Below are 56,849 nucleotides of genomic sequence, written 5' to 3' on the forward strand. Positions count from 1 at the left end.
GAGCACCCCAGGCTGTTGCCGCAGTTGAGGCACTTGTAGCAGGCGCCGTTGCGGACGGTGATGTGGCCGCAGATGTCGCAGAAGGGTGCGTCGCCCATCATCTGCGACAGGTGCTCGGACAGCCCGCCGTCGGCTAGCGGCGCCTGGGCTACGGCGACGAGCGACTCCAGCGCGTGGGCCTCGGCACCGTGCCCGTTGATGCCGTTGGGCGTGGGCTTGACCGCAGCCGCGGCAGCCGCGACCGCAGCCGGCTGCGAGGCAGGGGTTGCCTCGGTGGCAGCCGCCCCCGATGTGCTGTCCTCCGCATCGTCGTCGGTCATCTCGTCACCGACGTCCCCGTGGATCGGCGGCTGCACCTGGACGAAGTCGGTGCGGCCCAGGTACTCGTAGCCGAGCACGCGGAAGACGTAGTCGATGATCGAGGTCGCCATCTTGATGTACGGGTGCCCCTCCACCATGCCCTGCGGCTCAAACCGCTGGAAGGTGAAGGTGTCGACGAACTCCTCCAGGGGCACGCCGTACTGGAGGCCCTTGGAGATGGCGATGGCGAAGCAGTTCATCAGGCTGCGGAAGGCCGCGCCCTCCTTGTGCATGTCGATGAAGATCTCGCCGAGCGTGCCGTCCTCGTACTCGCCGGTGCGCAGGTAGATCTTGTGCCCGGCGACGCGCCCCTCCTGGGTGAAACCGCGGCGCTTGGCCGGCAGCGGGCGGCGCTTGGGCCGCTCGACGTAGACGATCTGCGGCTCGGCCGCCGGGGCTTCGGCCGCCGCCTTGTCCTTCTCCTTCTCCTCCTGGTCCTGCTTGCTGGCGGAGGAGAGGGGCTGGGACAGCTTGGAGCCGTCGCGGTAGAGGGCCATGGCCTTGAGCCCGAGCCGCCAGGAGGCCATGTACGCCTCCTCGATGTCCTCCACCGTCACCTCGTTCGGCATGTTGATCGTCTTGGAGATCGCGCCGGAGAGGAACGGCTGGACGGCGGCCATCATGCGGATGTGCCCCATGTGGTGGATGAAGCGCCGGCCGTGCTTGCCGCACTTGTTGGCGCAGTCGAACACCGGCAGGTGCTCGTCCTTCAGGTGCGGCGCGCCCTCGACCGTCTGCATGCCGCAGATGACGTCGTTGGCCTCGGCGATCTGCTGCGGGGTGAAGCCCAGCTCACGCAGCAGGTTGAAGCCGGGCCGCTGCCACTGCTCCGGCGTGAAGCCGAGGCGGCGCAGCGCCTCCTCGCCCAGCGTCCAGGGGGTGAAGGCGTAGCTCAACTCGAAGACGCTCGGCAGCGCCTGCTCCAGCCGGTCCACCTCCTCGCTGGTCAGCCCCTTTTCCATGAGCGAGGCGCGGTTGATGTGCGGCGCGTTGTCCAGCGAGAGGGTGCCGAGCACGTAGCGCAGGATGTCTTCGATCTGCTCCTCGGTGTAGCCCAGGGTGCGCAGCGCCGGAGCGATCGACTGGTTGGCGATCTTGAAGTAGCCGCCGCCGGCCAGCTTCTTGAACTTCACCAGGGCGAAGTCCGGCTCGACCCCGGTAGTGTCGCAGTCCATCAGGAGCCCGATGGTGCCCGTGGGCGCGAGCAGGGTCGTCTGGGCGTTGCGATAGCCGTACTGCTCGCCCATCGCCAGCGCCCGGTCCCACGCCTCGCGTGCGGCCTGGACCAGATCCTCCGGGCAGGTGGCGGGGTCGAGCCCGACCGGGACGACCGACAGCCCCTCGTACTCGCCCGGGTGGGCGTTGTAGGCCGCGCGCCGGTGGTTGCGGATCACCCGCAGCATGTGCTCCCGGTTCTCGGCGTAGGCGGGGAAGGGGCCGAGCACGCTGGCCAGCTCCGCCGAGGCGGCGTAGGCCTCGCCCGTCATGATCGCCGTGACCGCCGCCGCGATGCCGCGGGCGCGATCGGAGTCGTAGGGCAGGCCCATGGTCATCAGCATCGAGCCGAGGTTGGCGTAGCCGAGCCCCAGCGTGCGGAACTCGTAGCTCTTCCGGGCGATGGCCTCGCTCGGGAACTGCGCCATCAGCACGCTGATCTCGAGCACGATGGTCCAGAGGCGAACGGCGTGCCGGAAGCGCTCGATGTCGAAGGTGCGCCGCTCGGCGTCGTAGAACTTCATCAGGTTCAACGACGCCAGGTTGCACGCCGTGTCGTCGAGGAACATGTACTCGGAGCACGGGTTCGAGGCGTTGATGCGGCCCGACGCGGGGCAGGTGTGCCAGGCGTTGATGGTGGTGTCGAACTGCACGCCCGGGTCGGCGCACTGCCAGGCGGCCTGGGCGATCTGGTGCCACAAGTCACGCGCCCGCACGGTCTTGGCGATGCGGCCGTCGGTGCGCCAGCGCAGGTGCCACTCGCCGTCGGTCAGCACGGCACGGATGAACTCGTCGGTGACGCGCACCGAGTTGTTCGAGTTCTGGCCGGACACGGTCGCATACGCTTCGCCGTTGAAGTCGGCGGAGTAGCCGGCCGCGATGAGCGCGGCGACCTTCTTCTCTTCCTCGGCCTTCCAGTTGATGAACGCCTCGATGTCGGGATGGTCGACGTCGACCACGACCATCTTGGCGGCGCGGCGGGTGGTGCCGCCGCTCTTGATCGCCCCGGCGGCGCGGTCGAAGATCTTGAGGAAGCTCATCAGACCCGACGACGTGCCGCCGCCGGAGAGGGGCTCACCCTCGGCCCGGATCTTCGAGAAGTTCGTGCCGGAGCCGGAGCCATACTTGAAGACGCGCGCCTCGCGGGTGACCAGGTCGAAGATGCCGCCTGGGTTGACCAGGTCGTCCTCGACCGACTGGATGAAGCAGGCGTGCGGCGTGGGACGGCTGTAGGCGTCCTGCGAGTACTTCAACTCGCCGGTGTCCGGGTCGATGTAGGAGTGCCCCTGCGCCGGCCCGGTGATGCCGTAGGCGTAGTACAGGCCGGTGTTGAACCACTGCGGCGAGTTGGGCGCGGCCATCTGATGGACGAGCATGTACTTGAGCTCGTCCTCGAAGGCCTGCGCGTCTTCCTCGCTGGCGAAGTAGCCGTAGCGCTCGCCCCAGTCCCGCCAACAGCCGGTCAGGCGGGAGATCACCTGACGGGCGCTGCGCTCGGGGCCGAGCACCGGGTTGCCTTCCGCATCCAACAGCGGGTTGCCGTTCTCATCGACCTGCGGCACGCCCGCCTTGCGGAAGTACTTGGACACCATGATGTCGGTAGCCACCTGCGACCAGGAGGCCGGGATCTCGGCGTCCTGCATCTCGAAGACGACCGAGCCGTCCGGGTTGGTAATCCGCGAGGTGCGCCGCGCCCAGGCAATGGTATCGAAGGGGTCCTGCCCCGCCTGGGTGAAGACGCGCGTGATCCGCAGCCCCTTCGGCTGCCCGCCCTTGGTTCGCGCCTGACCGCGTCTGCGCTTCTCGCGATCCTCCATGGGTCCCCCTCGATTCCGTCAGCCTGCAAACGACCGTCACGCCTTCGATGCCGGGGTTACCGTGAATGCCCCCACCTTCGTCCGTTTTCGCAGAGCAATATCACCCCTTACCGATCGGCCAAACGCTGATATCAGATGATATGCCCGATGGATGTTCGCCGATTGGTTAGCGAATCCTGCGATTTGTGCGGGACATCTGCCCACTCCGGGGGGCGGAGTGACAATATGTAGTGTACCCCAGCCCTCTAGATACTAGATCTAGTGTACCAGCCCCTTAGTTCGCTGTCTAGTGTTGCCTCGAGGTCACAAGTTGTCAGAACATTTGAACTGTACGTACATCACGAATCCTAGTCTAGCGGCTGCGCTGGGGATGCGCAAGCCCCTTCACCGCGCGAGTTCGGTTGTGCACCGCTGGCACGAAACACGAGGTTGAGGAGCCTGCTCACGTGATCTTGTCTGCCTCCGAAAGTCGGCAACAGTGCCTTCACCACTGTTGCACGTGAATGGTCATCCTGGGCGGAGCGAAGGATCGCTGTTGAGGTGGCTACTCTAACGAGAGATCCTTCGCTGCGCTCAGGATGACATGGCGGCTCAGGATGGCATGGTCTTGACATGGAGATGCCAGAAACGGAGCCAATGAGGGGAGTGGCGAGCCGCTCGCTGGCTTGCCCAGCGCGCTCGCGCCGCCAAGTCGCCCGAAGTGACAAGCCAGAGCCCCTCGGTACCGGGCGACCCGGCGTCGAGGGGCAACCGCTCATTGCTCCAGGCCGTGCTCGCGGCCGGCGAAGCGGTCGATCTGCTCGAACATGGCGTCGATCACCCTGTCGCTGGTGTAGGGGTTGAGGAGGACGGCCCGCAGCCAGCGCCCGCCGCGGTACACCGGGAGCGACAGGAAGATGTGCCCCTCGCGCAGCAGATGCGCTTGCAGCGCCGCGTTCCAGTCGTCCCAGCGATCCGCCGGGAGCCAGTCCGGCTCGCCGCGGAAGCAGACGATGTTGGTGTCGATCTCCCCGGCCAGCCGGAGGAAGCTCCGCTGACGCACGCCCTCCACAACACGCTCCGCCAGCCGATACCCCTCGTCGATCAGCCGCGCGTATCCCTGCTGTCCGATGTGCTGGAGCGTCAGCCAGAGCTTCACGACGTCGGCGTGGCGCGTGCCCTGGACGCCGATCTCGCCGAGGTTGATGAAGCCGTCCGTCGCGCGCATGTACGGAGCCGGGATGCGGAAGGCTCGCTCCAAGACGCCGGCGTCGCGGAAGAGCACCATGGCGCAGGTCTTGGCGACGTAGAGCCACTTCTGTGGGTTGAAGGTGATCGAGTCGGCGTGCTCGATGCCGGCCAGGCGCCAGCGGTGCCGCTCGCTGAAGACCAGCGCGCCCCCGTACGCGGCGTCGACGTGGAACCACAGGCCGTGCTCCCGGGCGATCGCGCCGATCTCCGCCAGCGGGTCGATGTTGCCGGTGGTCGTCGTCCCCGCGGTGGCGACGACGCAGAACGGGTGCTGGCCCGCGCCCCGCGCCTGATCGATCCGCGCCCGGAGATCCTCCGGGTCCATGCGCGAATCGGCCGTGGCGCGGACCGGGATGACGGCCGTCGTACCCAGCCCAAGCAGCATGGCCGCCTTCTGGAGCGAGGTATGGGCCACCTCCGAGGCGAAGATGACCGGCCGCTGCGCGAGCCCGGTGATGCCCGGCTCGACCGAGTCAACGGCGACGTTCCGCGCGACGGCCAGCGCCTGGAGGTTGGCCAGGCTGCCGCCGCTCGTCAGCACACCCCCGGCCTGCTCTCCCAGGCCGAACAGCCCCGCGATCGCGCGCAGCAGCAGCGTCTCCAGCCGGGAGAAGGAGGGTGACATTTCCAGGCTCAGCATGTTGTTGTTGACCGCCGCGGCAACGAGGTCCCCCAGGATCGCCATCGTGGCCGCCATCGGGTCCATGTGGCCGATGTAGCCGGGGTTGGCGGGGTTCATCGAGCCGTCGACCATGTCCCGAATCGCCTCCAGCAGCGCGGCCTCCGTCGCCGCCGTCTCCGGGATCGCGATCGTCCCCGGCAGGTCGACCGTCTCGGGCATGGGCGGGCGCTCCGCGGCGCCGGACAATTGGCCCAGGATCAGGTCGACCACCTGCTGGACCAGCCGCTCAACCTCGTCGCGGTTGCGCCCTTCGGGGTCGATGAACGCCGTCGCAGGTAGAAACCGGCTGTCCATGGCGCAGCTCCTGTGATGCATCATGCGTCATGCGTCATGCGTGAAGCGTCACCCGTCATGCGTCATTCGTCAATCGCCAGACGCGTCGCGGGCGTTTCGCACGCCTCAACAGGGGCTCGGTAGTCACCATCTACGCAACATGGAACACGGAACACGCAACACGTAATACGGAGCACGCATCACGTATGACGCGTGACGTATGACGTATGACGCCTGACTCCGCGCCCTACCCGTCCTGCCGGACGCGCTCGGCTTCGAGCTGCTGGATGCGCCGCGCGGCGCGCTGGTTGATCTGGCGGAAGATCCAGGGGGGCTGGCGGGTTGCGGCCTCGGCAGCCAGGGTGGCCGGGTCGACGTAGCCCGGACGGCGGTGCTCGGGGATCTCCGGCAGGAAGGGGAGCCAGTCGCGCACCGCACCCCAGCCGTTCAGCAGCCACTGCTCGCCGATGCTGAAGAGCGCCGACACGGCCCAGTAGAGGACCGGCCCGGCCGGCGCATGCCAACCGATCGCGACGACGAGCGCGGGGGAGAGGAGCGTTATCCCTGCCAGCACCTGTCCCTGCCCGCGCGCAGCCCCGCGCTGTCCGGCTGGACGTGCCATCATACCGGTGAGGAGTTGGAACAAGCCGGCGGCGATCGGCAGGATATGCAGCGGATCCGCCGTCGCCAGGTCGGGCAGCCAGAGGAACGACGTTGTCCAGGCGCCGTCGCCCGCGCGCGACAGTTCGCGAATGGCGGCGAGCAGGCCGATGAAGAAGGGGATCCCGATGACGGTGGGCAGGCAGCCAGCGGCCGGGTTGATCCCGTGCTGCTGGTAGAGCTTGAGCGTCTCGGCCGAGCGGCGCTGGCGGTCGTCGGGGTACTTCTCCTGCAGTTCCCGCAGCGCGGGCTGGATGGCACGCAGCGCGGCGGTGCTGCGCCGCGTCCGCACGGTGATCGGCAGGAGCGCGATCTTGAGCAGCAGGGTAAAGAGGATGACCGCAAGCCCGGCGCTGCCCGTAACCGCCGCGAGGCCCCGCAGGCCCCCAGCGATCAGATCGACGAACTGCTCCCAGCCTGGCACCCGCTGTCCCTCTTCCGACCTGGACCCATCGTCAAACGCACCACAAACGCACGACGCCGGACCCCCGGCACTTGCCAGCCTAACAGCCGCCCGTCGCGTCTCCAACGGCCAATTGGTCCCGAGTGTGGTGCATAACCGGAGAAGGACCTCGACGGGTCGGTCGAACCTGCGCGGTCAGTGGGTGACCAGCGCCAGCCCAAATAGGAGTGCGGCGGCCAGAGCGGTCGCTCTGGTATGTCGCGAGGCCGGATTCCCAGCGCGGCCCATAGGTGCCGAGGATGGGAGGTATAAGGATCCGCGCATCGTGGCGCGTGCCCGGGGCTCAAGCCGCCGGGCACCCACCACGGCGCGGGGATCCTCACGCCACCCATCCGCGGTTCGCACCATCCGTCCCCGGGCACGCGCCACGCACGCATCCCCAGATCACGCAGTCAGCACCGGGAGGAAATGGGGACCTCGACGCGGACGGAGCCTCGTTGGCCCGCGCCATGGCCGGGGGAGGGACGGCGCCGGGAGATCCGCCCGCGGCTGCTGCCGTGCCCGACTCCGACAACGCAAACGCAAGCGGCCCGGCGATACGCTCGCCGGGCCGGTGCTTGGGCGTCGGATGTGGATCGAGAGGCGCCTAGGCGTTCGCCATGAGGCGCTTGGCGATCTCGGCCAGTTCCTCCGGGCCGATACCGGGTGCGAACTCCTCCGGCACTTCCGGCAGGTCCGGCATCGCGCCGCCCTGCGGCGCGCCGTCGACCACCTCGAGGGCGCCGCCATCATCCGGGTGGGTCCCGCTCCAGATCTTGGCGACTTCCTTGTAGTCGTCGAGGCTGAAGCGGTACAGCTTGCGGTGCGCGCCCTGCTCCTCGAAGGCACGCGCCTCCGGGAAGTCGGAGTTCTTGATATTCGGGATCGGCAGCATCTTGGAGACATCCACGCCGGTGATGCTCTCGAGGGCCTTGGCGTAGGCCAGGGCGTGGACGCCGCCGCGCACCAGCAGGTAGCCGAGCATCTGCCGGGCCACCGGGTGGTCGGTCATTTCATAGACGCGGATCTTCTGGGTGCGGGCGCCGTTCTCCAGGAAGAAGTTGTGCAGCAGGTCGAGGACGAGGTTCCCGCTGGAGAAGACGTAGTCGCCGGTCCAGTGCCCGCCCATCGAGTTGCCGACGAGCGCGGTCTGGCCGGTGGCGATGGCGTGGTGGGTGTTGCGCCAGTTCTTTGCGGCCGCCAGCGGCGCGGTCTCCGGAGCGCCGTCCTTGGTCGCGCCGGTCATCAGCAGGTTGATCGTGTGGGCCACCAACTCGATGTGGCCGATCTCCTCCGTCGCGATGTTCGCGATCAGGTGATAGTAGGGCTTGAGCTTTTCGCGACCCCGGAAGTTGAACGACTGGTACATGTAGTTCATCAGGGTCGACATCTCGCCGAAGCGGCCGCCGAGCAACTCCTGCACCGCGGCAGCGGCGTTGGGGTCCGGCTCCTTCGGCTGAGGCAGCTCCACCTGAAGGCGATCGATACGAAGGAACATCACGCTTCCTCCTCGACGCCGCGCACGTGGCCCGGCGTCGCACGGGCGGCGGAGGTGGGGCTGGGCGGATCCACCTCCCGCCGGAGACACCATGAGGCCCCGCATCCACCACCTTTATCGTCGCCCAGCCCAAAGCCAGGGTGGATGGAGGAAGTCGGCGCGGGGCCTCTGCCCGCAGCACGCTCTGTGCTAAAAATAACCCTACCACGATATGCGCACGTGGTCCAATCGGGTCTTTTCATAATCTCTCGCGGTGGTGGGATGGCACCGTTCCGCTCCGGTCAGATCGTGTACGGATCGCGGGCGGAGAGGCGGGGTGGGGTGTGTGACGCCCTACAGTTCCTCGAGGCTGTCTCGGATGACGTCGAAGTATTCCAGGGCGAGGCCGGTGCCGATGGCGACGCAACTGAGCGGGTCGTCGGCCACGTAGCAGGGGACGCCGGTGACCTCGGTCAGCAGGTCGCTCAGGTGACGCAGGAGCGCACCGCCGCCGGTCAGGATCATCCCCTTGTCGATGATGTCGGACGATAGCTCCGGCGGGGTCTCCTCCAGCACCGCCCGCACGGCGCCGATGACTGCCTCCAGCGGCTCGGTGATCGCCTCGACGATCTCGTTGGCGTGGATCTGGATCGTCCGCGGCAGCCCGGCGACTTCGTCACGCCCGCGCACCTCCATGAAGAGGTCTTCGTCCACCGGCATGGCCGAGCCGATGGCGATCTTGACCTCCTCGGCGGTGCGCTCGCCGATGCGCAGGTTGTACTTCCGCTTGATGTAGTTGGCGATGGCTTCGTCGAACTTGTTGCCGCCGACGCGGATCGAGCGGGCAACGACGATGCCGTTGAGGGAGATGACGGCGACCTCGGTGGTGCCGCCGCCGATGTCGATGACCATGTTCCCGCTCGGGTCCGCCACCGGCACCTTGGCGCCGATCGCCGCCGCCAGCGGCTCGCTGATCAGGTAGGCCCGGCGCGCGCCGGCGTTCAATGCGGCGTCGCGCACCGCGCGCCGCTCTACGCCGGTGACTCCGGCCGGCACGCAGATCATCACCTCCGGCCGGACGAGCGAGAAGCGTCCCACCGCCTTGTTGATGAAGTAGCGCAGCATCTCCTGGGTGACGACGTAGTCGGCGATCACGCCGTCGCGCATCGGGCGCACGACCTCGATCGTTTCCCGCGGCTCACGCCCGAGCATGTTACGCGCCTCGATGCCGACGGCTTTGACCTTGCCGTCTTTTGCGGAGATGGCAACCACCGACGGCTCATTGATGACGATGCCGCGGCCACGAACAAAGACGAGCACGTTTGCAGTGCCCAGGTCGATTCCGAGTTGCTTTGCCAAGGGCTCTCGCTCCGTCGCCACCGAACGGGCACATACCAAACGGTGTCCGGGTCGCCCTGACCAGACACCGCCGCCCGGGATTGTATCACGGCCGCCCGACTGAGGGCCGACACGGCCGGCGCGAGCCCGTTCCCACGATGCGCGGGAGCCAGGCGGTCACCGCCCCGCGCTCCGCAGCCAGCGCCTGCCGCCGAGGCGACGAGGATCTGACCAGGCCAGCCACCTACACCACGAAGCCGGGAGGTGCGTACGGCCGGGTATAAGATAGCCAGGGCCGAGGCGCTGCGGTCGTGGCCGCGCTGGCCCGGCTCGCCGTCCTCGATGCCACCGCGTTCGCCGCGAGAGGATCGTCGAGAGCATGTTGGTCGTCGTGCTCGAACTGTTCGGCACCTTTGTCTTCGCGCTCAGCGGCGCGATGGTGGGTGTTCAGAAGCGGCTCGACCTGTTCGGCGTGCTCGTGCTCTCCTTCGCGGTGGGCGTTGCGGGTGGGATGACCCGCGATGTGCTGCTCGGGGCGGTGCCGCCGGTCGCGATCAGCGACTGGCGCTACATCGTCGTCGCGCTCGGAGCGGGGCTCCTGACGTTCCATTGGTGGCCGGTCATCGACCGGCTGCGCGGCACGGTGCTGATCTTCGATGGTGCCGGGCTGGCGCTCTTCGCGGTCTCCGGCGCGCAGAAGGCGCTCGACGCCGGCATCAACCCGGTCGCCGCGGTGCTGCTCGGTGTGCTGACGGGTGTCGGCGGGGGCATGCTGCGTGACGTGCTGGTGTCGGAGATCCCCACCGTCCTGCGCTCCGAACTCTACGCCGTCGCCGCGCTGGCGGGCGCGACCGTGGTCGTCATCGGCGACCGGCTGCCGGTTCCCGCATCCGTGGCGATGATCGCGGGCGCGCTTCTCTGCTTTGGTCTCCGCGTGGTGGCGATCCGCCGCGGGTGGCAGTTGCCGACGCCTCGGCCGTCGGACCAGTCGCGCCGGGATGAGATCTCGCCGGTCGAGACGACGGAGGAGCGCGCACCGAGGCGGTAGGCGACGGTGCGTACGGCGCCTGCCTAGGGCGTGTCCGGCTCCACGCCCTTGGCCTGGAGCTTCGCGATGTCCGCCTCCGTCTCGGCGAGTTGGCGGCGGATGATCGGCAGGCGGTCGCGGTAGCGCGCCATGTCCTGTCGCTGGTCGTCCCGCTCGGCTCGCAGTCGCTCCAGCCCGGCGTGCACCTCCTGGCGCCGGCGCTCCAGTTCGACGCAGGCGGGACAGCGCCCCTTGGGGTCTTGCCAGCCGCCGCAGGCCGGGCACGGGCGGGTGAGATCCGCCAGGGTGTAGGCCGGCAGCGGGTTCCCGGCGTCGGCCCGCTCCAGCGCCTCCTCCGCGACGATCGAGAAGCCCTGGCGCAGGTGCGTCACCAGTGCGTCACGCTCCTCCGCCGGCAAGTCGCTCGGCACCAGGGACTCGACATCGCCCGACGCGCGCGTGAGCTGCGGCAGCGCCACCTGGTGGCCGCGCTCGGCCCAGTCGACCTCCTCCTGGTAGTGCAGGGTGGCATCCCCGGCTCGGAGCGTCACCGCCGCCGGCCCGGCCGTGCGAACCTCGACCACCTCGATCGGCGTGGCGGGCAACTGGCGCCGGGGCACATCCCGCGGCGTGGGCCGCAGCGCCGCCAGGTCCTGCTCGGCCTGGGCGATGGCGGCGTCGAGCTGCGCGATCCGCTCCGTCCAGGGGTTCTCCGGCTGGAAGGCAAGCTCGGCCCGCGCCAGGTCGTACTCGAGGTTGCTCTTGCGTTGCAGCAGGCGCCGCAGGCTGCGGCGTTCCGCGTCCCGGATGTACGGCTGTCCCGGCTCCGCGGACGGCGTGCCGTTCCGCTCCGCGGCCGGGGGCTCCTCGCGTCGTTGGAATGGCCACCAGGACATCGGCTCGGCCCTCCATTCTCTCAGGACGTAGATCGCGGCGCCCGCTACTGTGGGCGTGGGGCGGGGATCTCCCACCGGTCGACCACATCGAGTGCGCGCCCCAGCGCCTCGGCGATCTCCGGCGGCGGCGGGATCCCCTCGATCACGCCGAGCGGCTGCTGGTGCGACGCCCCGCTACCGTCGAGCGCCTGCAACCCGCCGTGCAGCTCGACCCGCCGCCAGCCATCGGTCACGGCATAGGCACCGACCACCCGGCCGTAGCCCCCGCTGACCCAGCGGAGATTGACGCCGACGGCGTCGCCTTGGGCATCCGCCACCACCCGCAGCGGGTGCCGCCAGGTGGCGGCCACCTGCTCCCCTGCGGCAAGCAAGTCGCTGGCCGCCTCGGTGCGCGTCACCCGCCGGACTGCGTGGGGGCTGACCCCGGTGCGCTCGGCGTAGAGCCGCCGGACCCGGTCGCTGCGCCAGGCAACGACGGCCACCGCCAGCAGGCCCACGTGGATCGCGCCCGTGACCCCGCTCAGGACCGGCGTGTCCCGCGTGTAGATCTGCGACCAGTCACCGACGAGCCCACCGGCGAAGTCGAGGACGGGGTAGAAGACGAGCGAATTCACCAGGTCGATTGCGCCGAACATGAACAGCAGGTAGTTCACCGGCGGGGACAGCGGGCGCAGCACCACAAACGCAATTGCCGCGACCCCCATCACCACACTCACCAGGTTCCCCGAGAGCGCGATCCAGAAGACGTCGGCCGGGGTGTAGAACCCCTGATGCTCGACATAACCGAAGAAAAAGTAGTAACCGAAGCCCAGGATCTCGCCGCCGAACGCGCGGACGGCGACGGCGTGGCCGATCTCGTGGAGCAGAACGCTGATCGGCAGGAGGAGGAAGAAGGCGGCCTCGGCGAGGTGCTGGCGGTCGGCGCGGGTGAAGGTGGCGTCGAACAGGGTCGCGCGCTGGCGCACGGTCGTCACGAGCGTGCGGATCGAGATCAGCACCATGAAAAGGCTGAGGATGGCGAAGAGGTCGAGCGTCGGCACGGGGAGACTCCCTGGCCTTTCCGTCCCGGCAATTGTAGCATCGGGGTGCACGGTCCGGCGGAGCGGCGCGAAGGGGGACGCGAGCGGACCATGGGCGGCTTCCCGGTGGAGTACGTGGACACGATCGTCTACAGCGACAACCTGGCGGTGCTGCGCACGCTGCCGGATGGGTGTGTGCCGCTGATCTACATCGACCCGCCCTTCAACACGGGGAAGACTCGGTCGCTCACGCGCCTGCGCACCACGCGGGACCCCGAAGGCGACCGCGTCGGCTTCCAGGGGCAGACGTACCGCACGCTGCGCCTCGGCACCACGCGCTTCGTCGACGTCTTCGACGACTACCTGGCCTTCCTTGAGCCCCGATTGGTGGAGGCGCGGCGCGTGCTGGCGCCCAATGGCACCCTCTACGTCCACCTCGACCCCCGCGAGGTCCACTATGTGAAGGTCCTGCTCGACGGCATCTTCGGCCGGGAGTGCTTCCTCAATGAAATCATCTGGGCCTACGACTTCGGCGGGCGCTCGACCCGCCGCTGGCCGGCCAAGCACGACAACATCCTGGTCTACGTCGCCTCTCCGCGCGACTACGTGTTCAACGTCGACGCGATCGACCGCATCCCCTACCTGGCGCCGGGGCTCGTCGGGCCGGAGAAGGCGGCCCGCGGCAAGTTGCCGACCGACACCTGGTGGGCGACGATCGTGCCGACCAAAGGGCGCGAGCGCACCGGCTACCCGACGCAGAAGCCGCTGACGATCCTGCGCCGGATCATTGCCGCCTCCTCCAATCCGGGCGATCTGGTGCTCGACTTCTTCGCCGGCAGCGGCACGACCGGCGTGGCGGCGCGGGAACTCGGCCGCCGGTTCCTGCTGGTGGACAACAACCCGGAGGCGCTCCAGGTCATGGCGCGGCGCTTCGCCGAGGAGGAGGGCGTGCGCTTCGTCGGGTTCGACCCGGTCGCGGGGGTGCCCACGACCCCGAGCGACCCGACAGTCGCGGACGAAGCCGCTGGAGAGTAGGCCGACCGCGCGGCGTGCCCGGCGCGGTGGCGTTAGGAGGTGGATTCATGGACCTTGTCGTCTTCCCGGGGGCCAACGGGCCGATGCGGGTGTTCGACCTCGAGCAGCCGCGCACCGCTGACATGCCGGTTTTACCCTCGCATCGCCCGGGCTACTCCTACTTCCTCTACCGGCGCCATGAGGACACCTACGCTCCGGAGGCCGGCCCGCGCAGCAGCGCCTCGGGCGTGATCGTGTGCATGGAGCACAGTGGGACGCACATCGACGCGATCTGTCACCAGGCGGAAAACCTGATGCTCGCCGGAGGGATCCCGGCGCGGGAGGTCCAGAACGCGAACGGCTTCTCCCAGTTGGGGATCGAGGAAGTGCCGCCCATCATCGGCCGCGGGGTCTTGCTTGACGTGCCGCGCGCGCTCGGCCTGGAGGAGCTGGAGCCGGGCTACGCCATCACCGTCGCCGATCTGGAGCGCTGCTGCACGACCCAGGGGGTCGAGATCCGCGCTGGAGACATCGTGCTGGTGCGGACCGGCAACGCGCGCTACTGGGGCGACCCGGAGCGCTACCTGGCGGGACCGGGCGTCGCCGGGAAGGGCTCGGCCTGGTTGGCGGAGCGCGGGGTACGTGCCGTCGGGGCGGACAACATGGCGTGGGACGTGATCGGCCTGGTGGACCCTGAGTACGGCTGCGCGCTGCCGGGGCACCTCCTCCTGCTGGTGCGCCATCGGATCCACATCATCGAGAACCTGCAACTTGAGGCCCTGGCTGCCGCGGGCCACTACGAGTTCGGCTTCGTCTGCACCCCGCTCAAGTTCGTCGGCGCCACCGGCTCCCCCGTCAGCCCCGTAGCGCTGGTGCCGCTGGAGGGGTGAGATCGAGCGCGGCGCCGACAAGAGGACGGGTCTACGCTGCCCGTCCTCGGGCTGGGTGGTATGACGATGTCAAGCCGGTGGCATGTGCCCGGGGGTGAACCCCCGGGCTAACAACGAAAGCCGGCTGAAGCCGGCTGGGACGCTGCCGAGCCCACACCGTGGCGATAGGGTGCTCGGATTCCGGCCCGTGCCCGGGGCTCAAGCCGCCGGGCTGACAAGACGAAGCCCACTGAAGGGGCTGGGGACGCCGCTCCTGGCGGGCTGCCGGAGCGGATACGCCTGTGCGTGGTCATCGTAGCCCCTTCAGTGGGCTTACCAACATATCAGCCCGGCGGCTTTAGCCCCGGGCACGTACCGGCCGGCGGGACACAACGTCGGGATGTGAACCCTGTCTCACCCCAGCCGGCTTCAGCCGGCTTTCCTTGTCAGCCCGGCGGCTTGAGCCCCGGGCACGCGCCGACCGTGTAGACCCATTTAGTTCGTCAAACTCCATCACCCCTGGGCACGCGTCACGGCTCGGGATCCTCACACCACCCAGCCTGGACCTATGCCCCCTACGCCACCCAGAACCAGGTGCTGAACTGGATCAGCAGGGCGGCGAATTGGATGACCGAGAGCGCGAGCACGGCGCCGTAGAGGACGCGGTTGCGCAGCAGGAGCGCCAGCGCGATGAAGAAGGGGAAGAGCACGATCACGAAGCGCGGGATCGACATCAGCGGGTGGACTTCGGAAGGGCTCAGCATCGGCAGCACGAAGGCGATCGCGGCGTACAGGCTGTAGGCCGGGCGGAGCTTGAGCAGCATGTACACACACAGGGGCAGGAAGAGCAGGGTGATGAATACGTCGTACGCCTGGCTCTCCGCGAACCGCCAGCGGACAAAGGATGACGTCAGTGTCTGCCAAGAGGGGTGGGCGTTGATCTGGCTGAGCCAGGAGAGGTCGAGCTTGTCGAAGGCCGTGCGCATCGTCTCCCAGGGCATGGCCTGATAGCGTGCCCACTCCGACTGCGCATGGATCGTTACCAGCGGGTCACCCCAGACCCGGTTCAGGTGCCAGAGGAACACCAACGGCGCCGCACCGATGAGTGCCAGTTGTGCTCCGATCGGCCACCAGCGGCGCGGGTCCCAGCCGTGCTGCTTGACCAGCAGGAGAAGCAGCGGCACCAGCAGGAGCACCCCGGTGTTGCGCGTCACCGCGGCCAGTGCCCCAAGGAGTGCCGCCCGGCCCCAGCGCTCGGTGCGCCCGCAGTAGATCGCACTGGCGGTAAGCAGGAGGAAGAGCGACTCGGTGTAGACCGCCGAGAAGTAGAAGGCCGTGGGGAAGAGGGCCAGCAGCCAGATCGCGCGCCCCGCAACGCGGTCGCCGTAGTCGATCCGGATCAGCCGGTAGAGCACGATCAGCGCGGCGACGAAGGCGACGTTGGAAATGATCAGCCCGACGACGGGCGCGGTCCAGCCGGTAAGCACATAGCCCCAGCGGAGCAGGAGCGGATAGAGCGGCCAGAAGGCAGTGGTCGCAGGGTGGACGCCGTAGCCGCGCTCAGCGATGAGGGTGTACCAGAAGCCGTCCCAATTGCGCAGTGGCTCGAGGAACGTGTGCGCCAGGCCGGTCATCGGCTGGAGGTAGTAGCCGACCGCGGGGACGGGTGACAGCGCGTCCGCCCAGGTTGAGGCAATCCCCACGAAGGTGAGGACGAGGGCGAGATGCACCACCGAGGCTGCCAGAGGAACCCGCAGGTCGCTCTCACGCAGTATCGCCCATCCGCGTCGCCGGGCACCCGTCGCGGTTCGTGACCGCCGTGCCGTCTGCGCCTGCCGGGGGTGGGTCAGCGTCATCAGTGGTGTACTCCTCCTCGCTGCGTCCTCTGCACCGATGCGGCGCGACCGCGCTGAGGCTGCCGCGCCGCCGACAAGGATACGCAAGGACGCTTGTCGAGCCACTGCAAGGGGCATGCCCTCCGCGTCACCCGCCTCCGCTCGATGCGGGGTGTATAATCCAGAGGAAGGTTGCCGGTCGTTTGCTTCGCCGGCTCGGCCGGCGGCCATCCTGACTGCCGCGCGACGCGGCCGTGTCGTCGCGTGGCCTCGTGTGCAGTTCTGCATGCAAGAGAGCGATAGGTGCCATGGTCCGAGCACGGGAGAAGCGTCCCGCCTCGGAGCCGGTGCCGGTTACGGAGGACGTCTGCGAACTCCACTTCGGCTGCTCGATGCTCCGCCGCACGCGCCTGGTGCTCAAGGGCCGCTCCCGGCCGATGATGCGCTGCTCGCTCGGCTACGCGGTGCGGACCGAAGAGGATAAGCGCCGGTGTTTGGCTGTCGAAGGACCCAGCGAGTGCTGGCGCCTGACGGCGTCCAAGCGCCCGGCAGTCTGATCGCCGGGCAACGGTGCACCAGAGCTGCTGGACCGTAACCGTGCGTCGACACCGCGCGGGAGAGAAACGTACAGGCGGGCCACGGCCCGCCTGTTTCGCTTATCCGGCGACTTCCCCGCCGACCACGACGGGCAACCCGAGAAACTCACCGTAGCGCTCGGCCGGCGCGCCGTCCCAGGCTTCAACCTCATCTCTGGGCACGAAGGGGTTGAACGTCATCTCGACCGCGGTCTTCTTCACCTGTCGCCGCCAGGTGCCGACGACCTGCCCATCGGCGACGACGATCGGCAGGAACATCCCGTTCTGGCCGGGGGTAACTCCATCGACGTGCTCCTCCGCCAGCACGGCGCTGCGGTCCTTGTAGCCGAGCAGGTACTCGTCGAAGCCCGGGAGGAGGACGATGCCGGCCGGTTCATCCGCCACCTCGCGCGGGGTGTCGGCCGCCATCCAGTAGGTCGTGCCGTCCACCTCGATCGACGTCAGATCTCCCTGCACCGCTGCCAGCCCTTGCCGCGCGTCGGCGACGGTGAGGCCGGTCCACCAGGCGAAGTCGTAGACGGTCGCCGGCCCGTGGCTGGTGAAGTAGCGCCTGGCGAGGGTGGCCAGTGCCTCCTCGCGGGAGAGTTCTCGCGAGTACGGCACCCACTCGTCCAGTAGCACGAACGTCTGCGTCCGGCCGTCCAACGGCCCCGGGCAGAGCACGCCGGTATGCGCCAGGTACCAGAGGATATGGTAGCCGCGCTGCCCTTCCGTCCGGATCCCGGCGTCCTCCAGCACCTGGAGCATTGCCGCGCGCGAGAGGCGCCGCCCGCCCGCAAGCGCGGCGCGGAATTCATCCTCTGCGCGCTCCAGCGTCTTGTCGTCCAACTCGAGTTGCGCCAGCCGCCCGCGGTGTCGCGCGATCGCCCGCGACGCCGTCAGCATGAGCATCCAGCGCGCGTCCTCCGCCGGCACGAAGTGGAGCGTGCCGCGCATGGGCCAGGTGCGGACGATTCGCCCTTCTTCCAGAGCCCGCTCGACATCGGCCAGCGTCGCCCCCTGTGTGCGCACGCCGATCGCCCAGAGCGCCTGCTGGTAGTCCTGTGCCTGCATCGCGCCGAGCCAGCGCACCACCTCGGCGGGGTCGGCGAATGCCGGTCCCGTGATGCGCTGAGTGTAGAGCCGGAGCCGGGCCAGAGTGGGGCTGGTCATGGTGCGCTCCTTGCCTGCACGCGAGTCGATTCGCCTGGGTGTCGTCGTGGATGCGGAGATAGAGGTGGGCCCGCAGCAGGCCCGGAGCCCGGCGCCGCGCTACGCGGCGCCGGTGACCTCAGCGGGGAAGTTGGCGTTGGTGTAGACCGCCTGCACGTCGTCCAGGTCCTCAAGCGCCTCGAGGAGCTTCAGCGTCGCCTGCGCCTGGGAGCCCTCGACGTCGACCGACGCCTGCGGCACACGCTGAATCTCAGCCGCCTGGATGGTCAACCCGGCTTCCTTCAGCCGCTCGGTCACATCCCCGAGTTCCGACGGGTCGGTGGTGATGATGATCTCACCGTTCTCCGTCTCGACGTCGGTAGCCCCGGCGTCGATCGCCAGCAGCGCGACCTCGTCCGGGTCGACCCCCTCTGCCGAGATCACGATCTGCCCCACCGTCTCGAACTGCCAGGCGACACAGCCGGTCTCGCCGAGCGTCCCGTTGTGGCGGGAGAACGCGTGCCGTACCTCCGACGCGGTGCGGTTGCGGTTGTCGGTCAGCGCCACGGCCAGCACGGCGACCCCGCCGGGGCCATACCCCTCATAGATGACCGTCTCGTAGTTCTCCGCGTCGGCGCCGGCCCCGCTCGCCTTGGCGATGGCGCGCTCGATCGTGTCGTTGGGCATCCCCTCGCGCTTCGCACGCTCCAGCGCCATCCGCAGGCGGAGGTTGGCCTCCGGATTCGGCCCCCCCTCACGCACCGCGACGTGGATCTCACGCGAGATCTTGCTGAAGATCGCACCCTTCTTGAAGTCGGCCGCCGCCTTTTGTCGCTTGATCTGTGCCCACTTTGAGTGGCCTGCCATGAATCACACTCCTCACGCCGGTCATGCATGGAAGACACGTGGAAACGTCCCGGCCCGCGGCGCAGCGATGGCCAGTCACCGAGATCCTATAGCGCATGAGCGTGAGAAGATCTCAACTCGCACGCCGAGCCCGGACAGCGTTAAATTGTGGCACACCACGCCCACCCCTGCCAAGGAAGGCCGGAGCACGGCGCGCCGGCAGGCCGTTCGCACCCCTACGACGCCCCGCGCGGGCGGGCGATCTCGACGCGGACGGGGCGGCCGCGGAGTTGGGTGCGGCCGAGCGCCTGGATGACGCGGTCGACGACCGATTCCGGAACGTCCACGAAGGTGTAGCGGTCCAGGATCTCGATCTGGCCGATGCTCTTGCCGGGGATACGTGCCTCGTTGGCGATCGCCCCGACGACGTCCATCGGCCGGATGCCGTCCTGCCGGCCGAGGTTGAGGAAGAGCCGTGCCATGCCCGCCTCGGTCGAGCCCCCGCCGGTGGTGATCTCCTCTTGCTCGGCCACGCCCCGGTCGCGCATCAGCATCCGGATCGCCGCCGCGGCGATCTCCGAGGGGTCGTAGTACGCGGCGAGCTCGTCGACGACCATCATGGCGGCCTCGAGGTCGTTGGCCTCGATGACCTCCGCCAGCGACTCACCCAGCAGCTCACGCTGGCGGGCGGCGACCTCCTCCGGTGTCGGCACGCCGCGGCGCGTCATCCGCACGCCGGTCGCCCGCTCGATCTCCCGCAGCAGCCGTCGCTCGCGCGGGGTGACCAGGGTAATCGCCGCCCCGGCGCGGCCGGCCCGGCCGGTCCGCCCGATACGGTGGACGTAGCTCTCCGGGTCGCCGGGGATGTCGTAGTTGATGACGTGGGTGATGCCCTCAACGTCGAGCCCGCGGGCGGCCACGTCGGTGGCGATCAGCAGTTCCGCCTGGCCGGAGCGGAAGCGGGCCATCACGCGGTCTCGCTGGACCTGCGACAGGTCGCCGTGGAGCGCCTCGGCGGCGTAGCCGAGCGACTGGAGTTGCTGCGTGAGTTCGTCCACCCCGCGCTTGGTGCGGCAGAAGATGATGGCCGAGGGCGGCGTCTCCATGTCGAGGATCCGGGTGAGGGCCTCGACCTTCGCCCGCTGCACGACCTCGACGTAGCTCTGCTCGATCTGGGGAACGGTGACGCGCTCCGGCTCGACGGCGACCCGTGCCGGGTCGCGCAGGTAGCGCCGCGCCAGCGCCGCGACCCGATCCGGGATGGTGGCGGAGAAGAGCGCCGTCTGCCGCTCGGCCGGGACATGGTCGAGGATCCACTCGACATCCTCGATGAAGCCCATGTCGAGCATCTCGTCGGCCTCGTCGATGACGACGGTTGAGACGTTGCTGAGATCCAGCGTCTCGCGACGGATGTGGTCCATCACCCGCCCTGGCGTGCCGACGACCACCTCCACCGGGTGGCGCAGGGCGCGGAGCTGGCGCTCGATCGGCTGGCCGCCGTAGACGGCGAGAACGCGCGTATCGCGCACGCGGCCGAGCTGGTGGAAGGTCTGAGCCACCTGGACCGCCAGCTCCCGGGTCGGCGCGAGGACCAGCGCCTGCGGGTGGCGCCCATTGGGCCGGAGCCGCTCGATAATCGGCAGGGCGAAGGCGGCCGTCTTGCCGGTGCCGGTCTGCGCCTGCGCGATCAGATCGCGGCCGGACAGGAGCAGCGGGATCGCCTCTCGCTGAATCGGGGTCGGTTCCTCGAACCCCACCGCGTCAATTGCCTGTAGGACCGGCTCACTGAGGCCGAGGTCCGCGAATCCCTCCATCGCTCCGGTTCCCTCCCGGTCTGATCCGGCCGCCACCCGGCTGCCGACCAGCCACGAACTGTATCACCTAGCAGCACGCGCCGCCCGACACCTCAACACGCAACCGGCGTACCGGGGCAGGTATACTCGTTCCCTCGACTGTCTATAATGAATCCATTATACTGCGCGTATGCGCTGGGAGGTCGAGTACACCGACGAGTTCGAAGCTTGGTGGCAGACCCTGAGCGATGACGAGCAGGACGCGATCGTTGCTGCAGTCGAGGTGCTCGAGGAGCGGGGGCCAGGTCTAGGGCGACCACTCGTCGATTCGATCCGGACATCGCGCCACCCAAACATGAAAGAGCTGCGGCCCCCGGCGGGGAACATCCGCGTGCTATTCGCCTTCGATCCGCGGCGGGTCGCCATCCTCCTGATCGGCGGCGATACGACCAATCAGTGGCAGGACTGGTATGAGCGGATGGTTCCTATTGCCGATCAGCTCTACGATGACCATCTGGAGACTCTCCGGAAAGAGGGGATACTGCCATGACGAAGTCATTCAAGCACCTGCGCGCGCCCATCGATGCTGATCCAGCGCGCCGGGCCCGTGTGGAGCCGTACAAGCGAGCGATCAGTGACGCGCTGGACCTCGCCGCCGTCCGAGGATTACGACGGGTGACCCAGCAGGAGGTCGCCCGTGCGCTCGATGTATCGCAGGCTAACATCTCGCGCATCGAACATCAGGATGATCTCTACGTCTCGACACTGAAGAGCTACGTCGAGGCGCTCGGGGGCCGCCTGGAAATCAACGCCGTTTTCCCGGATCAGACCGTGCCGCTGCTCCCTGCCGAGCAAGGGTACGCCAGCGTTTCCTCCCGCGGGCGCCATGGCGTCCGCGTTCGCCGCGCTCCCGTAGCTTCCCGTGCGGCGCGCGGCGCAGCCTCCCGTCCTTGACCGGCCGGGCAGGCGGCACGAGAATGGGGATACCGGGCTGCGTGCTCGCAGCGATCCGTTTCCCCTGAGTGATCGGAGGGCCGCCGATGGCCGGCGATCTCCACCTCGACCCCGCGGCGCACGAGGACGCCATCGTCTGGCAGCCATCTCCCAACGACCTGGCGCGTAGCCGGCTGCTGCGCTTCATCCGTGAGCACGGGCTGCCCGATTACGAAGCGCTGCTGGCACGGGCTGTGGAGGACCCCGCCTGGTACTGGGATGCCGTGGTCCGGCACCTCGAGCTGGAGTGGTACACGCCCTACGATCAGGTGCTCGACCTGAGTCGCGGGCTTCCCTGGCCGCGCTGGTTCGTCAACGGCCGGTACAACTACGTGCATGACGCGGTCGACAAGCGTGCGACCGGACCGGATCGCGACCGCATCGCCGTCGTCTGGGAGGGGGACGGCGGGGCGGTCCGGCGTCTCACCTTCGGCGAGCTGGCGACCGAGACGAACCGGCTGGCGCACGCCCTGCGCGCGCTGGGCATCGGCAAGGGGGACCGGGTCGGGATCTTCCTGCCGATGGTCCCGGAGACGGCGATCGCTACGCTGGCCTGCAGCAAGATCGGCGCGATCTTCATCCCCATCTTCTCCGGCTACGGGGCCGAGGCGGCCGCGACGCGCCTGACCGACTGCGACGCCCGCCTGCTCATCACCGCCGACGGGTTCTACCGCCGGGGGAACGTCGTGCCGATGAAGGCCACGGCCGACGCCGCGGCCGACCAGTCCCCGACCGTGGAGCGCCTGCTGGTCTACCGCCATGTCGGGGCGGACGTCCCCTGGAACTCGGGGCGCGATATCTGGTGGCATGAGGCGGTCGCGGGCCAGCCGGACCACTACGACACCGAGCGGACCGCCGGCGACGACCCGTACATGATCATCTACACCTCGGGCACGACCGGCCGGCCCAAGGGCGCGGTCCACACCCACGCCGGGTTCCCGATCAAGGCGGCGCACGACCTCGCCTTCTGCTTCGATCTCCAGGCCGACGACACGCTCTTCTGGATCACCGACCTCGGCTGGATGATGGGGCCGTGGGCCATCGAGGGGTCGCTGATGCTGGGCGCCACGCTCCTCCTCTACGAGGGCACGCCCGACTACCCCGAGCCGGACCGCCTGTGGCAGGTGGTCGAGCGGCACGGCGCGACCGTGCTCGGCGTCTCGCCGACCGCGGTGCGGGCGCTGATGAGCCGGGGCGACGAGTGGGCCACGCGGCACCCGATGCCGACGCTCCGCGCCTTCGGCTCCACCGGAGAGCCATGGAACCCTGGCCCCTGGCGCTGGCTGTTCACCGTGCCGGGGCAGAGCCGCCGGCCGATCCTGAACTACTCGGGCGGAACCGAGATCTCCGGCGGCATCGTCGGCTGCGTGACGATCAAGCCGCAGAAGCCGTGTGCCTTCACCGGGCCGGTCCCGGGCATGGCCGCCGACGTGGTTGACGCCGAAGGGCGGCCGGTGCGCGGGGAGGTGGGGGAACTGGTCATCCGCGGGCCGTGGGTCGGCATGACCAACGGCTTCTGGCGCGACCCGGACCGCTACCTCGCGACCTACTGGTCGCGCTGGCCCGATGTCTGGGTCCACGGCGACTGGGCCGAGGTGGACGCCGACGGCTTCTGGTACATCCTCGGCCGCTCCGACGACACGATCAAGGTGGCGGGCAAGCGGGTCGGACCGGCGGAAGTCGAGTCGGCTGCCGTGGCGCACCCGGCGGTACAGGAAGCGGCCGCCATCGGCGTGCCCGACCCGGTCAAGGGCGAGGCGGTCGTCATCTTCGCCATCCTCCGTCCCGGCTACACTCCGGGGGATGACCTGCGAGAGGAGATCCGCGACGTGGTGACCCAGCGCCTGGGCCGCCCGTTGCGCCCGGCCGATGTCCGCTTCGTCAGCGACCTGCCGCGCACGCGCAACGCCAAGATCATGCGCCGCGTGATCCGCGCCAAGTACACCGGCCAGGAGAACCTGGGCGACCTCTCGGCGCTGGAGAACCCGGCCGCGGTCGAGGAGATCGGCCGGGCGGGGTGAGGAGTAGAGCGTCACGCGTCATGCGTCATACGTCATACGTCATCCGTGTTCCGTATTACGTGTTGCGTACTGCGTAATGCGTGTCTCCCCTCTCCCAAGGTTGGGAGAGGGGCCGGGGGTGAGGGGGACGCATGACGCATGACGAATCCATCCCGAGGAGCGCCATGACCGCTCACGAGCCGACGTTCTCGCGGAAGCCACCGACCGGCGTCCTCCGCTTCTTCCTGAAGCTGCTGCCACGGCTGTACCGTGGGCCGCTGGCAGAGTTGTTCCGCTGGCGCTGCGTGATGCTCCTGACCACGACCGGCCGCAAGAGCGGGCTGCCCCGCACCGGCGGCGTGAGCTTCATGCCACTCGGCGACCGCTACGTCATCTTCTCCGGCTGGGGTGTCCGCTCAAACTGGTATCAGAACCTGCGCGCCAACCCGGAGGTCATCATCCAGGTGGGACGCCGGCGGATGCGGGCCACCGCGCGGTTGGTCGAGGATCCTGAGCGACGCCGGGATCTCATGCTGATGATGCAGCAGCGCTCCGCCCACTGCGGACCTCCCCGCTTCATGCGCCCGCTCCTGCGGCTCACCCGCACCTTCGACTACGATGCCGAGATCCGCATGGCCGTCGAGCAGGCCGGTAACCTCCCGGTCATCGAGTTATTCCCCCACGGCGAGGTGTGACGCCGGGCTATTCGGACGAGAAGCCGTTTATGGCCGCCGGATGGGCGATGACCATGCCCGCCTCCCGCGGACATCCACTGATGCCAACATCGGGCAGCCACTTGCGTCGATGTCATCCCGAGCGGAGCCGGCCGGCGCGGGAGCGCCGGCCAGCGGAAGCGAAGGATCTCCTCGCGTGGTGGCAGTCGCAGCGCGAGATCCTTCGCTTCGCTCAGGATGACAGGTCATGAGAAACCGGGATTACCCGCATTCGGTATGACGGTTCGTCCCCACCTCCGGTCACCCGTTGACGTAGGCGGCGAGGTGTTGGCCGGTCAACGTGGTGGGGGCGGCGACGAGGTCGGCGGGTGTGCCCTCGAAGACGATCCGGCCGCCGTCGTGGCCAGCACCGGGGCCGAGGTCGATGATCCAGTCGGCGTGCGCCATGACCGCCAGGTGGTGCTCGATCACGATGACCGACTTGCCGGAGTCGACCAGCCGGTCCAGCAGCCCGAGGAGCTGCTCCACGTCGGCCAGGTGCAGGCCGGTCGTCGGCTCGTCGAGCACGTAGATCCCGCCGTCGGTGCCCATGTGGGTCGCCAGCTTGAGCCGCTGTCGCTCGCCGCCGGACAGGGTGGTGAGCGGCTGGCCGAGCCGGAGGTAACCGAGGCCGACGTCGGCCATGCGCCGCAGGATCGCGTGTGCGGCCGGTGTCCGCGCCTCGCCGGAGCCGAAGAAGTCCATCGCCTCGACGACCGGCATGTCGAGCACCTCGGCGATGTTGCGCCCACCCAGCCGGTACTCCAGCACCGACGCCTGGAACCGGCGCCCCTCGCACTCCTCGCAGATCGTGGTCACGCCGGCCATCATCGCCAAGTCGGTGTAGATCACCCCGGCGCCGTTGCAGGCGGGGCAGGCGCCCTCGGAGTTGGCGCTGAAGAGCGACGGCTTGACGCCGTTGGCCTTCGCGAACGCCTTGCGGATCGGGTCGAGCAGGCCGGTGTAGGTCGCGGGGTTACTCCGCCGTGAGCCACGGATCGGGCTCTGGTCGATCGCCACGACCCCTTCCCGGCAGGAGACCGAGCCGTGGATCAGGGAGCTCTTCCCCGAGCCCGCCACGCCGGTGACGACGACCAGCACCCCGAGCGGGATGTCGACATCGACGTTCTTCAGGTTGTGGGTGTTCGCGCCGCGGACCTCCAGCACCCCGGTCGGGTTACGCACCGACGGCTTCAGGGTGGCGCGGTCGTCCAGGTGCCGCCCGGTGAGGGTGCCGCTGGCCCGCAGGCCCTCCACGGTTCCTGCGTACACTACCTCGCCACCGGCGGACCCGGCGCCGGGACCGAGGTCGACAACGTAGTCGGCGATCGCGATCGTCTCCGGCTCGTGCTCCACGACGAGCACCGTGTTGCCCTTGTCGCGCAGCCGGAGCAGCAGGTCGTTCATCCGCTGGATATCGTGCGGGTGCATGCCCGTGGTCGGCTCGTCGAACACGTAGGTGACATCGGTCAACGGCGACCCGAGGTGGCGGACCATCTTGACGCGCTGCGCCTCGCCGCCCGACAGCGTGCCGGACGACCGGTCGAGCGAGAGGTAGCCCAGCCCGATCTCCACGAACGAGTCCAGCACGTGCTGCAACTTGGCGAGGAGCGGCGCGACCGACGGCTCATCGAGGCTACGAACCCACTCAGCCAGGTCACTGACCTGCATCGCGCAGGCGTCGGCGATGCTGATGCCCTTGATCTTCGACGACCGGGCCCGCTCGTTGAGCCGTGTGCCGCCGCAGTCGGGACAGGTGGTAAAGGTGATCGCCCGGTCCACGAACGCCCGGATGTGCGGCTGCATCGCCTCCCGGTCCTTCGAGAGGAACGACTTCTGGATCCGCGGGATCAGCCCCTCGTAGGTGATGTTGATGCCATCGACCTTGATCCGGGTCGCGGGCTTGTAGAGGAGGTCGTTCAGTTCCTGCTCGGTGAACTCGCGGATCGGCTTGTCCGGGTCGAAGAAGCCGCAGCCGCGGAAGATGCGCCCGTACCAGCCGTCCATGCTGTAGCCGGGGATCTTGAGCGCCCCCTCGTTGAGCGACTTGTCGGCATCGTACAGCGCCGTGAGGTCGAAATCGGTCACGCGGCCCATCCCCTCGCAGCGGGGGCACATCCCGCCGTAGAGGGTGACCGTCCGCTCCTCGGTCTTCCCCTCGCCGGGGCCGCGCTCGACGGTGATGGCACCGCTGGCCTGCCCGGCGGCGATGTTGAAGGAGAACGCGGTGGGTGGGCCGATGTACGGCTGCCCGAGCCGGCTGAAGAGGATGCGCAGCAGCGCATTGGCATCGGTGACGGTGCCGACGGTCGAGCGGGGATTGGCGCCGATCCGCTCCTGATCCACGATGATCGCGGTCGTCAGCCCTTCGAGGACGTCGACGTCGGGGCGGGGAATGTTCGGCATGAAGCCCTGGATGAAGGCGCTGTAGGTCTCGTTGATGAGCCGCTGCGACTCGGCGGCGATCGTGCCGAACACGAGGCTCGACTTCCCAGAGCCGGAGACCCCGGTGAAGACGGTGAGGCGCCGCTTCGGGATATCGAGGTCGATGTTCTTGAGGTTGTTCTCCCGCGCGCCGCGCACCCGGATGGCGTCGTGGCTGTCGGCGATGTGCCGCGTGGGCGACGACGTGTCCGGCCTCGGGGTGTGGGACATCGTTCCTCCAATCAGCAGGCGGAGCCTGTGATGGCTCCGCCGTCGTTGGCTGGCTCGATCCGAGCCAGTATACCGATTTGGGCTTGGATACTTTCCCGGCGGCGCCGCGGGCGTCGCATCCCCTGGGGCGATCCCGTCCGGGGTCGGAGGGTCGGTACGGTCAGCCCTCAGCTCACCGCCTTCTTCACGAGCTCGCGGATCCGCTCCTCGGCGGCGGGGGTCAACTCCTTCAGGGCGTAGGCGGTCGGCCACATGGTGCCGTCGTCGAGGTTGGCCGAGTCGTTGAAGCCGAGGGTGGCGTACCGCGTCTTGAACTTGCCCGCGCTCTGGAAGAAGCAGACGACGCTGCCGTTCTTGGCGTATGCCGGCATCCCGTACCAGGTTCGTGGCGTGAGCTCCGGCGCGCTCTCCTTGATGATGGCGTGGATCCGCTCGGCCATGGAGCGATCCGGTTCGTCCATCTCGGCGATCTTCTCGAGCACGTCGCGCTCCCCGTCCGCCTTGCTGGCGCGCCTGCTGCGGCGTTGCTCCTTGGCGCGCTCCCGCATGGCGGCGCGTTCCTCCTCGGTGAACGTCTGAGCCTCCGCGTCGGTCGCGGCGGTGTTCTCGGCGTTCGTCCGTGAGTCGGCCATTGCAGGGCTCCTCTCTGCTGTCGCGAATCGGCTCGATACGTCCAGGTGATGGCGGTGGCCGCCGTGCCGGATACCGCGCGGCTACGCCTCGGCCACGATGCTCTGCAACTGATCCAGCATCATCTGCCAGCTATACCGCGCGCCACCGATCTCCTGCTTGGCTTCGGGTCGGAAGCCGCTCTGCTCCAGACGCAGCCGGGTGACGCCGCCCTCATCCTCCGTCAGCGTCCAGGAGACCACCGTCGAGTGCGGGACGCTGCCGACCCCCTCGGTCGACCAGGTATAGGCGAGCCGTCGCGGCGGATCCACCTCAATCACTTCGCAGTCGACGACGCCGTCCCAGCCGGGCGCGTCGCGGAACTGAAAGCGGTGCCCGACGACCGGCTGAAAGTCGTTGGTCTTGAAGAGCATCCACTTGGAGAGGGTCTCGGGATCGGTCAGCGCGTTCCAGACCCGCTCGATGGGTCTCTTCAGTTCGGTCTCCAGGACGACGGTCTCACTCATTCGTTGTTCTCCTCCACGAGTTCCTTCAGGCGGTCGAGCCGCTGCGTCCAGAACTGCTCGTAGAACGAAAGCCACTCCTGAATCTCACGAAGCGGAGCGGCGTTCAGGCGGTAGCGCGTCTCCCTTCCAACCTTACGGTCGATCACGAGCCCCGCTTCCTTGAGAATGGCCAGGTGCTTGGCGACGGCCGTGCGGCCCATCGGGAACTGGGCCGCGATCTCATGGAGGGGTAACTCATCGACCTCGGCCAGCATGCGGAGCATCCGGCGGCGAGTCGGATCGGCCACCGCACGGTAGACATCTCGCATGGGGCCAACGTCCTCCTTGTTCTGGCGCACATCCGACGCCATTGCCCAGCCCCCAAATATGACACCATTTGGTGGCCAATCACAGGATACGACACCAAATGGTGTCATGTCAAGCCCCAGTTCCCCGGCACGAGGGGATGGCGGCAAGCGGCTCAGGGCCTGCGCGTCGTCGGCGCGCCGCAGCGGCCCCCTTCCGTGGCAATCCCTGCCGCTACCCGAGGGGTGACGTGTCCGGTTTGGGTCTTCCGATTAGATGGCGCGGTGTGTCGAGCGGCTGCTGAAGCGCGGTGCGCACGCAGGGAGGGTAGAGGCGGACCTGATCGAGGTCGCCCAGAGGGAACCAGCGGAACTCGAGAACGTCGTTGCCCTCCTGCCCGGCGTGAACGGCCTCAGTATCGAGCAGGCGGCAACCGTCGGGGAGGTCGACGGCGAAGTAGAGCCCAATCTGATGGTGGGGCCGGTCGTTCATGGTGAAGAAGTCTTCGACGACCCAGAGGAGCCGACCGACCGTGACCTCGACGGCCAACTCCTCGCGCATCTCCCGGGTGAGGGCGTCGACTGCGGTCTCCAGGATCTCGCAGCGCCCGCCCGGCAGCGACCAGAAGTCGTCGCCCACCGCGCGATGCAGCAGGACCCGGCCGTCGTGCAGGCACACGCCGCCGACCCGATAGAGGAAGTGTGCCGGCCCGATATCGACGCTGATCATGCTCACGGTTCAGCGCTCCTCGATCGCTCCCCAGCCTTGTCCCCACCTGCCGGGTGGGTCATTCCTGGGCGCGCTCGATCGCGGCGCGGAGGTCGGTGAGGACACGCTGCTGGGTGTTGAGCACGTGCCCGACCATCTCGCGCAGGTGCTGGTTCATGTCGGCGGTGAGGTCGACGATCTCCGCGGCCAGCCGCAGCAGATCTTCCGGCTGGTCGGCCGGCGCAGCGGCGATCTGCTCCAGCAGCGCGGCCGTGCGCTCCTCGTACTGGGTCACCTTCACCCCGAAGACCCGGAGCATCTTGCGCGTCGGGTCGCGCGGCTGGCGCTCTTCCTGCATCGTGCACTCCCTTCCGTCGCGACGTCGCCCGCTCGGGCAGAGAAACCCATTCCCCATTGTAGGCTGAACGAATGGACCCGTGCTCATGCCGGCCTCCCGCACCTGACGCCCGTCGGCAGGCGCGAGGCATGGGTGTGGCCCGGCCGCTACCGGCGATAGGCGATGACCAGGCCGTCGTGGATCGGGATGAGGGTGGTGATCCATCGGGGGTCGGTCGTCAGCCGCCGGGTGGCCTCCCGCACCCCCTCCGTAGCCGGGGATCGGTCGGCGTCGTCGAAGATCCGCCCGCCCCAGAGCATGTTGTCGATGATCAGCACTCCGCCGGGACGGAGCTTCTCCTCGATGACGTCGAGCGAGGCGGGGTAGCCCTCCTTGTTGATGTCGTTGAAGATCAGGTCGAACGGTCCCTCGGTCTCCCGCAGCGTCTGCACCGCCTCGCCGACCCGGTAGCGCACGATATCGCCGTAGCCGAGGCGCTCCAGATGTCCACGCGCGCGCTGGGACAGCTCCTCATCCCAGACGACGTGGTAGACCTCGCCACCGCCGTTCTCCTGCACAGCGCGCGCGAACCAGGCGGTGGAGTAGCCGTAGCCCGATCCCAGCTCGAAGACCCGCCGCGCCCCGGCGATCCGCGCGATCTGGTAGCAGAGGTAGCCCGCCGGAGCGCCGACGATCGGGAACCGGTGCTCCGCCGCGTACGCCTCCATCGCCTGCATCTCCGGCGGGCGCTCCGGCACCAGCTTTTCGATATACGCCCTCAGCCGTACGCCCTCATCCATCCCGCTCATCACGCCCTCCTAACCGGCTGGCTGCTCCAACGGCGTAGCGCCGATTCTACGCGATTGGGAGTGGGGGCGCGGCTTTGCGCGAATCCTGTCACACATCCCGGAGGGCCATGCGATTATCACGCTGCTCGCAGACCGCGACGATCGCGTGGTAGCAACCACGAAGATCCGGCATCGTGGTTGGTGCCTGGGGATTTATCCCCGGGCACATGCCACGGCGTAGGAACATTCGCGCAACCGCCGTAGATCCGATGGATCCGCCAGACTCCCTACGACGATCGCCCTTCCCCACCCCGCCCCTCATAGAACGCCACCACGTTGCGGGCGGTGGTGAGGACGCGTTGACGGAGGGCTGGGGGGGCGAGGACCTCGACGGTGTCGCCGAAACCGAGCACGTAGCCGAGGGCGACTTCCTCCACATCGGCGACCAGGTGCACGGTCGACCAGCCGTCGGCGCCGGGCGGGTCGATCCGCTCGGCGCGCACGTAGCCCGCGCTGGCGCCGAGCCGGTGCAGCGCTTCGGGCGCGGCTCGGAGTGTGAACGGGTAGCGGGGCAGCTCGCGGACGAAGCGGGCGGTGGACTCGGTCCAGTAGGCGGCGAGGTCGAAGCCTTCGGGGCGTTCGCACGGCTCCTCCGTCACCTCGACGTCCTGCACGCGGGCGACGCGGTAGGTGCGGGGATGCCCTTCGACGGCGGCGACCAGGTACCAGAGGCTCCCCTTGGCGACGAGGCCGAGCGGGTCGACCACGCGCTCGACCGTCGTGCCGTCGCTCCGCCGGTAGACGATGCACGCCCGGCGATCGCGCCAGACGGCGTCCTGGAGGGCGGGCAGGCAGGGCGCGGGATCCTCACCCTGCCGCCAGCCGGAGGTATCGACCAGTAGCCGCTGGCGCGCTCTCTCCGCCTCGCGTCGCCGCATGGTGGGTAGCGCTGCCAGCAGTTTCAGCAGCGCCCCCTCGGCAGCCTCTCGGTAGCCAAGATCGGCCAGCGGGCGGGCGGGTTTGGTGAGGAAGAGGGCCTCGATCTCCAACCCGGTGAGGCCCGAGAGGTCGGTGCGGTAGTCGTCGGGCAGCACCCAGCCGCCCCGCGCGCCGCGCTCGGCGTAGACCGGCACCCCGGCCATGCTGAGTGCCTCCATGTCCCGCTGGATTGTGCGGGGCGAGACCTCCAGGCGCTCTGCTAGCTCGCGCGCGGTCATGCGCCGGTGGACTTGGAGCAGCAGCAAGATCGAGAGCAGCCGGTCCGCGCGCATTGGCCCTCCTCGCTCACGAAATCCGCTCGCCCGTCATCGAGCATCGTAGCGGGAAATATGACAGCAGGTGTCCAATATCGTGCCCTATGCTGGGTGTCGTCTGCAAGCCGGACCCATGCCGGGTCGAGTGACCGGGAGGATGGCGCATGAGCGAGCGGGTACCCAGCGCACGGCAGGATGAGCCGCGGGCCAGCCGGCCATGGATGAAAGGGTACGGCGTCCCGGCCGAGGCGGAGGGGATGCTCGACTGGACGTTCGCCGTGGAGCGGCTGGAGCGGGCCCGCAACTACTGGGTCACCACGGCCGCGCCGACGGGGCAGCCGCACGCGGTACCGGTCTGGGGTGCCTGGGTGGACGGCGCGGTCTACTTCTCCACGGCGCCGACGACGCGCACGGCGCGCAACCTGGCGACGAACCCGGCCGTCGCGGTGCACCTGGAGAGTGGCGACGAGGTGGTCGCGCTGGAGGGTGAAGCCCGGCCGGTGACGGCGATGGACGAAGCGACTTTCACCCGACTGGGCGACGCCCTCCGCGCGAAGTACGGCGAGGAGCCGCTCGACAGCCCCGAGGGGTTCTACGTCATGCGCCCGCGCGTCGCCTACGGCTGGACCCTCGCCGCGTTCCCCAACAGCGTCACCCGCTGGCAGTTCAACGGGGCGTAGGCTGACGCGCTGGGGAGTGGCCCTCACCCCCGACCCCTCTCCCAACGTTGGGAGAGGGGAGCTACTTGCGCGAGTCGGGTGATGCGCCGACCGGTGCCCGCCTCTCTGGGCAACCGGAACGCTACCCCGCCCTCGCGGGCTCGGGGAGGAAGCGGGCGGCGACTTCGTTGGCGAGGAGGAGGCCGCGGCGGGTGAGTCGGACGTGCTCGCCGTCCCAGTGCAGGAGGCTGGCAGCGGCCAGGTCGGAGAGCTGCCGGCCGTAGACCTCCTCCAGCTCCCGGCCGTGGCGGGCGGCGAAGGCGGTGGCGGAGACGCCCTCCTCGGGCAGCCGCAGGCCGAGCATCATCGTCTCGGCCATGGCGGTCGTCTCGTCCAGCTCCTCGCGCTCCTCGATGGGCAACCGGCCGTCGCGCACGGCGGCGATGTAGTGGGCCGGCAGGCGGATGTTACTGGAGCGGACGTTGTCGAGGTGGGCGTGCGCCCCGGCGCCGAGGCCGAGGTAATGCCCGTTGCGCCAGTAGAGCAGGTTGTGCCGTGAGCGGTGCTCCGGGGTGCGCGCCCAGTTGGAGATCTCGTAGTGGTACCAGCCGGCCGCGGCGAGCCGGTCGAGCGCGCGCTCGTACATGTCGGCGGTCGCGTCCTCGTCGGGCACGGTCAGGATGCCGCGCTGGACGGCCCGCTCGTAGGGCGTGCCCGGCTCGATGATCAGCGAGTAGAGCGACAGGTGGTCCGGCTGCCAGCGGAGGATACTGTCCAGGTCGTCCTCCCATTCGGCCATCGTCTGGCCGGGCCAGCCGAAGATGAAGTCGACACTGAAGTTGTCCACCCCGGCCGCTCGGGCCGCGGCCAGCGCCCGCTCCGGCACGTCGGGCTTGTGGGCGCGGCCGAGCACCTTCAGCCCCCGTGCCTGCTGGGTCTGCACCCCGAGGCTGATCCGGTTCACCCCCGCCTGGAGGAACCCGTCGAGCGTCGCGGCGTCGATCGTCTCCGGGTTGGCCTCGAGCGACACCTCGGCGTCGTCGGGCAGGGGGAAGCGCTCCCGTACCGCGTCGATCAGCCGCGCGATGAGCTCCGGCGGGAGGAGCGACGGCGTGCCGCCGCCGAAGAAGATCGACTGCGCCGGGCGGGGGCCGATCGCCGCCAGGGTCAGGTCCATCTCCCCGATCAGCGCCTCCACGTATTCCGGGATCAGGTGCTCCTGCCGCGCGTAGGTGTTGAAGTCGCAGTAGGGGCAGATGCGAGTGCAGAAGGGGATGTGGATGTAGACCCCGAGCGGGGCGTCGGCCGGGAGCGGCGCGGTCACGGCAGCGATGCTCTCCTTCGTCGGGCCTCGGGCCTTGGGCCGACTCGCTCTGACGTGCCGGCGCTGGAGCCCTATCCTATCAAGTATACTCGCCGCTTGGCGCCGTGCCCCGATAGCCCACTTCCCAGATGACCAGCCCAGCGCATCGGACACGACCGCGCATCGGGCTTGACAGGGATTTCAGTCTGATATAATCTGCATTCAGTATTTTCACCATCACGGCGGGAAGCCGTCGTCGGCGTGTCACGGCAGCCCCAGGCACCGGCCCGTGTGGTGCAGTGCAGGCGCCAAACTGCTGTGGTTGTCGCTCCCTTCACCGCCGCCACCACCGCCGACGCCAGCGTGACCAGTGCGCCGCCGGCATTTGAGCGGCAAATGAGGGGAGTAGGCGTGTGCTGGCATATGCCATCCGCCGCATCTTGATCGCGATTCCCACCCTGATCGGGATTACCCTGATTACCTTCCTGCTCGTCCGGGTCACGGGAGACCCCGCGCGCTTCGTGCTGGGGGACACCGCACCGCCGAGCGCGATCGAGGCGTTCCGCGCCGAGCACGGGCTAGACAAGCCGCTCCCCGTCCAGTTCGTGAACTACTTGGCCGGAGTTGCGCGCGGCGACCTCGGCACCTCACTGCGTTACCAACAGCCAGTCCTCACCCTCTTTGCAGAGCGCCTGCCGGCCACCATCCAACTCGGGCTGTCGGCCTACATCCTCGCGCTTCTCGTCGGCGTCAGCGTTGGGGTCTACTCAGCGCTGCGCGCTGGATCCCCGCTCGACAAGGTGATCCGGGTCTCGGTGCTGTTTGGGCAAGCCGTGCCCGGCTTTTATCTCGGCTTGGTCTTGATCATCGTGGTGGCCGTAGGGCTCGGCTGGTTGCCCACTGGTGGGCGCGGTGGGCTATCTCATCTCGTTCTTCCCACCATCACACTGGCCTCCTACCTCGTGGCCTTCTCCGTCCGATTCACGCGCTCGGTGATGTTAGACGTGCTCCACCACGACTACATCCGCACCGCGCGGGCGAAGGGGGTCGCCGAGGGGGCCGTTATCCGCCGGCACGCACTGCGCAACGCACTGATCCCACTGGTGACCGTCCTGGCCCTGCAGTCGAGTGTGGTCTTCTCGGGCGCCGTGGTTACTGAGACGGTTTTCTCCTGGCCCGGAATTGGGCGCTTCGCCTTGCAGGCTATCTCCACGCGCGACTTTCCGGTCATCCAGGGGACCGTGTTGATCCTCACCGCCTTTGTCGTCCTCGTGAATCTGATCGTTGATCTCGCCTACGCGTACCTGGATCCGCGGATTCGGTACTCGTAGCCGGTAGGGGAAGAGGGACGATGTCCGCTCTCTCGGAGTCGTTGCGTGCCGGGCGGGAGCCGGCGGTGCAGAGTGTCTGGGCTCGCCGATTCGGCGTGTTCTGGCGGAGTTGGGAGACCCGAATCAGTACCCTCTTGCTGCTGGTCATGATCGGGGTCGCCCTTGTGCCCACCAGTGTCTGGCCTGACACCGCGTTCGACAGCAATCTGACCCTGCGCCACCGCGAGCCGGGGCTACTGATGGGCACGACCGACTACTTGTTCGGCGCCGACGCGCTCGGGCGGGATGTCTTCTTCCGCATCCTCATGGGGACGAAGTTGACGCTCCTGATTGCTGGGCTAGCAACTCTGTTCGCCACGATCATCGGCAGTGCAGCCGGACTCTGCGCGGCCTACTTCCGGGGCTGGGTCGATATGGTCGTCTCTCGGCTCGTCGACATCATGCTTGCCTTCCCGATCCTGCTCCTGGTGCTGGCGCTCGTGGCTGCCCTGGGACAGAGCGTCAGCAGCGTGATCATCGTATTGGCGCTGTCGGGGTGGGCCGGCTACGCCCGTGTCATCCGCAGTGCCACGTTGAGCCTGGTTGAGCGAGAGTTCGTCGAGGCGGCGCGCTGCACTGGCGCACGCTCCGGCCACATCCTGCTGCGCCACCTGCTGCCCAACGTGGCCTCGCCGATCCTGGTGCTCTCTACGCTTAACCTCGCCTCGTTCATCCTCACCGAGTCGTCGGTCAGCTTCCTCGGGCTGGGCCCGCAGCCACCCGCCGTGACCTGGGGCGCGTTGATCGGGGACGGCCGCAACTACATGTACGACGCCTGGTGGGCCACGCTCTTCCCCGGCCTCGCCATCATCCTGACCGTACTGGCCTTCAACCTGGTCGGCGATGCGATGCGAGACGCATTCGATCCCCACACCCGCCAGTGAGGTAGGCACGACCAAGCATCGCGGCGGCATGCCGGAGGTCATGTGAAGGAGGTCGAACGGGCGGCGCATCGTTGTTGACGGAGAGTTTCGCGGACAGTGCGTGACGCTGGCCAACTGCCCGGCACGGGCGCTTGGAGAAAGAGGAGACGATGGGACAACACTGGAAGTGGCTACTCACAGGGATGTCGCGTCGCCGGTTCGTCGGCGGCGCATTGGCGGCGACGCTGCTGGCTGCCTGCGGCGGCGGCGAGAGCACGCCGACCGCGACCGGTGAGGGATCAGGCGGATCAGGCGGGGAGACTGCCCCCACGGCCACCGCTGCCGCTCCGACGGTGCCGGCGAACATCGACACCAGTGGGTCAACGAACGGCGGGCTCGTGCCGCCCAAGGCGCCTGAGTCGAACTTGCAGAGCACGAAGCAGCTCACCGTCGGGATGAGCCTTGACCCAACGACCCTGAATCCGGTCCTGACGACTACGGCCGCCTACCAGAGCATCTATGCGCAGATCCTTGAGCAATTGGTGATCTTCGGCCCCGACGGGGGATCAGTGAGCCCGTGGCTGGCCGAGTCGTTCGAGTGGGTCGACGACACCACGCTCGAACTGAGACTGCGTCAGGGCATCAGCTTCACCAACGGCGAGCCGTTCGACGCCGAATCGGTCAAGTTCTCGATCGATGCTTTCGCTGCAGCCAAGGCGTACGCGTTCATGATCCCGCCGGACGTATACAAGGAGACCGAGGTCGTCGACGAGTACACTGCCCGCGTTCACTTGAATCGGCCTTACGCCCCGTTCATCGGCTTCCTCGCGCGCGGGGGCGCGGCGTTGCCGCCGAAGTATTACGCCGAGGTCGGCGAGGACGCCTTTGGCCAGCAGCCGATCGGCACCGGCCCCTTCGTCCTGGCCGAATGGGTGAAGGACGATCACATCACGCTCAAGCGCAACGACGACTACTGGAACGGGCCGCATCCGGTGGCGACGGTCACCTACCGGGTCATTCCGGAAGACACGGCCCGGCTGGCCGCCCTGGAGACCGGGGAAATCGACCTCGCCATGCTCCTGCCGGTTTCCGCGCTGAACCGCCTCAACGCGAGCGATACGGTCGACGCGGTCACCCACCCGGGCCTGCGCAAGTTCGCGCTGCACTTCGATACCAAGACCGGGCCGGAGGCGCTCAAGGACAAGCGGGTCCGGATCGCGCTCAACCTGGCGGTCGACAAGCAGGCCATCGTAGACGGCATCTTCCAGGGCGCGGCCGACCCGATGGAGGGCCAATGGGAGGCGCGGCAGGAGTTCGGCTTCAACCCGAACATCTCGATGTTCCCCTACGATGTCGAGCAGGCCAAGGCGCTGCTGGCCGAAGCCGGCTATGCCGACGGCTTCGACCTGCAGGTGACCTACACGGTCGGCCGCTATCCCCAGGACAAGGAGCTGGGCGAGATCGTCTGCGACTACATCAAGCAGGTCGGGGTGAACGTAATCCAGCGACCGCTGGAGTATGGCACTTTCACGTCCTTGCGTCAGGAGGGCACGCTCGGCTCGCACCAGTGGGGTCTCCTGCTCCCTCCGGAGCCCTATTTCAACTACGGCAACTTCGTGCAAGGCTCGGCCTATGAGACGCACGACCTGGGCGATGAGTACAGCCGGCTGGTCGACGAGGCGTCCCGTCGGACGGACCTCGATGAGCAGCTCGCGCTGTACCACCAGGCCGCGCAGATCATGCACGACGACCCGCCGATGCTCTTCCTGGTTATCCCGCAGGATATTTACGGCGTCAGCAAGCGAGTCAGGGGGTTCCAGCCGCGGACGGACCAGGTGCTCTGGCTCTTCACCGTCGATGTCGACTAGTCGTCGGTGAGTCGTTCCCGTACGAGTCCGGCAGCGAGGTGCTGCCGGACGCACGGTGGTCACGAAGGGATGAACCCCGCATGAGTACGATCTCCGAGGAGGCAAGGGCGCTCCATGCGGACGCCATCGTCATCGACGGCTGCTCCTTCTTCAGCCAGGGGTGGCACGAGCGGCTGGCGATCGCCGGGGTCACCGCGCTGCAGATGACGGTGCCCTGGCCGGGAGATGACTTCCGGCGAGCCGTCCGCCGGTACCAACACTACTATCGCCTCGTCAACGAGGATGCCCGGCTCGGCTTGGTGACCAGTACCGAGGACATCCGGCAGTTCAAACGCGAGGGCCGTGTCGGCTTTATCCTCGGTTCCCAAGACGCCGATATTCTGGAAACGGATCCCGGGCTGGTGGAGGTCTACCACCGGCTCGGTGTCCGGGTGATTCAGATCTCGTACAACGAGCGGAACCTCCTGGCGGACGGCTGCTTGGAGCCGACCAACGCCGGCCTGTCGCGCTTCGGCAAGGCGGTCATCCGCGAGATGAACCGCGTCGGCATCCAGGTCGACCTCTCTCATGTCGGTGAGCGTAGCAGCTTGGAGGCGATGGACATCTCCACCAAGCCGTGCATCTTCTCCCACTCCAACCCGAAGGCGCGCGCCGATAATCCGCGCAATATCACCGATGAACAGATCCGCCGCTGCGCCGAGACCGGAGGGGTCATTGGCCTCTCTCCCTGGCCGCCGATCTGCTGGACCGGGGGACCAAACCCGCCGTCCCTTGACGACCTGATCGGCCACATCGAGTACGTGGTCGATCTGGTCGGGATCGACCACGTCGCCATTGGCACTGACTCCGAGGCGACACCCGGCGCCTACCCCAAGGAGCTGCGCACGAGCCTGGGAGCCACGTATGGCCCAGTCACAGGCCGTTTCCAGGAAACGCACCCTGGCGTGCGGCACACGGCCGGCTTCGAATCCATGGAGGGGTTCCCCAACCTGACCGCGGCGCTGCTGGAACGTGGCTGGCGCCCAGAGGATGTGCGCAAACTGCTGGGAGAGAACCTGCTTCGGGTCTACCGTGAGTCGTGGGGAGCGTAATGTCATGAACAAGACGGAGACACTGAGTCCGGAGCAGGCGGCCCGCCTCCACAAAGACGCGATCGTCATCGATGGTCTGAGCTTCTACTACGACGGCCCGACGCCGCGCCTGAACCCCGAGCTGATCACCGCTACCAACGTGACCGTGGCCGAGACCTACAACGACTTTGGTGCGGCGGTGGAGGAGATCCTGACGGTGCGGGCGGCCCTGGCTCGAGATCCAGGTGCTCGCCTGGTCGAGCGCGCGGCCGACATCGAGCAGGCCAAGCAGGACGGTGTGGTTGGCATCATCTTTGGCCTGCAAGCCAGCTTGCCAATCGGCACCGACCTGTCCCGGATCGGCAAGCTGTACGACCTGGGGGTTCGGATCATTCAGCTCACCTACAACGATCGCACCTGGACCGGGGACGGCTGCCTGGAGCCGGTCGACGGTGGCCTCAGCCGTTTTGGGCGTGAGTTCATTGAAGAGCTGGCCCGCGTCGGCGTCGCACTCGACCTCAGCCATGTCGGACGACGTACGAGTCTGGAGGCGATCGCGGCATCTCCGAAGCCGCCGATGTTTAGCCACGCCAACCCGGCCGCGTTAACCGACAACCCGCGTAACCTCACTGACGAGCAGATCAAAGCCATCGGGGAGCGCGGCGGCCTGATTGGCTGCTGCACCTGGGCCCCGCTGTGCTATAAGAACCGGGCTGGGGTTCAGCCGACCGTCGATGACTTCCTCGACCACGTCGACTATGTCGTCGACCTGATCGGCATCGACCACGTCGGCATCGCGACCGACTCTGCGTGCACCGCCAACACCGCTTGGGTGGCACAACACAGCCTCGAGTTCAACACTGCCTTCCCGGAGATTGCCTCGGGTTACTACGCGCACTTCAGTGATCGGACGGGGATCACCCAGCCAGTCGGGGTCGAGGGCGGTATTGCCGACCTTTCGCCGATCACGCAAGGGCTGGCCCGGCGGGGCTACCGTGAGGAGGATATCCGCAAGGTGATCGGGGGGAACTTCCTTCGCCACCTGCGTGAGGTCTGGGGCAGCTAAGCGGGATCGGAAGGAGCAAGCCGTGACGACGACCGACAATAAGGGATTCCATCCCACGATCGACGAGGATCTGCCCTACATCTTCATCGACTCCTGTATGCAGGCCTGGCCGGACGCCGACTACGCCAACGCCCACCGGCATGGTGTGACCGCCTACGCGGTGACCGCCTGGGATCCGCATGCGACGGTCGAGCAGGCGCTCGAAGGCGCCATGTTCTGGCACCTCATCGCTCGCAAGTACCCCAACACGCTGGTGGTCGAGCGGGTGGATGACATCCGGCGAGCCAAGCGTGAGGGCAAGGCCGCCTTCATCATGGCAGCCCAGGGGGGCGACTTCATCGAGAACAAGCTGCACCGCATCGAGGCGTTCTACCGCCTCGGCCTGCGGATGCTGATTCCGGCCTATAACCGCACGAACGCCATCTGCGACGGCTGCCTCGACCGGACCGACAGCGGCCTCACCCGCTTCGGTCAACTGGTCGTCGATGAGTGCAACCGGGTGGGCGTGCTGCTCGACTGCTCACACATCGGGCGCCGAGCCAGTCTCGAGATTATCGACCGGAGCAGCCAGCCAGTCGTCTTCAGTCACTCCAACGTCAAGGCGATTGTGGACAACCCACGCAACATCGACGACGAGCAGATCAAGTCCTGCGCGGCGAAGGGCGGCGTGATCGGCGTCGCCCCCTGGGGCCCACTGGTGCTCAAGGAGGGTAGCACCACGTGGCCAACGGTTGACGACCTCGTTGAGCACATCGAGTACATCGTGCAGTTGACCGGCTCGATCGACCATGTCGGCATCGGCACCGACATGAGCCTCGGCACCTACCCCTATCACGAGCATGACCCGTGGGGCGAGCCGGACTACCCGAACTACACTGCCCGCTACGACGAGCACATCACGTCTGACGTTCGCTCGCGGCTGCGTGGGATCGACGGGTTCAGCACCTACCCTGAAGTCCGCACCCTTATCGACCGCCTACTCGCGCGGGGTTACAGCGATGCCGACATCCGCAAGCTCCTCGGTGAGAACTACCTGCGCGTCTTCGAGCAGGTTTGGCGGTAGTCAGTCCTACGCAACCCCCTACAGAGCGGACCCAACTTGGGTCCGCTCCGCGTCCTGCTGAGGAATGCGCAGCGACGGATCAGCAGGTGTGCAACCACAGCCGAACTGCGGTAAGCTCTCGCGCAGGGAGAGCAGGTCGACGAACAGTGCCCCTATACCCGGTGTGCGCCTGGGATCCTTGGGTGCATCGCCGAGTACAAGTGTCCACCTAGTCAGGATGACGTCTCATGCCGAAACGCAGTGAGCCGGACGGCCCGGCGCCGCTCCGGATCGGTACGACCTTGAAAGCGCTGCGGGCCGCGCGCGGGTATACCTTGCAGCAGGTTGCCGCGGGTACGGGCCTCTCAGTCTCCTTTCTCAGCCTCCTCGAAAATGACAAGTCGGATGTCTCGCTGGCACGGCTCCAACGGATCGCCCACTTCTACGGCATTAGTGTCAGCGACATCATCGGGAACGAGCGCCGGGAGGTCCGCCGCGTCGTACGACTGGCGGAGGCGCCGCAACTCTTCAGCCCGAACGAGGGGGTCGTGGTCCGGGGGCTCGTTGTGGACCCGGAGCGGGGTATAGATCCCTGGTACAGCACGATGGAACCCGGCGCCGGCTATCGTGAGCCTGTCGTCCACGCCGGGGAGGAGTTCCGGCACGTCCTCGAGGGCCACATCCGCGTCTGGCTGGGTGATGAGGTCTATGACCTCTACCCGGGGGATACGATCTACCACCCCAGCGATATCCCTCACGTCTACGCGAACGTCGGCACGACTCGATCCGTCGTGATCGGGTGTTCCACACGGATTCCCATGAGCCAGCGAATACGACGATAGCAGGACGAACTGGCCGGCCTCCGCCCCCGTACGGTTCGTCCTGCCCGGCCCCGACTACTCCAGATCGACCGACAGGAAAGCCTCGGCGAGCGCCAGGCCGGCGGGGCGGCCGGCGTCTTCGGCCCACTGGCGTACCCGAGTGTGGAGGCCGCCGGGGAACGCGGATGCCTGGCTGGCGTGCTGTTCCAGGGCCGCGATCTTCCGGTCGAAGACCGGGGCGATATCGACGAAGGTGTCGGGCTGGTCGCTGCCGAAGAGGAGCGCGCGCCCGACGACGTGCGGCGCCAGTCCCGCCGCGACCTGCTCCGGGAAGAAGGTCGCCAGCCGGCAGGCGGGGAAGGCGGCGGCGAGCGTGGCCGCGCCGACGGCGCGGTGGTCCGGGTGCTGGCGGTAGCGGCGCGTCAGTGGGTCGTGGGTCACGATCAGATCTGGGCGGAAGCGCCGGATCTCGGCGGTTAGCCGGGCGCGGAGCTCCAGGGTGTCGAACACCTCGCCGTCGGTCAGGCGCAGGAAGGTGACGTCGATCACCCCGAGCGCGCGGGCGGCCGCTTCCTGCTCGGCCTCGCGCATGCGGCTGAAGGCCACCGGGTCGAGGCTGGGGTCGGGCATGCCCTTGTCGCCGGAGGTGACGACGACGTAAGCGACGGTTGCGCCCGCCGCGGTCCAGCGCGCGACCGTCCCGCCGCAGAAGAAGTCAGGGTCGTCCGGGTGCGCCCCGACGATCAAGACCCGGGTGGCGTCAGGCAGATCGGCCATTCGTCTCCCCCTCCCACTCTTGCTTCGTGGCATCCCGGTTCTCACTGTACTGCGGCCCGATATCGCGGACCAGGGGGAGCACAGAAGCGACGACGTCCTTGCCGGTCCCCTGTGCTCCCGTCGTGCAGGGACGACAGGGGCCGGAAAATTGCCGACCCTTCTCCCCGATGTCTATGGTCTGATCACGGCTGCGCGGCGGCGTACATTCTGCGACAATACGCCGCCGGGTCGAGGAGAGGAAACTGGCATGGGGGCACGACCAGGCGCAGCAGTGGTCACAACCGAGCCGGTGGACACGGGCCGGCGGGTGCTGCTGGGCGCGAACGCGATCCTGGCCCTGCTGGCCGCGGTGAAGCTGGCCGCACACCTGGCGGTCGCGGGGAACTACGGCTACTTCCGGGACGAGCTCTACTACATCGCTGCAGGGCGGCATCTTGCCTTCGGGTACGTCGAGTTCCCGCCGCTCATCGCTCTGGTCGCGGCGCTGGTCCGGGGCACGGTGGGTGACTCGCTGGTGGCGCTCCATGTCGTGCCGGCGCTGGCCGGGACCGCGCTGGTGGTGGTGACCGGGCTGATCGCGCGGGAGCTGGGTGGCGGGCGCTTCGCGCAGGGATTGGCAGCGCTGGGCACGCTGGTCGCCACGGTCATACTGGCCATGGGCTCGCTCTTCTCGATGGACCCGTTCGATCAGCTCTGGTGGGGGCTGGCGGCCTACGTCCTGGTGCGGTTGATCAAGGAAGAGCGGCCGCGACTATGGCTCCTGCTCGGATTGGTGGCCGGCATCGGGTTGGCGACCAAGATCACCATCGCCGCCTTCGGCTTCGCGCTCGTGGTTGGGCTGCTGCTCACGCCTGCCCGCCGCTTCCTCTTTACGCGCTGGCTCTGGCTGGGCGGGCTGGTGGCACTCGCCTTCGTGCTTCCCTACATCATCTGGAACGCGGCCAACGGCTGGCCGACGATCGAGTTCTGGGGCAACTACGGCGGCAAGCTGACCGAGAGCTCGCCGGTCGGTTTCCTGCTGGAGCAGATCCTCACGATGAATCCCATGACGCTGCCGCTGTGGCTTGCCGGGCTCGCCTTTTTCCTGCGCGCTGCGCAGGGCCGTCCCTACCGCGCGCTCGGGCTGGCCTTCCTCATTCTCCTCGTACTGTTTGCCCTCACCGGCGCCAAGTCGTACTTCCTGGCACCGGCCTACCCGATGCTCTTCGCCGGGGGCGCGGTGGCGATCGAGCGGGCAACGCGGCGCGGGGCCATGCGCAGCATCCGCGTCGCCTACCCGGCCCTGCTGTTCCTCAGCGGGGTGCTGACGGCTCCCGTTGCCCTGCCGATCCTCGCGCCGGATACCTGGGTCCGCTACTACGGCTTCGTGACCGGGGCGACAGCGCAGGAGCAGGTGCATGAGGGCGGGGCATTGCCCCAGTGGCTCGGTGACCGGTTCGGCTGGGAGGCGATGGTGGAGACGGTCGCGGGCGTCTACCAGGGGCTGCCGGCCGAGGAGCGCGCCCGTGCCTGCATCTTTACCGCGAACTACGGCGAGGCCGGGGCCATTGACTTCTTCGGCCCGGCGCACGGGCTGCCGCGCGCGATCAGCGGGCACAATAGCTACTACCTGTGGGGGCCGGGCGACTGCACGGGCGAGGTCGTCATCTCGGTCGGCTACACGCCCGCGGATCTGGATGCGCTCTTCGACGACGTGACCCAGGCTGCGACGGTGACCTGCGAGGACTGCATGCCGGAGGAGGCCAACGTGCCAATCCTGGTCGCCCGTGGGCTGCGTGGGTCGATGGCCGAGATCTGGCCGCAGGCGAAGCACTTCAACTGAGCGGCGCCCCATCCTGCCCTCCCACGGGCGCACCACGCGGTGGAGGCATGTCATGCCATCCGGGCTCGTCCGCACCAAGCCGCGCGGCCTCGTGAAGCGCCTGTTGCGCTTTCCCGTCGTGCTGTACGAGCGTGACCTCGGCTGGCTCCTGGGCCACCGCTTTCTGCTGCTGACCCATCACGGGCGGACGAGCGGGCGAACGTACCGGACGGTGCTGGAAGTCCTCCAGTTCGACCCGGCGACGCGGGAGAGCATCGTCGTCTCGGCCTGGGGGCGGCGTGCCGACTGGTTCCGCAACGTGCAGGCCGGGGGCGCGGTGGAGGTGCGGACCGGGCGGCTCCGCTACGTGCCGGCCCACCGGGTGCTGTCTCGCGAGGAGGCGGAGGCGTTCTTCGCTCGCTGGGAAAAGGAGCACCCGCTGGAGGCACGCATTCTCCCCTATTTGCTCGGCCTGGACACACGCGGCCCAGCCGCGCGGCAGCAGGCCCTCGACACCGTCCCCTTCGTCGCCTTCCGCCCGCGGGACGCCGGGGAGGATGACCGATCGGACGGCTGAGGACGGACCTCCCGGGCTACCACTGTTCCAACACGGCCGGGTCGAACTCCTCCAGCGAGGGGAGGGTGAGGTCGGCCCGGCGCAGCACGTCCGGGTCGGGCGGGTAACCCCGGTTCGGGACGGCGATGACACGCAGGCCCGCGGCGAGCGCCGCGGCGATCCCGGCGGTCGAATCCTCGAAGGCCACCGCCTGCTCGGGCGCGACGCCCAGGCGCTCGCAGGCGAGGAGGTAGACGTCGGGCGCGGGCTTCCCGTGCGCGACTTCATCCGACGAAGTGACCGACTGGAAGCACTCGGCCACGCCCATTTCCGCCAGGACGAAGCGGATGAGCACGGGCGGCGACGAGGAGGCGACCGCCAGCGGGTAGCGGTCGGCCAGGGCTCGCACTGCCGGGACCGCACCGGGCAGCAGCGGCAGACGATCGTGGTAGAGCTCCTGCATCCGGGCGATGACCGCGGCCGCGATCTCCTCCTCGGTGAGCGGGATGTCGAACGCCTCGCGGATGTAGCGCGACCACTGGCGGGTATTGGCGCCCATCACCGCCTGCTGGGCGTCTTCGCCCCATGTTCCGCCATAGCGGGCGACGAACTCCCGGCGGGCCTGCTCCCAGTACTCCTCAGACTCGATGAGCAGCCCATCGAGGTCGAACACTATGCCTTTGACACCCTCGGTCACGGCTCGCTCCCGTCCATGTGCCTCCCACGTCGACGCACGGCTGCCCGGCCCGCCGCGCACATCCCGCGCCGCGAGCGGAGCAATGATTTACATAGGTATCGTGTATGCGGGAACCCCTGTGGCAGTACAACCGGGCACCTTCGCCCGTCCCCGCGGGAGTGGCCCTCACCCCCGCCCCCTCTTCCAACATGGAGTTTGACGAATGACCGTGATATACCGGAGCCGACCCCGTTGCCCGTTCGCTGTCATCCTTCGCTCCGCCGGCCGGTGCGCCTGCGCCGGGCGGCGTCGCCGTCCGAGCCGAAGGATCTCGCGTCGGCTCAGTCACGCACCGGAGCGATCCTGCGCTGCGCCGGGGCCGGCTGGCCGCCGTCCCTGGCGCAGCGCAGGATGACACGCGGGGAGTCGCGAGCGGCTGGCGGGTTTACTGAGTTAGTTCGTCAAACCCCACGTTGGGAGAGGGGAGCCAGGCCAGGGGCAAGGCGGAGCTGTGTCCGGCATCGGCGCTCCTCGTGTGTCGCTCCGATGCGTCATGCTCGCCCGAGGACCGTAGCCCCTTCCCCCGCTGCGCTATGATGGGGGTAGGCTCGTCGGTGGAGCGGGAAGGACGGCTGGGATGCGGATCGTCTCACTCTTGCCAAGCACCACGGAGATCTGCTTCGCGCTCGGCCTGGGCGACCAGCTCGTCGCCGTCACCCACGAGTGCGACTACCCCCCGGCGGCACAGAAGCGGCCGCGGATCACCCGCAATGTTCTGCCGTCCGACGTCGACGACGGGGCCGAGATCGACCGGCTGATTCGTGAGCGGGTGCTGCAAGGGGAGTCGATCTACGAGCTGGACGTGGAGCTGCTGGAGCGGCTGGCTCCGGACCTGATCCTGACCCAGGCGCTCTGCGCTGTCTGTGCCGTCTCCTACGAGGACGTGCAGGCCATCGCTCAGCGGCTACCCAACCCGCCCCGCGTCGTCTCGGTCGAGCCGCGCACGGTCGAGGAGGTGCTGGAGTCGATCCTCACCGTCGGCAGCCTCACGGAGCGCACGGTGACGGCCAAAGCGGTCGTCGCGGCGTTGCGGAGCCGAATCGCGTACATCGGAGGACGGGTTGATCCGGGCCAGGCGCCGCGCCGGGTCGTGTGCCTGGAGTGGCTCGATCCGCCGATGGTCGGCGGCCACTGGGTGCCGGAGATGGTGGCGCTGGCCGGCGGGCAGGACGTGCTCGGTCGGGCCGGGCAACCGTCGTTCGCGGTGACCTGGGAGCAGATCCGCGACGCCGGGCCGGAGGTGCTGGTGCTGATGCCCTGCGGCTACGACCTGAAGGGGACGATCGCCGAGGCGGAGCGCGCGGCGCGCACGGCCGGCGTGCTACCGCCCTTCCTCGACGACATCCCGGCCGTGCGCGACGGGCAGGTCTACGCGGTGGACGGCTCCGGCTACTTTAACCGGCCGGGCCCGCGGATCGTCGGCGGGATTGAGATCCTGACGGGCATCCTCCACCCGGAGCGGTTCGCTCGGGGTGGGCCGCCGGGCACCGTGCAGCAGATCCGGCTCGGGGTTGCGGAGCCGGTCCGGTGACCGAGCAGGTCGACCTGACGCCCGCGGCAGTGGTTCGACGGCGTGGCTCACCCGTCATCTGGGCGGCTAGCCTGGTGGGCCTCCTCACCTTCACCTATCCCTTCTTCCTTCCGGCGTTGGGTCGCCCGGAGCGCCTGACCGGGCGTGGCACCGAGGTGGCGCTCCTCTTCGCCATGCTGTCCGTCGTCTGCCTGGGAACCATCCTGCTGGAGGTCCAGGCGGGTGCCACCGCGCGCGGCGCAGCGACGTCGAAGATGGTGGCCTTCCTCGGCGTCCTGGTGGCCGTAAACGCCGCCCTGCGCCTGATTCCGAGCCTGCTCGGCGCCTCGCCGATCTTCCTGCTCATCATCCTGGTGGGGTTTGCCTACGGCGCCGACTTCGGCTTCCTGATGGGCGCACTCACCCTGCTCGTCTCGGCCTTCATCACCGGCGGGCTGGGCCCGTGGCTCCCCTTCCAGATGCTGGCTGCGGGCTGGGTCGGGATGAGCGCCGGTTGGTTGCCACGCCGAGGGGGACGGCGCGATGTGGTGGTGCTGGCCGTGTTTGGCGCCGTCTGGGGGTTCCTCTTCGGTGCGGTGATGAACCTCTACTTCTGGCCCTTTGCCGCGCCCGGGCTGGAGCAGCCGGCCGGGTTGTACTGGGTGCCGGGGATGAGCGCTGCCGAAACGCTGCGGACCTACGCTCGCTTCTACCTCGTGACCTCGCTCGTCCACGACCTCTTCCGCGCCGCGGCGAACGTGGTGCTGGTGCTGCTGCTGGCCCGTCCGGTCCTGGCACTGCTCGACCGCTTCCACGAGCGCTTCACCTGGCAGCCGTGGGAGGAGCTGCCGGTGGAGGGGTGAGAGGGCGTGATACGTCATACGTCATGCGTCCCCCTCACCCCCGGCCCCTCTCGAACGGAGCCCACCAGGGGAGAGGGGAGACACACGTAACACGGAACACGAGTGACGCATTACGCATCACATATGACGTATCGCGCACTTGTGCTGGCATAGAATGTGCGGTAATCGCGCGGGCGCAAACGAGCTCAGGGGGGAGTCTGTCCGGCTTTTGGCCGGACTACGGATGCGCCCGTTCACCGAGGGGAGAGGATCGTGCTGGAGCGTCCGGTGGCGGGAAACGAGCAGCCGGCTCCTGACGTGCGTGACGAGCCACTACGTTTCCTCGCCGAGGCCGGAATCGCCCTGGCGCGGACGCTCGATTACCGGGAAACCCTCGCCGCTGTGGCCCGGCTCGCCGTCCCAGCCCTCGGTGACTGCTGCTCCGTCTACCTGCTCGACGACGATGGCTTTCTGCAACGCGTCGCCATCGCGCACGCCGATCCGGAGAAGCAGGCGCTCGCCGTCCGCATGAGGGAGCGCTTTGCCAGCCGCCCGGATGCCCCCCACGGCCCGGCGTACGTCCTCCGCACCCTGCGCACCGCCTTCTACCCCACGATCACGGAAGCGATGCACCGTGCCGTCATCCGGGACCCCGAGCACCTGGACATCGTCCTCAAGTTGGGGATCCGCTCCAGCATCGTTGTCCCGCTCATCGCCCGCGACCGGACACTCGGGGTGATCTCCTTTATTCTGACCGAGCCGGGCCGTGAGTACGGCCCGTCGGACATCGCACTGGCGGAGGAACTCGCCCAGCGCGTCGCCATTGCCGTCGACAACGCCCTGCTTCACCGGGCACTGGCTGTTGCGGTCGAACAGCAGGCCGCATCTCTCGCCCTGTTCGACACCCTCTTTTCCAGCGCGCCGGTGGGCCTGGCGCTTCTCGACCGCGACCTCCGCTACGTTCGGGTGAACGACGCCATCGCCGCCATGAACGGTCTCCCTCCGGAGGCGCACCTGGGCAAGACCGTCCGCGACCTCTTCCCGCATCTGGCGCCCGAGATCGAGCCCCACGTGCGGCGGGTGCTGGAGACGGGGGAGCTGCTGGCCAACACGGAGCTCACGGGCGCGCTGCCCGCCGGGGCGGAGGCTCCCCGTACCTGGCTCATCAGCTACTTTCCCGTCCCCGGCGCGGACGGCCAGGTGAGCGGCGTGGGCATCGCCGCCGCCGAGATCACCGAAACCAAGCGCGCCGAGCAGGAGCGGGAGCGGCTGCTGGCCCAGTTGGAGGCCGAGCGGGCGCACCTGGAGACGGTGCTGCAGCAGATGCCGGCCGGCGTCATCATCGCCGAAGTCCCCTCCGGCCGGCTCATCCTTGCCAATGCGGAGGCGGAGCGCATCTGGCGCCTGCCGTTCCGGCCCGCCGGCAGCGTGCAGGAGTGGGAAACCATCGGCTACCGGGCGCTCTATCCGGACGGTACCCGCTATCGGCCGGAGGAGTGGCCGCTCGCACGCGCCATCACCGACGGAACGACCGTCTCTGGAGAGGAACTCGACATCATTCGCGGCGACGGATCGCGAGGCAGCATCCGCGTCGACGCGGCGCCCATCCGGGACCGGGATGGGCGGATCGTGGCCGGCGTCGTCTCGTTCATCGATATTACTGAGCGGCGCCTCGCCGAAGAGCGCGAGCGGTATCTCGCCGACGTTCGGGATGTCCTCACATCCTCGCTCGATGTCGACACGACACTGCAGCGCATTGCCGAGCTTACCGTGCCGAAGCTGGCCGACTGGTGCGCCATCCTCCTCGTCGATGACGATTGTCGCGTCGAGCGGCAGGTGATCGCCCACCAGGATCCGGAAAAGGTTCGTTGGGCACTGGAGATCGAGCGGCGCCACCCGTTTGATCCCGATGCCCCGCACGGGATAGCCCGCGTGATCCAGACCGGCCAGCCGGAGTTCTACCCGGAGATCACGGATACGCTGCTGGAAGCGGTTAGCCGGAACCCGGAGCACCTCCGTGCTCTGCAGGAGGCGGGTTTCTGCTCGATGATCGTGGCGCCGCTCCTGGCGCGTGGGCGCAGCATTGGCGCTCTCACCCTGGCCATGGCCGAGTCGGGCCGGCGCTACACGGCCGACGACGTGTCCTTGGCTCGGGAGGTCGCTCGCCGCATCGGCCTCGCCGTCGATCATGTCCGGCTCTACGCCGCCGAGCAACAGGCACGGCGGGCGGCGGAGCAGACGGCCACGCGCATCTCCCAGCTCCAGACGCTAACCGCGGCGCTCGGCGCCGCGCTGACACCGCGCGAGATCGCCGCGGTCACTATCAGCCAGGAGTTCGCCACCCTCGGTATCCGCCGCGGGATCATCGTCCAGGTGACCGACGATGACGACGTGCTGGAGGTTCTGGCTGCGGTCGGCTGCCCCGAGGAGTGGGGCGAGTACGGGCGCCGCTTCCCGCGTGAGGTTCTGGCCCCCCTGGCCGACGTCACCCGAACGGGCACGCCGATCTTCCTCGAATCGCGCGAGGCGATCGCGGAGCGCTACCCGGCGTGCAGCACCGATCCGCACTGCTCCGATGACGCGGCCCTCGCCGTGATGCCGCTCACCGTCGACGGCCGCGTCATCGGGGCAATGGGGCTCGCCTTTAGCACACCGCAGGACTTCGATGAGGAAGATCGTGCGTTCCTGCTGGCGCTGGCTCGCCAGAGCGCCCACGCGCTCGACCGCGCCCGCCTCTACCAGGCCGAGCAGGACGCACGAGCGGCTGAGGAGGCCGCCCGCCGACGCCAGACCTTCCTGGCGCAGGCCAGTTCGGTCCTCAACTCGTCACTCGACTACCAGCAGACCATGCGCACGATCGCCGAGATGGCCGTACCCGACTTTGCGGACTGGTGCATCGTCCGCATCTTGGATGACCGAGCCAGTCTCCGGCACGTGGCGATCGCGCATACCGATCCCGAGCGCCGGGATCGCCTCCACGAGGCCTACACGCGTCGCCCGCCACACCACGTCCATCCCCATCCGATCGCGGAGGCGCTGGGACGCGAAAAGGCCGTGCTGCGCCCCACGGTCGATGAGACGGACTGGATGACGATGGCCAGCGACGAGGAGCACCTGGAGGTGATCCGGCTCGTCGCGCCGCGCTCGATCATCGTCGCGCCGCTGATCGCACGCGGGCACCGCATCGGGTTGATCTCCTTTATCTGCTCGGACTCCCGGCGCCACTATGGTCCGGACGACCTCGCCCTGGCGGAAGACCTGGCTCAGCGCGCGGCCATCGCCGTCGACAACGCACTCCTCTTCCGCGCCACCCAGGCAGCGGAGGAGAAGAGCCGCCGGCAGGCCGCCCGCATGACCGCGCTGGCCGCGGCTTCCCGCGCCTTCGCTGAGGCGAGCCTCGACCTGCACGCCGTCCTGGAGACCGCGGCCGAGCGGGTCGCCGAACTCGTGAGCGACGGCTGCCTAATCCGGCTCATTCCGGGGAACGACGAGTCGGAGCCAAGCCTGCGGCCGGGGGCGATCTACCACCCGGACCCCGAGGCGCGGGCGCTGGCGCGCGCCCTGTTCACCTCCAGCGACCGCTCGGCGCTGGAAGACCTGCACTGGGAGGCACTCCAGCGCGGGCAGCCCGTCGTCCTCGAAGTGACGGACCGGGCGTCGCTCCGCCGCACGATCCGACCGGAATATCTCCCCTACGTCGATCGCTTCCCGCTCCGCCGGTTGCTGGCAGTGCCCCTCTCCGTGCGCGGCAACACCATCGGATCGCTGGCCGTGTGGCGCGACCTGACGGATCAGCCGTTCACCTCGGACGACTCGACCCTCATCCAGGATCTGGCCGACCGGGCTGCGCTGGCCATCGAGAACGCGCAACTCTACCGGGAGGCCCAGAGCGCGGTGCGCGTGCGCGAGGCATTCCTGTCCACCGCCTCGCACGAGCTGAAGACGCCGCTGACCACGGTGAAGGGCTACGGCCAACTGCTCCTCCGCTTCCTCAAGCAGCCCACGCTGGACCGGGAGCACCTCATCAAACTGGCGACTCACCTGCGTGACCAGACCGACCGCTTCGAAATGCTCGTCAACGACCTGCTCGATGTCTCCCGCATCCAGCAGGGCCGGCTGGCGCTGCGCCCGCAGTCCACCGAACTGACGGAGCTGGCCCGATCGGTGCTGGCTCGCTTCGAGCAGTCGCCCGATCGGACGCCTGCCCACCGCCTGGTCTTCGACGCTCCGGAGCCGATCCACGGTGTCTGGGACCCGGTGCGGCTCGATCAGGTGTTGACCAACCTCATCTCGAACGCGCTCAAGTACTCACCGGATGGCGGCGAGGTGCGGCTCAGCGTGCGCCGGCGCGGTGACGAGGTGGAACTGGCTGTGAGCGACGAGGGGATCGGCATTCCCGCCGGTGAACAGGCGCAACTGTTCCAGCCCTTCAGCCGCACGATGCGGGCGCGGCTCGAAATGGGCGGGACCGGCCTCGGCCTCTTCATCTCCCGGCAGATCGTGGAGCAGCACGGCGGCACCATCACGCTGGAGAGCACCGAGGGCGTCGGATCGACCTTTACCGTTCGGCTCCCCTTGACCCCGCCGGATATCCAGCCTCGCCGCGAGCGCGACGCCTAGCTTCACCTGGCCCGGCGCGCGCTCGCTCGATGACCCGCGCAGGGGCTGCCGTCCGTGACGATACAGCGCGCCGATCGTCGGCGCGCTGCTGTTCGAGTTCCCGGTGGGAGTCAACGTGATGTGTGACCCACCGTGCGCCAGCGCGGTCAGCGGCCTTGCCGGGGACGGCGAGTACACCGTCGCCGGCGGGTGGCTCGACCGCCAGTGCACGGCGGACCCGTCCCTAGATCGGCGGCTCGATGGTGATGTCTTCGTTGTAGCCGGAGTATTCCACCGTCATCGGCCCGTCCGGCGTCTCAAAGACCAACCGCCGCGGCAGGTTGTCGTCTGCGCCGACCCACATGCGCCCGGTAATTGTTCCTGCCTCCTCGTCCGGAATGGTCACATCCCAGACGGTACAGGCGACGCCGTCGATCGTCTCGGTGCCGCTCTGGACCACGGTGACATCCGGTGCACTGACTTCGTCGACCGGATCGTCCGGCGACAGCGCCCCGTAGGTGCTGAGATCCTGCGGCCCAGGGAGCTGCATCCAGGTGCCGCCCAGGTTCATGTAGGACACATCCCCGATGATGATCATCTCGAACGTGCCCTCGGCCGTCTCCATGGTCACGCGCATCCGATCGGGGCGGACCATCTCCAATATCATCTGGTGCGTCTCCCCGGGGGCAGCGGCGCTTGGCATGGTCATCTTCATCCGCAGCGTCTTAACCTGCTCCCAGGCCGCGAAGGTCGGCGCGAGCACGTCGGTGGCCGCCGTCCCGGCCGACGGCGCCTCGGTCGGGCTCTCCGTTGCCTCTGCCTCGGGGGTGCTTTCCGGCGTCGGCGTCTCGGCGGCGGTCGTGGGCGCCGCGGTCGGGCTCGACGCGGTCACGGTCGCCGGCGCGTCGGACGCCGTCGGTGCAGGGGTTTCCGAATCAGCGGCCGATCCGCCGCAGGCCCCAAGCACGAGACTCCAGGCGAGAAGCCCGACGCTGAGCGCGCGCAGGGGTCTATGTCGTCCGGAACGCAGCATACGTCAATCCCTCTCTCCAACACGAATCCCCACTCAACACACCCGATCCGTACGGGCTCGAACAAAGACTATGTTCACGGAAAGTACAAGACGGTGGCCAATGCTGTCAAACCGTTTTGCCCTATCACTCCAGTCGTACGATGGGTGCCACCCCGGCGCTGGCACGTCGCTCGCGACGAATGCCGGGGGCGAACGCACCGTGCAGGACGGGAGAGCAGGACCATGGCAGCGATCGACCTGGCACGGGAGTACATCTCGTGCGTGAACGGGCGGGACGGCAGCGGGGCCGCGGCGCTCTTCGCCCAGGACGGCGAAATCATCCTCCCGGCCGGGCGCGTCTATCGCGGCTGGGATGCCATCGCCGCCCTCATCGAGTCCGCGCCACCGGCCACAACCGCCCAGATCGCCGAGCGCACGATGGGAACCCACCGGGTGGTCCTGCATGGTGTCGTGCAAACACCCCGGTTCGCCCCCGCGCAGATCGAGTGGATCTTCGATGTGGATGGCGACCGTATCCGCCGCCTGACGATCAACCACCTGCGTGCCTGAAGGCTCGCAGGCGTGCACCTCGCGTTTCTCCGCTTGACATGAGCGCCATGCTGACGGTCCTCGCGCTGTGGTGCGTACCCGGGGCGGGTGGTGTGAGGATCCCAACGCCGTGGTGTGGGCCTGGGAGTTATGGAATTTGACGGCTAGTATGGGTGTCCGCCGGTCAGCGCGTGCCCGGGGAGGGTGGTACGAGGATCTCGCACCGCGACGTGTGCCCGAGGCGAAAGCCGCCGGGCTCACAACCAAAGCCGGCTAAAGCCGGCTGGGACGGGGTATGGCTCACGGCTCGGTGAGACGGTGTTCGCCGCTCGGCATGTGCCCGGCGGCTTTCGCCCCGGGCACGCGCCGAGCGCGTACATCCATGTAATTTGTCAAATGCCATTGGCCCGGGCACGCACCACACAGTGAACCAAGGGGGCTGCCGGCGCGTCTCGGATGAGGCGCAATATTCCCGGTTCGGCTCAGCACTCACAGGCGACGAACTCGAGCCAGCCGGGCACCTCTTCGGGGGCCATCATCTGGTGCGTTGCGTCGGCGACTGAGGCGTCGTAGATCGTGCCGTATCGGTCGGTGACGAAGATCGCGGCGAGCGGGGCGCCATCCTCTACCAGGCCGAAACGCGCATGCACCGTCAGGTCGGCGTCGGCCACGACCGGGAAGGGGAGGTCCAGATCGTGACGCAGCGCCTCTGCCGCGGCTGGTTCGGCGGCTACGACCGCGATCACCTGACCGTCCTCCGCCCGCGCGGCGGCGTATTGCTGGGCCAGCCCGCGCAGTAGCTCGCGGCACGCGGCGCAGTCCGCCTCGTGGGTGAAGACCAAGGCAAGGTTACGCCGCATGAAGTAGTCGCGTGTCCGGATCGTCTCGCCGTCCGATCCGGTTGCGGTGAAGTAGTCGATCTGGTCCCCGCGACTGGGGATCGCGCGCCGCTTGGTGTCGCTGATCGTCATGGGGGCTCCTTCCTATTGCGTACTGCGTAGTGCGTAGTAGGTCGTGCGTATGGCGTCGCACATGTCCCGCCGAGCGCCAGCCGTGTCCTGTCCATCGCCCACTACGGAACACGGAACACGCAATACGCATCACGTCTCACGCCCCAGGGTCAGCACCCGGAAGCGGCCCATCCCGCCCGGGTCGATCAGGTGCATGACGGCGGCCCGGGCGGCGAGGTACTCCTCAGCCGTGATCCCCGGTCGTCGCTGCATGGCGACCAGGATCTCGCCGATGCCGGCGTTGGCCAGGAAGTCGGCCTGGGTGGTCAGGTCGAGCACGGTCAACCCGTGGTCCCGCGCCGCGTCCATGAGGGCCGTGAAATCCACGTGCGCGGTGAGATCCTGCTCCCCGACGGCGCGGTACGGGTCGTCATGGACGGTGTGCCGCGTGTAAGCCTTGAGCGTGCCGTCGCGTCGCTCCGGCCCGTACAACTCGGCGGCCGGGTAGCCATAGTCGATGACCAGCGCGTAGCCGCGTTCCAACGCGGCGGCCACCTCGGCGATCCAGCCAGCCGGGCCGAGCGCGACCTCCGCGCGCTGTCCCTCAGCCAGCGTTACGCCCTCGCGCTCGAGCCGCTCTGCTATCTCGGGCGTTGAAAGCGGCCCTGGCTCGTCGGCGAACCAGCCGTCGCGCCAGACGACGTAGATCTCTCGCAGCTCTCCGTCGCGCATCTCCACCCGGTGCACCGGGAAGGCGTCGACGAACTCGTTCGCCAGCACGCAGCCCGTGATCCGCCCGCCCGGCTCCGGCTGGCACAGGTGGTCGGCGAATCCGGCCTCGCCGAGGCGCTCGGCCAGCTCCGCCTCCCGCGCCGGGTTGATCTCGACCGGCTCGTAGCGGAGGGCGGCGAGGAGGTCGTCGCCGTCGGTGCGGAGACCGTCGAGGATCGCGAGCGCGAGCGTCCCCGCGCCGGCGCCGTACTCCCGCAGCGTGAACGGCTCGGGGCGATCGAGCTGGCGCCACATCGCGGCGAGGCGGCGGGCGATGGTGTGGCCGAAGATCGCGTGCGCCTCAGGCGCGGTGATGAAGTCGCCCGCCCTCCCGGCTCGCACCGCGTCGGTCCGGTAGTAGCCGTACTCGGGATGGTACAGGGCGAGCTCCATGAACGCGGCGAAGGTGATACGCCCCGCGTCGGCGATCCGGTCGCGGATGATCGCGACCAGCGCCTCGTTGCTCTCGTCCCAGTACCCGCGCCCGCCTGCGCCCTGCTCGCTCATGCTGAGATTCTACTCTGCAACCCGGGTGCCGCCCGCCTCAGGTTGTCGCGGCCGGCGGGCGGCCCGTAGAATCGGGGACATGGAGACGCAGGATGCCCGCCCGATCACCGAGCGGCGCCGTCGCCGCATGGTCGACGTCCTGGCGCGCCGCCAGCCGGATCTGACGGTCGTCATCGAGAACGTCCACGATCCCCACAACATCAGCGCCGTCCTCCGCTCCTGCGACGCCGTGGGGCTGCTGACGGTGCATCTCGTGTACACCATCGAGGAGTGGCCGGAGCTGAGCCGCGTGTCGTCGGCGAGCGCGGTGAAGTGGCTCGACATCGTGCGGCACGAGAGCATCGAGGCATGCTACCAGGCGCTGCGCGCCCAGGGGTTCACCATCTACGCCACGCACCTGTCGGCCGCCAGCCGTGATCTCTACGACCTGGACCTCACGGGGCCGGTCGCACTGGTGTTCGGCAACGAGCACCGGGGCGTGTCGGACGAGGCCGTCGCAAACGCCGACGGCTCGGTCGTCATCCCGATGATGGGCATGGTCCAGAGCCTGAACATCTCCGTTGCCTGCGCAGTGTCGCTCTACGAGGCACTGCGCCAGCGGCGCGCGGTCGGCGCCTACGACCGGCCGAAGCTCTCTGCCGAGGAGCGTCAGGAGCGGCTCGTGCGCTGGCTCCAGCGCGAGCGCCGGATGCTGGAGTAACTGGCCGCGGGGTCCATCATGCCGAGGCGCCAGCCCTGCGTCGCCATAGCCGGCTTGAGCCGGCTTTCGTTGTCAGCCCGGCGGCTTTA

At 68.4% G+C, this 56,849-nt stretch carries 48 protein-coding genes; 23 read left to right on the forward strand and 25 right to left on the reverse strand.

Annotated elements, in window-relative coordinates; all coding sequences use genetic code 11:
- From IRZ30_RS00575 to IRZ30_RS00595, 5 genes are all read right to left on the reverse strand, one after another.
- A partial coding sequence (locus IRZ30_RS00575; protein ID WP_294081827.1) for a vitamin B12-dependent ribonucleotide reductase occupies positions 1-3,392 on the reverse strand: 3,392 nt, incomplete at its 3' end.
- Between the two features lie 754 nt (positions 3,393-4,146).
- Positions 4,147-5,598 carry an aminotransferase class I/II-fold pyridoxal phosphate-dependent enzyme gene (locus IRZ30_RS00580; protein WP_294081829.1) on the reverse strand — a complete coding sequence of 484 codons (1,452 nt, stop codon included), beginning with the start codon at positions 5,596-5,598 and terminating at the stop codon, positions 4,147-4,149.
- A 226-nt stretch (positions 5,599-5,824) separates the two neighbouring features.
- Positions 5,825-6,661, reverse strand: a complete 837-nt coding sequence (locus IRZ30_RS00585; RefSeq protein ID WP_294081831.1) for a YidC/Oxa1 family membrane protein insertase — start codon at positions 6,659-6,661, stop codon at positions 5,825-5,827.
- A 625-nt stretch (positions 6,662-7,286) separates the two neighbouring features.
- Entirely contained in the window at positions 7,287-8,177 is an 891-nt protein-coding gene (locus IRZ30_RS00590; RefSeq protein WP_294081833.1) for a manganese catalase family protein, read from the reverse strand.
- Positions 8,178-8,510: 333 nt separating this feature from the next.
- On the reverse strand, positions 8,511-9,515 hold the full coding sequence (locus tag IRZ30_RS00595; RefSeq protein ID WP_294081835.1) for a rod shape-determining protein: 1,005 nt from the start codon (positions 9,513-9,515) through the stop codon (positions 8,511-8,513).
- A 358-nt stretch (positions 9,516-9,873) separates the two neighbouring features.
- Between IRZ30_RS00595 and IRZ30_RS00600 the strand changes: the two genes are divergently transcribed.
- A complete protein-coding gene (locus tag IRZ30_RS00600) occupies positions 9,874-10,542 on the forward strand; it encodes a trimeric intracellular cation channel family protein (protein WP_294081837.1) in 669 nt (222 codons plus the stop codon).
- Positions 10,543-10,565: 23 nt separating this feature from the next.
- Here the strand turns inward: IRZ30_RS00600 and IRZ30_RS00605 are convergent, their stop codons facing one another.
- A complete protein-coding gene (locus IRZ30_RS00605; protein ID WP_294081839.1) occupies positions 10,566-11,417 on the reverse strand; it encodes a hypothetical protein in 852 nt (283 codons plus the stop codon).
- 44 nt (positions 11,418-11,461) lie between these two features.
- A complete protein-coding gene (locus IRZ30_RS00610; protein ID WP_294081841.1) occupies positions 11,462-12,457 on the reverse strand; it encodes a hypothetical protein in 996 nt (331 codons plus the stop codon).
- Positions 12,458-12,547: 90 nt separating this feature from the next.
- Here IRZ30_RS00610 and IRZ30_RS00615 point away from each other — a divergent pair, with 90 nt between their 5' ends.
- Together IRZ30_RS00615 and IRZ30_RS00620 are read left to right on the forward strand one after the other, a co-directional pair.
- Positions 12,548-13,471 (forward strand): site-specific DNA-methyltransferase, encoded by a 924-nt coding sequence (locus IRZ30_RS00615; protein WP_366945298.1) that lies wholly within the window; start codon positions 12,548-12,550, stop codon positions 13,469-13,471.
- Positions 13,472-13,518: 47 nt separating this feature from the next.
- Positions 13,519-14,340: a cyclase family protein gene (locus tag IRZ30_RS00620; protein WP_294081844.1), complete on the forward strand. Its 822-nt coding sequence runs from the start codon at positions 13,519-13,521 to the stop codon at positions 14,338-14,340.
- Between the two features lie 554 nt (positions 14,341-14,894).
- On the opposite strand, the gene IRZ30_RS00625 is transcribed toward IRZ30_RS00620, so the two are convergent.
- Positions 14,895-16,175, reverse strand: a complete 1,281-nt coding sequence (locus IRZ30_RS00625) for a mannosyltransferase family protein (protein WP_294081846.1) — start codon at positions 16,173-16,175, stop codon at positions 14,895-14,897.
- Between the two features lie 287 nt (positions 16,176-16,462).
- On the opposite strand from IRZ30_RS00625, the gene IRZ30_RS00630 reads away from it, so the two are divergent.
- Entirely contained in the window at positions 16,463-16,711 is a 249-nt protein-coding gene (locus IRZ30_RS00630) for a hypothetical protein (RefSeq protein ID WP_294081847.1), read from the forward strand.
- 99 nt (positions 16,712-16,810) lie between these two features.
- Here IRZ30_RS00630 and IRZ30_RS00635 read toward each other — a convergent pair whose 3' ends face one another.
- The 3 genes from IRZ30_RS00635 to IRZ30_RS00645 form a co-directional block, all read right to left on the reverse strand.
- Positions 16,811-17,902, reverse strand: coding sequence for a winged helix DNA-binding domain-containing protein (locus tag IRZ30_RS00635; RefSeq protein ID WP_294081849.1), 1,092 nt, complete (start codon positions 17,900-17,902; stop codon positions 16,811-16,813).
- A 99-nt stretch (positions 17,903-18,001) separates the two neighbouring features.
- Complete coding sequence (locus tag IRZ30_RS00640) at positions 18,002-18,748, reverse strand: YebC/PmpR family DNA-binding transcriptional regulator (protein ID WP_294081851.1); 747 nt, start codon at positions 18,746-18,748, stop codon at positions 18,002-18,004.
- A 215-nt stretch (positions 18,749-18,963) separates the two neighbouring features.
- A complete protein-coding gene (locus IRZ30_RS00645) occupies positions 18,964-20,541 on the reverse strand; it encodes a DEAD/DEAH box helicase (RefSeq protein WP_294081853.1) in 1,578 nt (525 codons plus the stop codon).
- A 169-nt stretch (positions 20,542-20,710) separates the two neighbouring features.
- On the opposite strand from IRZ30_RS00645, the gene IRZ30_RS00650 reads away from it, so the two are divergent.
- The 4 genes from IRZ30_RS00650 (at position 20,711) to IRZ30_RS00665 (ending at position 24,208) form a co-directional block, all read left to right on the forward strand.
- Complete coding sequence (locus IRZ30_RS00650) at positions 20,711-21,070, forward strand: type II toxin-antitoxin system RelE/ParE family toxin (RefSeq protein ID WP_294081855.1); 360 nt, start codon at positions 20,711-20,713, stop codon at positions 21,068-21,070.
- Positions 21,067-21,474 carry an XRE family transcriptional regulator gene (locus IRZ30_RS00655; RefSeq protein WP_294081856.1) on the forward strand — a complete coding sequence of 136 codons (408 nt, stop codon included), beginning with the start codon at positions 21,067-21,069 and terminating at the stop codon, positions 21,472-21,474. The genes IRZ30_RS00650 and IRZ30_RS00655 overlap by 4 nt, the downstream gene beginning before the upstream one ends.
- A gap of 86 nt (positions 21,475-21,560) precedes the next feature.
- Positions 21,561-23,534, forward strand: a complete 1,974-nt coding sequence (locus IRZ30_RS00660) for an AMP-binding protein (RefSeq protein ID WP_294081858.1) — start codon at positions 21,561-21,563, stop codon at positions 23,532-23,534.
- A gap of 164 nt (positions 23,535-23,698) precedes the next feature.
- Positions 23,699-24,208, forward strand: a complete 510-nt coding sequence (locus tag IRZ30_RS00665) for a nitroreductase family deazaflavin-dependent oxidoreductase (RefSeq protein WP_294081860.1) — start codon at positions 23,699-23,701, stop codon at positions 24,206-24,208.
- Positions 24,209-24,487: 279 nt separating this feature from the next.
- Here the strand turns inward: IRZ30_RS00665 and IRZ30_RS00670 are convergent, their stop codons facing one another.
- From IRZ30_RS00670 to IRZ30_RS00705, 8 genes are all read right to left on the reverse strand, one after another.
- On the reverse strand, positions 24,488-26,881 hold the full coding sequence (locus IRZ30_RS00670) for an excinuclease ABC subunit UvrA (RefSeq protein ID WP_294081862.1): 2,394 nt from the start codon (positions 26,879-26,881) through the stop codon (positions 24,488-24,490).
- Positions 26,882-27,048: 167 nt separating this feature from the next.
- Positions 27,049-27,513 (reverse strand): iron chaperone, encoded by a 465-nt coding sequence (locus tag IRZ30_RS00675; RefSeq protein WP_273032124.1) that lies wholly within the window; start codon positions 27,511-27,513, stop codon positions 27,049-27,051.
- 81 nt (positions 27,514-27,594) lie between these two features.
- Positions 27,595-28,017 carry an SRPBCC domain-containing protein gene (locus IRZ30_RS00680; protein ID WP_294081873.1) on the reverse strand — a complete coding sequence of 141 codons (423 nt, stop codon included), beginning with the start codon at positions 28,015-28,017 and terminating at the stop codon, positions 27,595-27,597.
- Entirely contained in the window at positions 28,014-28,325 is a 312-nt protein-coding gene (locus IRZ30_RS00685; protein WP_294081875.1) for a metalloregulator ArsR/SmtB family transcription factor, read from the reverse strand. The genes IRZ30_RS00680 and IRZ30_RS00685 overlap by 4 nt, the downstream gene beginning before the upstream one ends.
- 211 nt (positions 28,326-28,536) lie before the next feature.
- On the reverse strand, positions 28,537-29,031 hold the full coding sequence (locus IRZ30_RS00690; RefSeq protein WP_294081906.1) for an NUDIX hydrolase: 495 nt from the start codon (positions 29,029-29,031) through the stop codon (positions 28,537-28,539).
- Between the two features lie 58 nt (positions 29,032-29,089).
- The gene (locus IRZ30_RS00695; protein ID WP_294081878.1) at positions 29,090-29,368 is read right to left on the reverse strand and encodes a hypothetical protein; all 279 of its coding nucleotides are present in this window, start codon (positions 29,366-29,368) and stop codon (positions 29,090-29,092) included.
- A gap of 146 nt (positions 29,369-29,514) precedes the next feature.
- Positions 29,515-30,156, reverse strand: a complete 642-nt coding sequence (locus tag IRZ30_RS00700; protein ID WP_294081880.1) for an O-methyltransferase — start codon at positions 30,154-30,156, stop codon at positions 29,515-29,517.
- A gap of 266 nt (positions 30,157-30,422) precedes the next feature.
- A complete protein-coding gene (locus IRZ30_RS00705; protein WP_294081882.1) occupies positions 30,423-31,406 on the reverse strand; it encodes a YafY family protein in 984 nt (327 codons plus the stop codon).
- 146 nt (positions 31,407-31,552) lie between these two features.
- Here IRZ30_RS00705 and IRZ30_RS00710 point away from each other — a divergent pair, with 146 nt between their 5' ends.
- Positions 31,553-32,068 carry a pyridoxamine 5'-phosphate oxidase family protein gene (locus IRZ30_RS00710; RefSeq protein ID WP_294081884.1) on the forward strand — a complete coding sequence of 172 codons (516 nt, stop codon included), beginning with the start codon at positions 31,553-31,555 and terminating at the stop codon, positions 32,066-32,068.
- A gap of 121 nt (positions 32,069-32,189) precedes the next feature.
- On the opposite strand, the gene hemW is transcribed toward IRZ30_RS00710, so the two are convergent.
- Positions 32,190-33,371, reverse strand: coding sequence for a radical SAM family heme chaperone HemW (hemW, locus tag IRZ30_RS00715; RefSeq protein WP_294081886.1), 1,182 nt, complete (start codon positions 33,369-33,371; stop codon positions 32,190-32,192).
- Between the two features lie 392 nt (positions 33,372-33,763).
- Here hemW and IRZ30_RS00720 point away from each other — a divergent pair, with 392 nt between their 5' ends.
- The 7 genes from IRZ30_RS00720 (at position 33,764) to IRZ30_RS00750 (ending at position 41,471) form a co-directional block, all read left to right on the forward strand.
- Positions 33,764-34,681 (forward strand): ABC transporter permease, encoded by a 918-nt coding sequence (locus tag IRZ30_RS00720; RefSeq protein ID WP_294081887.1) that lies wholly within the window; start codon positions 33,764-33,766, stop codon positions 34,679-34,681.
- 20 nt (positions 34,682-34,701) lie between these two features.
- The gene (locus IRZ30_RS00725) at positions 34,702-35,604 is read left to right on the forward strand and encodes an ABC transporter permease (RefSeq protein WP_294081888.1); all 903 of its coding nucleotides are present in this window, start codon (positions 34,702-34,704) and stop codon (positions 35,602-35,604) included.
- A 149-nt stretch (positions 35,605-35,753) separates the two neighbouring features.
- Positions 35,754-37,451, forward strand: coding sequence for an ABC transporter substrate-binding protein (locus IRZ30_RS00730; protein WP_294081889.1), 1,698 nt, complete (start codon positions 35,754-35,756; stop codon positions 37,449-37,451).
- 80 nt (positions 37,452-37,531) lie between these two features.
- On the forward strand, positions 37,532-38,542 hold the full coding sequence (locus tag IRZ30_RS00735; RefSeq protein WP_294081890.1) for a dipeptidase: 1,011 nt from the start codon (positions 37,532-37,534) through the stop codon (positions 38,540-38,542).
- A 4-nt stretch (positions 38,543-38,546) separates the two neighbouring features.
- Positions 38,547-39,587: a membrane dipeptidase gene (locus IRZ30_RS00740; RefSeq protein WP_294081891.1), complete on the forward strand. Its 1,041-nt coding sequence runs from the start codon at positions 38,547-38,549 to the stop codon at positions 39,585-39,587.
- A 22-nt stretch (positions 39,588-39,609) separates the two neighbouring features.
- Entirely contained in the window at positions 39,610-40,650 is a 1,041-nt protein-coding gene (locus IRZ30_RS00745; RefSeq protein WP_294081892.1) for a membrane dipeptidase, read from the forward strand.
- Between the two features lie 227 nt (positions 40,651-40,877).
- Positions 40,878-41,471, forward strand: a complete 594-nt coding sequence (locus IRZ30_RS00750) for a cupin domain-containing protein (protein WP_294081893.1) — start codon at positions 40,878-40,880, stop codon at positions 41,469-41,471.
- A gap of 54 nt (positions 41,472-41,525) precedes the next feature.
- Here the strand turns inward: IRZ30_RS00750 and IRZ30_RS00755 are convergent, their stop codons facing one another.
- Positions 41,526-42,227 carry a PIG-L deacetylase family protein gene (locus tag IRZ30_RS00755; RefSeq protein WP_294081894.1) on the reverse strand — a complete coding sequence of 234 codons (702 nt, stop codon included), beginning with the start codon at positions 42,225-42,227 and terminating at the stop codon, positions 41,526-41,528.
- A 247-nt stretch (positions 42,228-42,474) separates the two neighbouring features.
- On the opposite strand from IRZ30_RS00755, the gene IRZ30_RS00760 reads away from it, so the two are divergent.
- Complete coding sequence (locus tag IRZ30_RS00760; RefSeq protein ID WP_294081895.1) at positions 42,475-44,049, forward strand: glycosyltransferase family 39 protein; 1,575 nt, start codon at positions 42,475-42,477, stop codon at positions 44,047-44,049.
- Positions 44,050-44,101: 52 nt separating this feature from the next.
- On the forward strand, positions 44,102-44,605 hold the full coding sequence (locus IRZ30_RS00765; protein WP_294081896.1) for a nitroreductase family deazaflavin-dependent oxidoreductase: 504 nt from the start codon (positions 44,102-44,104) through the stop codon (positions 44,603-44,605).
- 16 nt (positions 44,606-44,621) lie between these two features.
- Here IRZ30_RS00765 and IRZ30_RS00770 read toward each other — a convergent pair whose 3' ends face one another.
- Positions 44,622-45,281, reverse strand: a complete 660-nt coding sequence (locus tag IRZ30_RS00770) for an HAD family phosphatase (RefSeq protein WP_294081897.1) — start codon at positions 45,279-45,281, stop codon at positions 44,622-44,624.
- Positions 45,282-45,897: 616 nt separating this feature from the next.
- Between IRZ30_RS00770 and IRZ30_RS00775 the strand changes: the two genes are divergently transcribed.
- From IRZ30_RS00775 to IRZ30_RS00785, 3 genes are all read left to right on the forward strand, one after another.
- Positions 45,898-46,851, forward strand: coding sequence for a cobalamin-binding protein (locus tag IRZ30_RS00775; RefSeq protein ID WP_294081898.1), 954 nt, complete (start codon positions 45,898-45,900; stop codon positions 46,849-46,851).
- The gene (locus IRZ30_RS00780; RefSeq protein ID WP_294081899.1) at positions 46,848-47,693 is read left to right on the forward strand and encodes an ECF transporter S component; all 846 of its coding nucleotides are present in this window, start codon (positions 46,848-46,850) and stop codon (positions 47,691-47,693) included. The genes IRZ30_RS00775 and IRZ30_RS00780 overlap by 4 nt, the downstream gene beginning before the upstream one ends.
- 252 nt (positions 47,694-47,945) lie before the next feature.
- A complete protein-coding gene (locus IRZ30_RS00785) occupies positions 47,946-52,292 on the forward strand; it encodes a GAF domain-containing protein (protein ID WP_294081900.1) in 4,347 nt (1,448 codons plus the stop codon).
- Positions 52,293-52,515: 223 nt separating this feature from the next.
- Here the strand turns inward: IRZ30_RS00785 and IRZ30_RS00790 are convergent, their stop codons facing one another.
- On the reverse strand, positions 52,516-53,304 hold the full coding sequence (locus IRZ30_RS00790) for a hypothetical protein (protein ID WP_294081901.1): 789 nt from the start codon (positions 53,302-53,304) through the stop codon (positions 52,516-52,518).
- A 222-nt stretch (positions 53,305-53,526) separates the two neighbouring features.
- On the opposite strand from IRZ30_RS00790, the gene IRZ30_RS00795 reads away from it, so the two are divergent.
- A complete protein-coding gene (locus IRZ30_RS00795; protein WP_294081902.1) occupies positions 53,527-53,853 on the forward strand; it encodes a nuclear transport factor 2 family protein in 327 nt (108 codons plus the stop codon).
- Between the two features lie 461 nt (positions 53,854-54,314).
- Here the strand turns inward: IRZ30_RS00795 and IRZ30_RS00800 are convergent, their stop codons facing one another.
- Both IRZ30_RS00800 and IRZ30_RS00805 read right to left on the reverse strand, forming a co-directional pair.
- Complete coding sequence (locus IRZ30_RS00800; protein ID WP_294081903.1) at positions 54,315-54,803, reverse strand: redoxin domain-containing protein; 489 nt, start codon at positions 54,801-54,803, stop codon at positions 54,315-54,317.
- A 129-nt stretch (positions 54,804-54,932) separates the two neighbouring features.
- Positions 54,933-56,060, reverse strand: a complete 1,128-nt coding sequence (locus IRZ30_RS00805; RefSeq protein WP_294081904.1) for an SAM-dependent methyltransferase — start codon at positions 56,058-56,060, stop codon at positions 54,933-54,935.
- A gap of 79 nt (positions 56,061-56,139) precedes the next feature.
- On the opposite strand from IRZ30_RS00805, the gene IRZ30_RS00810 reads away from it, so the two are divergent.
- Positions 56,140-56,760, forward strand: coding sequence for an RNA methyltransferase (locus IRZ30_RS00810; RefSeq protein WP_294081905.1), 621 nt, complete (start codon positions 56,140-56,142; stop codon positions 56,758-56,760).
- The last annotated feature ends 89 nt before the right edge of the window (positions 56,761-56,849 follow it).

Source organism: Sphaerobacter sp. (assembly GCF_019683595.1).
Taxonomy (GTDB): Bacteria; Chloroflexota; Chloroflexia; order Thermomicrobiales; family Thermomicrobiaceae; genus Sphaerobacter.

Excerpts from the sequence above, each read along its gene's own strand:
- IRZ30_RS00580 (WP_294081829.1), bottom strand. The coding sequence starts at position 5,598 with ATGGACAGCCGGTTTCTACCTGCGACGGCGTTCATCGACCCCGAAGGG.
- IRZ30_RS00590 (WP_294081833.1), bottom strand. The coding sequence starts at position 8,177 with ATGTTCCTTCGTATCGATCGCCTTCAGGTGGAGCTGCCTCAGCCGAAG.
- IRZ30_RS00600 (WP_294081837.1), top strand. The coding sequence starts at position 9,874 with ATGTTGGTCGTCGTGCTCGAACTGTTCGGCACCTTTGTCTTCGCGCTC.
- IRZ30_RS00605 (WP_294081839.1), bottom strand. The coding sequence starts at position 11,417 with ATGTCCTGGTGGCCATTCCAACGACGCGAGGAGCCCCCGGCCGCGGAG.
- IRZ30_RS00615 (WP_366945298.1), top strand. The coding sequence starts at position 12,548 with ATGGGCGGCTTCCCGGTGGAGTACGTGGACACGATCGTCTACAGCGAC.
- IRZ30_RS00620 (WP_294081844.1), top strand. The coding sequence starts at position 13,519 with ATGGACCTTGTCGTCTTCCCGGGGGCCAACGGGCCGATGCGGGTGTTC.
- IRZ30_RS00625 (WP_294081846.1), bottom strand. The coding sequence starts at position 16,175 with ATGACGCTGACCCACCCCCGGCAGGCGCAGACGGCACGGCGGTCACGA.
- IRZ30_RS00630 (WP_294081847.1), top strand. The coding sequence starts at position 16,463 with ATGGTCCGAGCACGGGAGAAGCGTCCCGCCTCGGAGCCGGTGCCGGTT.
- IRZ30_RS00635 (WP_294081849.1), bottom strand. The coding sequence starts at position 17,902 with ATGACCAGCCCCACTCTGGCCCGGCTCCGGCTCTACACTCAGCGCATC.
- IRZ30_RS00640 (WP_294081851.1), bottom strand. The coding sequence starts at position 18,748 with ATGGCAGGCCACTCAAAGTGGGCACAGATCAAGCGACAAAAGGCGGCG.
- IRZ30_RS00645 (WP_294081853.1), bottom strand. The coding sequence starts at position 20,541 with ATGGAGGGATTCGCGGACCTCGGCCTCAGTGAGCCGGTCCTACAGGCA.
- IRZ30_RS00650 (WP_294081855.1), top strand. The coding sequence starts at position 20,711 with ATGCGCTGGGAGGTCGAGTACACCGACGAGTTCGAAGCTTGGTGGCAG.
- IRZ30_RS00655 (WP_294081856.1), top strand. The coding sequence starts at position 21,067 with ATGACGAAGTCATTCAAGCACCTGCGCGCGCCCATCGATGCTGATCCA.
- IRZ30_RS00660 (WP_294081858.1), top strand. The coding sequence starts at position 21,561 with ATGGCCGGCGATCTCCACCTCGACCCCGCGGCGCACGAGGACGCCATC.
- IRZ30_RS00665 (WP_294081860.1), top strand. The coding sequence starts at position 23,699 with ATGACCGCTCACGAGCCGACGTTCTCGCGGAAGCCACCGACCGGCGTC.
- IRZ30_RS00670 (WP_294081862.1), bottom strand. The coding sequence starts at position 26,881 with ATGTCCCACACCCCGAGGCCGGACACGTCGTCGCCCACGCGGCACATC.
- IRZ30_RS00675 (WP_273032124.1), bottom strand. The coding sequence starts at position 27,513 with ATGGCCGACTCACGGACGAACGCCGAGAACACCGCCGCGACCGACGCG.
- IRZ30_RS00680 (WP_294081873.1), bottom strand. The coding sequence starts at position 28,017 with ATGAGTGAGACCGTCGTCCTGGAGACCGAACTGAAGAGACCCATCGAG.
- IRZ30_RS00685 (WP_294081875.1), bottom strand. The coding sequence starts at position 28,325 with ATGCGAGATGTCTACCGTGCGGTGGCCGATCCGACTCGCCGCCGGATG.
- IRZ30_RS00690 (WP_294081906.1), bottom strand. The coding sequence starts at position 29,031 with ATGATCAGCGTCGATATCGGGCCGGCACACTTCCTCTATCGGGTCGGC.
- IRZ30_RS00695 (WP_294081878.1), bottom strand. The coding sequence starts at position 29,368 with ATGCAGGAAGAGCGCCAGCCGCGCGACCCGACGCGCAAGATGCTCCGG.
- IRZ30_RS00700 (WP_294081880.1), bottom strand. The coding sequence starts at position 30,156 with ATGAGCGGGATGGATGAGGGCGTACGGCTGAGGGCGTATATCGAAAAG.
- IRZ30_RS00705 (WP_294081882.1), bottom strand. The coding sequence starts at position 31,406 with ATGCGCGCGGACCGGCTGCTCTCGATCTTGCTGCTGCTCCAAGTCCAC.
- IRZ30_RS00710 (WP_294081884.1), top strand. The coding sequence starts at position 31,553 with ATGAGCGAGCGGGTACCCAGCGCACGGCAGGATGAGCCGCGGGCCAGC.
- IRZ30_RS00725 (WP_294081888.1), top strand. The coding sequence starts at position 34,702 with ATGTCCGCTCTCTCGGAGTCGTTGCGTGCCGGGCGGGAGCCGGCGGTG.
- IRZ30_RS00730 (WP_294081889.1), top strand. The coding sequence starts at position 35,754 with ATGGGACAACACTGGAAGTGGCTACTCACAGGGATGTCGCGTCGCCGG.
- IRZ30_RS00735 (WP_294081890.1), top strand. The coding sequence starts at position 37,532 with ATGAGTACGATCTCCGAGGAGGCAAGGGCGCTCCATGCGGACGCCATC.
- IRZ30_RS00740 (WP_294081891.1), top strand. The coding sequence starts at position 38,547 with ATGAACAAGACGGAGACACTGAGTCCGGAGCAGGCGGCCCGCCTCCAC.
- IRZ30_RS00750 (WP_294081893.1), top strand. The coding sequence starts at position 40,878 with ATGCCGAAACGCAGTGAGCCGGACGGCCCGGCGCCGCTCCGGATCGGT.
- IRZ30_RS00755 (WP_294081894.1), bottom strand. The coding sequence starts at position 42,227 with ATGGCCGATCTGCCTGACGCCACCCGGGTCTTGATCGTCGGGGCGCAC.
- IRZ30_RS00760 (WP_294081895.1), top strand. The coding sequence starts at position 42,475 with ATGGGGGCACGACCAGGCGCAGCAGTGGTCACAACCGAGCCGGTGGAC.
- IRZ30_RS00765 (WP_294081896.1), top strand. The coding sequence starts at position 44,102 with ATGCCATCCGGGCTCGTCCGCACCAAGCCGCGCGGCCTCGTGAAGCGC.
- IRZ30_RS00775 (WP_294081898.1), top strand. The coding sequence starts at position 45,898 with ATGCGGATCGTCTCACTCTTGCCAAGCACCACGGAGATCTGCTTCGCG.
- IRZ30_RS00790 (WP_294081901.1), bottom strand. The coding sequence starts at position 53,304 with ATGCTGCGTTCCGGACGACATAGACCCCTGCGCGCGCTCAGCGTCGGG.
- IRZ30_RS00795 (WP_294081902.1), top strand. The coding sequence starts at position 53,527 with ATGGCAGCGATCGACCTGGCACGGGAGTACATCTCGTGCGTGAACGGG.
- IRZ30_RS00800 (WP_294081903.1), bottom strand. The coding sequence starts at position 54,803 with ATGACGATCAGCGACACCAAGCGGCGCGCGATCCCCAGTCGCGGGGAC.
- IRZ30_RS00805 (WP_294081904.1), bottom strand. The coding sequence starts at position 56,060 with ATGAGCGAGCAGGGCGCAGGCGGGCGCGGGTACTGGGACGAGAGCAAC.
- IRZ30_RS00810 (WP_294081905.1), top strand. The coding sequence starts at position 56,140 with ATGGAGACGCAGGATGCCCGCCCGATCACCGAGCGGCGCCGTCGCCGC.